The following is a 57,671-nucleotide window of genomic DNA, read 5'->3' on the forward strand; positions in this document are numbered from 1 at the left end:
TAATTATTTGTGATATAACCCGACCAAGTATTTGAGATAACCAAGTCGATAAGCATAGATTATCCTGATGGTTTTTTATACTTTTATATCTCAAATTTATCATTAGGATGACCATTACCCAACTTCAATACGTGCTCGCCGTTGCCGAACACAAAAACTTCACCCTTGCCGCCGAAAAGAGTTTTGTTACCCAACCTACCTTGAGCATGCAGGTACAAAAACTGGAAGACGAACTGGGTGTGCTCATTTTTGATAGGAGTAAAAAACCCATTTCCATTACCGAAGTAGGGAAGAAAATCGTGGATCAGGCCAAAAATATCGTCGCTGAAGCGGAACGCATCAAGGATATCGTTGATCAAGACAAGGGATTTATCGGGGGCGACTATACTTTGGGCATCATCCCCACGGTAATGCCCACTTTATTACCCATGTTCCTGAACACCTTTGTCAAAAAGTATCCCAAGGTGAACCTGATCATTAAAGAGCAGTCGACAGAAAACTTGATCAAGAACATCTTGGACGGCCATTTGGATGCCGGAATTGCCGCTACCCCCTTGGAAATCGAGTTCATCAAAGAAAGACCATTGTATTATGAACCTTTTGTAGGTTATGTCCCAAAAAGTCATCGTTTGGCCTCGGAAACCCAATTGACCACAGATCATTTGGATGTCAATGATATTTTACTACTTCAGGATGGGCATTGCTTTAGGGATGGGGTCATCAACCTCTGCAAGGCTTCTAAAAACATGAACGGGGAGCAGTTTAAAATCGAGAGTGGGAGTTTTGAGACTTTGGTGAGCTTGGCCGATGAGGGCATGGGCATGACCCTCCTTCCCTATTTGAATACCTTACACCTGGAATCCCAAAAGAAGGAAAACCTGAAACCTTTTAAAAGTCCGTCACCAGCTCGGGAAATCAGTTTGATCTATCACAAAAGCGAACTGAAAATCCAGATTACCGAGGCACTCAGGGATGTGATTTCCAGCATTGTTCGTGGAGCAATAGCTTTTCAGGACGTGAAGATCATCAGCCCCTTGGCCAAAAATTAAAAGAGCCGCTTTTCAGCGGCTCCAGTTTTATGCTCTTAACAATACTAATGTCGGTTGTAACTCTGGTTTGTCCACAATATAAAATTGCAACCAGATTTTAAGTTCTTCAATTTCACTTGGTAATAACCTTGAAATAGCTTTCTTCAATTCCTTGGAGAAGAGTCTAACATCAAAACTGACCTTCTGCAGGATGGTTTTGGTGTAATCTAACATAGCTCTTGGCATAGAAATTTGATTAGATTGAATAATTGGTTGTTGAACTAAATTAGGTAAAAACCCAATTACATAACTTAAAACCCAGTTAAAAATTGAATAACTTCGTGTTAAATTCGATAAATGGCTAAAATGGGCTTTTTTTATTGCAGATTTTTCAAATATCTGATAATCAATTTATTCATTTCATTAATTCTGCTCACAAGTTGTTCCCCTGCCCGTCGTATAGCCAAAACCAACCTTAAAAACACGGCATTCCAGAACTCATTCCACGGATTGGTGGTCATGGATGCCAAGACACAAAAAGAGCTTATCAATGTAAACGGGGATAAGTACTTTACTCCAGCTAGCAATACTAAGATCATCACTTTTTATACAGGGGTCAAGCTGCTTCCAAAGTACATTCCAACCCTCACCTATAGTATTTCGAACGATACGGTTTTTGTGAAAGGAACGGGAGATCCTTCTTGGTTGCACCCACATTTGCACGATAGCACAGCGGTTACATGGCTCAAAAACCAAGAAACCATCGCCCTGTATACCAAAAACACAGAGGACCTTCGATACGGTCCGGGATGGGCATGGGAAGATTTTGATACCTATTTTTCACCGGAGAGAACGCCCATGCCACTCTATGGCAATGTGGTTACCATTTCCAATACCGATTCATTGGGCCTGAATGTTTCTCCCATTTCGTTTCTTGAGGATACTGAAATCAGGGAGCATCCTTTTAAACGAGACGAGTTTGCCAACCACTTTTACATTGACCCTACGGAGCAAGATACTTTGGAGGTTCCTTATGTGACCAGTGATAGTCTTACCCAACAGCTTTTGGAATCGGTATTGGACAAGAAAATCAGTGTGGTAGATCACTTTCCTGAAGAACCGGGACAAACGCTTTTTGGCATGGAAACAGATTCCATCTACAAGCAAATGCTCTTCAAAAGCGACAACTTTTTGGCCGAACAATTGTTGATGACCGCCTCTTCCATGATTTCTGATACTTTGGGCACTAAACGAGCCATTGATTATATGCTGGAGCACGACCTTAATGATTTGGAACAACAACCCAGATGGGTAGATGGTTCAGGACTTTCCCGCTACAATCTGTTCACGCCCAAATCCTTTGTTCAAATCCTACATAAACTTTACAAGGAAGTTCCTGAAGAACGATTGTTTGCCTTATTCCCTATGTGGGGACCTGACAGTACGGTAAAGGAGTGGGAAGACCCTAGTACGGAACCTTTTTTATTCGCAAAATCAGGGTCAGTGGGGAATAATTATAATTTAAGTGGATTCATTAGGACCAAATCTGGCAAATTGCTCATTTTCAGCTTCATGAATAATCATTTTAAGGTACCATCCATCGAAATACGAAAAACCATGTATGCCACCCTGAAGGAATTGTACGAGCGTTATTGATTCAAAAATCCCTGCAACTGCGCGTATTGTAGCAGCATAATGGTCTTTGCATCCCGGATTTCCCCTGTTTTCATCATTTCAAGTGCTTTGGGAAACGATAATTCCAACACTTCAATGTTTTCCGTCTCGTCATCGGCACCGCCCCCGTCACTGATTTTCATGGATTCTTCATATTGGCCAATGAAAAAATAGAGGATCTCGGTCACAGATCCAGGCGACATATAGGCCTCGAACACTTTTTGTACTTTTTCAATTTTATACCCTGTCTCCTCTTCCACTTCCATTTTAATGGTCTCTTCCGCATTGCCTTTTTCCAATAATCCTGCGCAGGCTTCCACCATCATACCGTCTTCATTTCCGTTCAGGAAAGTAGGCATACGAAATTGCCGGGTAAGCACTACCGAATTCTTTTGGGTGTTATATAGTAAAATGACCGCACCATTCCCTCGATCGTAAGCTTCCCGAACCTGCCTTTCCCATACCCCATCATCCCGCAAGTATTCAAATGAAACTTTTTCAAGGGTATACCAATTGTCCGAGAGCAACTCCCGCTGCATATTTCTAATCCTATTGTTTTCCAAAGCCTTTATTTTAGAAGTTAAAGGTAACGGATTTCTTCACAAACCTAGTGTTGGAACAAGATTCACGAATCCCTTTGTTTATTGTATCTTTCGGATTCAAACCCAGCAAAACCAACCCACATGCGTAAGTTAGCGCCCTTCCTGTTTTTTTTGACCCTATTATTCAGTTGTAAACAGGAAACCGAAAAAAAATTACCCCGAATCGCCATTGCGGGTTTAGGTATCGAATCCAGTACGTTTTCCCCCGCATTGACCCATGAAGAGGCGTTCCACGCCAAAATTGGGGATTCCATTTTCGCACGCTACCCATTTATGGCGATGGATTCCACCTTGAGAAAACGCGCTGACTGGGTCCCTACATTAGTAGGAAAATCATTGCCTGGCGGTACGGTAACCCGTGAAGCCTACGAATCGTTGGTGGCGCAAACACTTCAACTATTGGAAGAAAACAAACCCTACGATGGACTTTTCTTTGATATTCACGGTGCCATGAGCGTAGTCGGTTTGGATGACCCCGAAGGTGACCTGATCAAAAGAATACGGGATGTGGTGGGCACCGATGTTCTCATTTCCACATCCATGGACCTGCACGGCAATGTTTCCGAAAGACTTGCTGAACATAGCGACCTCATTACTTGCTACCGGATGGCACCCCATGAAGATGCTACCGAATCCAGAAGACGGGCCGTGCAAAATCTCGTGGACCGATTGGAGAATGGCAAGGGGAAACCCCAATATAAGGCTTGGATTCCCGTACCGATATTACTCCCCGGGGAAAAAACCAGTACCCGCGTAGAACCAGGCAAGAGTTTATATGCCCAAGTGCCTGGAGTGGCCAACCAAGAAGGTGTAGTGGATGCCGCCATTTGGATAGGGTACGCTTGGGCCGATGAACCCCGAAACCATGCCGTGGTCATGGTCACGGGAGATGATAAAGAAAAGGTGGTTGCCGGTGCCGAAAAATTGGCCGAGAGTTTCTGGGATGTTCGCAAAGAATTCGAATTTGTGGCTCCAACAAAATCATATGAAGAGGCCTTGAATCTTGCTTTGGCAAGTGATAAAAAACCCTTTATGCTGAGTGATATGGGCGATAATCCTACGGCTGGTGGTGCTGGGGATGTGACCTGGACCTTGACCGAGCTTTTAAAAAGAGATGAATTCCACGAACCAGGGGGTAAATCATTGATTTATGCCTCCATTCCAGGACCAGAATTGGTGGAACAGGCCCTTGAAGTCGGCGTGGGTGGCAAGGTCAGTGCACCAGTAGGAGCCGCAATTGATGACCGATTTGCTCCACCCCTTTTACTGACCGGAGAGGTGACCGCCATAAAACAAGGGGATGTTCATGCAGAAACCGAAGTAGTCGTGAAAGTGGGCAATGCCAGCGTTATCGTCACCAAAAAAAGAAAGCCGTACCACAACGAATCCGATTTTACGGAGCTGAACCTCGACCCAAGAAACACCGATATTGTCGTGGTAAAAATTGGTTATCTGGTACCCGAACTCTATAACATGAGAGGCGATTGGATTATGGCCTTGACCCCTGGCGGTGTGGACCAGGATTTAGAGCGATTGGGACACAAACGCATCATCCGACCCATGTTTCCTTTGGATGCGGATATGGAACACCCCGATCTATCTGCACGCCTATTGCGTGCTTCGGACCAACTGGATTAATGTTTAAACCGTGACCGTTCGGTTTAAATATTGACGGAAGGGAAGCATTTCTTGGTACACTTCCACGATTTTTTCCTTGAAATTGGGTTGAAGGACTTCTTTTTGGGTCATTTCATGCACCACGGCAAAGGTTTTGTTTTTCAATAGGTCGATGTGGGGGTGGTCATTGGAAAACCCTTTCGGAGCATTGGTCAATTTTTCATCCTCGTACAAATTACCGAACGTTTTTTGGAAGGAAGGCTTGTCCAAAATTTCCTGTAACACTTCCCCATCATAATCGATACCCTCTCGGATACTACGAAGGGTTTTCGGGTCGGGACGCCAAAAACCGCCTGCCAACAAACAGTTTTTCAGGCCGATTTCGATATAAAAATCCGCCGAATGGGGAGCCTTGTCCAATCCCGCCCCAAAATGGTCCTTGTACACCGGTTTATTGGGATGGAACATGAGGTTGTTGTTGATGCGGTTAATGCCCTTTTTACCCGGAGTCGGGTAATAATCATCGTGCAATTGGGCCATGGTAAGGTCCAAATCGTCCAACCAAGCAATAAAATCATGCCGAAGGGAGCGGTACCATTTACGGTTCGCATCCATCCATTCCTTATTGTTATTTTGCTGTAGTTCTTCCAGAAAATGGAATAGGTCTTTAAAATTCATAGGCTACAAAAGAAAGGAAAATAGTGAATGGACGGTTAGATTATTGGATTTTTGGAGACATTCTTCACTGCCTAAATGATAACAAGGAAACAGCGAACATTGTCAATTGATAATTGTTCATTGTTTATTGAAAAAAGGAAAGCTGAGATTCTTCACTTCGTTCAGAATGACATTGAAACGGTGCCAATCTATATCCCCATACCAACTACTAACCACTAACTCCTAAAACCTATTATCCCCATCCAGTAAATCACCAAGGCCGCCCAAAATACTGCCTTCCCCTTTGTCTTTTCCACCTCCTTTAGGAGCTGCGGCCCAAACGCGACCGGCCAATCGGCTAAAAGGCAAAGATTGAATATAGACGGTACCTGGTCCACGCAGGGTGGCAAAGAACAGACCTTCCCCGCCAAAAACGGTGTTTCGGATACCTCCAATAAATTCAATATCGTAATCGACGGTATGGGAGAAGCCCACAATACAACCGGTATCCACCTTTAAGACTTCTCCGGGAGCCAGCACTTTTTTGGCCATGGTACCACCTGCATGAACGAACGCCATACCATCCCCCTCCAATTTTTGCATGATGAAGCCCTCTCCACCAAAAAGTCCACGGCCCAAACGTTTGGAAAACTCGATACCGATGGAAACACCCTTGGCAGCACACAAAAAAGCATCTTTTTGGCAAATGAACTTCCCTCCTTTTTCCGAAAGGTCGATAGGAACGATCTTACCGGGGTAGGGAGAAGCAAAGCTTACCTGCTTTTTGCCCTGGCCCACATTCAGGAAAGCGGTCATGAACAGACTCTCACCCGTAAGCAAACGCTTGCCTGCGGAGAACAGTTTACCGAGGACCCCGGTTTCTTGATTGGAGCCATCCCCAAAGATGGTATCCATTTTAATATCGGTGTCCATCATCATAAAACTACCAGCTTCGGCCACAACGGCCTCCTGTGGATCCAGTTCGATTTCCACATATTGCATTTCCTCTCCGTAAATGTGATAGTCTATTTCGTGTGCGTTCATTTTTTTGATTGTTTTTTGATTACGCTTTATATGTTGCTTTGTTCTCGGTTTTGTTACAGATTCAGGCAGACGATTATTGTTGAATACCTTTACCGTTCACCTTTTACTCCTTAACCTTCACCGTCCACTCAAAATGAAAGGTGGAGACCTCTACCCCATCCGCATTAATCCCTACGGACTTCATCCAACAGGTTTGTCCCTCACCGGTTTCCACGGTTTTGCGAATGGCATCGGCAATCAATGGTCCATCTTCACAGGTAAATGAAATACGTCCTGTTGCTTTTTTGGTAAAGGTGGCCTTGTTATTGGCCACGAGCATGGAGATTTTCTTGCCACTTTTTTGGATCTCGTTCATCACCAAGGCACCCGTACTCAGCTCGGCGGCCATCCCTTGCACCGCCCAAAACATGGATTTGAACGGATTCTGATTCACCCATTTGTGCTTTACCGAGGTGACGGCCTTCCGCTCATCGATATATTTGAGACGAACCCCGCACCACCAGGCCGAAGGGAGTTTTAGAAACGTGAATGTATTGATTTTACTGGGTGTCAGTGCCATAATGAATTGTTCTATGGCTTAAAAATAGACAAATTACCGCTATTTTATATTGTTAAAAATATGTTAATTTATAGTACTTTGTTTTGCATAGTACCATCCTTTAGATATATATTTGTATCGTAAGCTAATAGGTTTACCCATTTATATATCAAAATCATCAATCAAAAATGGCAACTACATTAACCAAACACGAACGAAACTTATCCGCGATCATCCACGCATCCACGTTCTCGAAGTACTTTATTCCCTTTGGGAACTTTATCGTGCCCTTGATCCTTTGGATGTCGAACAAAAAGCAGTACGACTTTGTCGATTACAATGGCAAACAGGCCCTCAATTTTCAGATCAGCATGCTGTTATACGCCATTGTGGCCGGCTTGATTACCATTCCCTTCTTTATCGGGTTCTTGCCCGACCTTTTCGACTGGGATGTTTTCGGTTTCCACAAATTGAGTAATCTGAACAACCTGAACATCCACATCAGTAGTGATGACTTTAGGTTTGGTCGACTTTTTTGGCCCGCTAGCATCACTGGTCTGCTACAGGTAGGTTTGGCCGTTGTGAACATTGTTTTCACCATTTTGGCTACCATCAGGACCAATGAGGGACAACATTTTAAATATCCTTTCACCATTAAATTCATCAAATAATGAACAGGACTAAAAACATCATGGCCCTTGCACTAGTAGGAATGACAACGTTGGCCAGCGCTCAGGTTGGAGAGGATACCGAACTCTATAAAACCTTAAAATCGAAGGACAGCCTTTTGTTCGATGCCGCATTCAATCGATGCGATACCAATACCATGGCATCTTTATTCACGGAAGATTTTGAATTCTATCACGATCGTGGTGGTTTTACGGATGGCAGAGAAGAATTCCTTAGACCCACCCGTGAGAACTGTGAAAAAAGAGACCCTTCCGCTCCCCAATATGCCAAAAGGATATTGATCGATGGTAGTTTGGAAGTGTATCCACTAAAAAAAGACGGTGAACTTTATGGGGCCATCCAGCATGGGATACATCGTTTTGAGTTTTTGAACGATAAGAACGAATACCAAAAAGGGGACATCGCAAAATTCACCCATGTGTGGATGTTGGTGAACGGTGAATGGAAAATTAAAAGGGAGCTGAGCTATGACCATCATGCTACTCCATCCGAAGAACACCAAACCATGGTCTCTCTTTCTCCAGAAGTGTTGGAAACATATGAAGGTCAATACCAATCTCCCCAAGTGGGCGAGGTAAGCATCAAAAGGGAATCGGACCACCTGCTATTGCAATCGAAAGGTTTTCAGGCAACCCTTTACCCACAATCCGAGGACACCTTTTATATAAAGGAAAGGGGCACCAAGTTCAAATTCATCATGACCGATAAAAAGGTGAGTAAAATGGTGATCCTGGAAAACGACCAAATCGTGGACGAAGCGCAAAAAACGTAATCAATCATAAAAATCATCAATCAAAAAAACAGGAGTTTAATCATCAATCAAAAAACGAGATCATCAATCAAAAAGCGTTTCCACTCCCCTGCTCATCACAGGGGAATGGAGTGGAAACCGGACCAGACCTAGTTTGGCAAATCAAAAACGAACAGTTAATTTAATAGAACCATGAAGTTATGAACATAGAAAACACAAAAGCACAGATGCGCAAAGGGGTTCTAGAATACTGCATCCTGTCCATCCTCAAGGATGACGACAAGTATGCCTCCGAGATTCTGGATGCCTTAAAGGACGCTAAGATGTTAGTAGTGGAAGGTACCATATACCCATTGCTCACAAGGCTTAAAAATGCTGGATTGCTCAACTACCGTTGGGAAGAATCCACATCGGGACCTCCCCGCAAATATTACGCCCTTACCGAAACGGGCCGGTTGTTCCTCAAAGAACTGAACGGTACCTGGGATGAACTTAGAAATGCAGTCAATCTGGTAACCAACACAAAATAAGAATCAAAAAATGAACAAGACAGTAAACATAAATTTGGCAAATACGCTCTTCCACATAGACGACGATGCGTATAACAAGCTGAGGCGGTACCTTGAGTCCATTAAAAGGTCCTTTGCTGGTACCACCGGGAGCGATGAGATCATAGCCGACATTGAGGCGAGGATCGCCGAGCTCTTTTTGGAGAAAATGGAGAACGAAAGACAGGTAATTACCCATAAGGAAGTAGATCAGGTGATCGATGTTATGGGACAGCCTGAAGACTATATGGTAGATGAGGATATTTTTGAGGACGAGCCCAAAAAATCCCGTCCCCAACAAGAGACCCGAAACAAAAAACTTTATAGGGATATTGACCATAAATATATTGGTGGTGTGTGTGCCGGTCTGGAGCACTATTTGGGCATCGATGCCCTTTGGATCCGGTTGATCTTTATCCTTTTGGCCGTATTCACTAGCGGTTTTGGGTTGATTGCCTACATCCTACTTTGGATCTTGGTTCCCGAGGCCGTGACCACTTCGCAAAAATTGGATATGCGGGGGGAGCCTGTCAACATCAGCAATATAGAACGCAAAGTTAAAGAGGGGTTTGATGATGTTGCCGACAAGGTAAAAAGTGTTGACTATGAAAAAATGGGCAACAAGGTCAAAAGCAGCTCCAAGACCTTTTTTGATACCATCGGGGATATTATCCTGTTCCTATTTAAGGTATTCGGTAAGTTCATCGGTATTTTGTTGATCATTATTGGCGCAGCCACTTTGATAGGTCTGTTTTTTGCCCTTTTCACCGTGGGTATGTTCGATGCGGTACATTTTCCCGGTGTGGATTTTTATGAGATTGTGAACACCACGGGGGCACCGGTTTGGGTGGTATCCATCCTGTTGTTCTTTGCCGTGGGCATTCCGTTCTTCTTTGTCCTGTATTTAGGCCTGAAGATTTTGGTGAACAACCTAAAATCCATCGGGAACATTGCCAAGTTTACCCTTTTGGGGCTTTGGTTGATATCCGTGGGCATCTTGATTGCCCTGGGTATTCGTCAAGCGGCAGAATTCTCGAACACGGGGAGTGTACATGAGCGCAATGAACTGACAATGGAAAATGTATCCGACACCTTGGTCATCAAAATGAAGAATCCTGGCTATGAGTATACCAGGGACGACGTCCATTTCGGTCGCATGTCCTTCGCCTATGACCAAAACGATAAAAGAATGCTCATTTCGGATGATGTGGAAATCCGTGTCAGAAAATCCGAGGATAGCTTGGTGAACATCACTGTTCGCAAAGACGCCAATGGAAGTTCTTCCTTGGCCGCCCGTGAAAGGGCCAAAAAAATTGATTTTGGCTATGAGTTGGTGGGCAACCAAATCATCTTGGACGAATATTTGACCACCGACACTTCCAATAAGGCCAGAAATCAAGAAGTTTCCGTTACCATCCATGTCCCTGAAGGCAAAATGGTACGTTTTGAGCAATCCACTAAATACCACATCGCCAGAGGTATTGAAAATGACAGGGATTACTACCGAAGTGGTATTGTTGGATATTTGTGGAAGATGGACAAGGATGGCGAATTGAAGTGTCTGGACTGTCCGGAATTGGAAGACACCGATGACGGGGATGGCAACAACAAAATCATCATCAATGAAGACGGTATCGATATCGACATTAAGGATAATCAAGATTCCTTTCAGATGAAGATTGACGAGGATGGTATCAAAATGAAGGCAGGACAGAAAAACAACAATTGAGAAGCATTATTCGACAGTTGGGTCAATCAAAATTCACATCAAACACAATTAAATAGACATTTACACTGAATTATTTCAGTATGGATCAAATCAATTTTCAAAATCAATCAATAATAGGTGCCCAGTGAAGCTAGGCACAAAAAACAACAATCATGACAACACTAGCAAGATTAGCAATCGTAGCACTCCTATCCTTGTTCGCATCGTCCTGTATGATGGATGTGAACTTTGGACACGGCAAAACCGGTAACGGCCAAGTAGTGGAAGAAACCCGAAACATTCCAGAGGAGTTTACCGAGATTTTGGCCTCCGAGGGTATCGATGTATTTGTAACCCAGGACTCCGAGTTCAAGATTACCGTGGAAGCCGATGAAAACATCATCGATTTGATCGGTACCGATGTAAGGGACGGTAAATTAAAGATCCACGCCATTGAAAACATTGGAAGGGCCACCAAAAACGTTTATGTATCCCTTCCCAGCATTACTGCTTTGAAGAGTTCCAGTGGGGCGGACCTTATCGTACAGAATGTTGTAGAATCTGAAAGCATTGAACTGGATGCCAGCAGTGGATCCGATCTTACTGTAGAATTGTCTGCAAGGGAAGTTAACGCGGACGCCAGTAGCGGTGCGGACATCAAAGTTTCTGGCAAGGCCGATATGTTGTATGCCGATGCCAGCAGCGGTTCCGACATCAAGGCAAGGGACCTTCTGGTGAAACGTTGCAATGCCGATGCCAGCAGTGGGGCCGATATTACGGTGAACGTGACCGAATCCCTAGTGGCCGACGCCAGTAGTGGAGCGGACATTTCCTACACAGGAGAAGCTAGTGTACAGACCAAAAAATCGGTATCCGGTAGCGTTCGCAAATATTGATATCAAAACCAATCAAAAAATGAGAGGCCCATTGAAATTTCAATGGGCCTTTGTCTTTATAAACCGTAGCCGAAACCCTATCTTAGCATCTTTATAAAATAGGTCCTTGATGCAGATAGAAATCAAAAAATACATCCTTCAGTTAGCGCATACTTTCACCATCTCACGGGAATCCCACGATACCCAAGACACTATGATCGTTGGGCTGAGCCTCAACGGAAAAACCGGGTATGGTGAAGCCACCTCTAATCCCTATTACAACAGCACTGTGGAAAGCATGACGGCAGAAATCGAAGCTGTGCGAGATTCCATTGAGGCATACGACTTTGACAATCCTGAAAATTTCTACAAACATCTGGAATCATTGGGATTGCAGAACTTTACCCTTTGCGCCCTGGATTTGGCAGCCAATGATCTATATGGAAAGCTACAAGGAAAACCCTTATACGAGATTTGGGGCACCAATACAAGTTATTACCCCACTACCAACTATACTATCGGCATCGATACCATTGAAAAAATGGTAGAAAAACTGAAAGAAAAACCATGGCCCTTGTACAAGATCAAATTGGGCACCAAGGACGATGTGGCCATAGTTAGGGAACTTCGGAAACATACCGACAGCATATTCCGTATTGATGCCAATTGTGCCTGGACCGCGGAAGAGACCATAAAAAATGCTCCCTTTTTAAAAGATCTTGGGGTTGAATTTTTGGAACAACCCCTTAAGGCCGAGAATTGGGAAGGCATGAAAAAGGTTAAGGAATCCTGTGTGCTCCCCGTCATTGCAGATGAGAGCTGTATCGTGGAAAGCGATGTGGAAAAATGCGGGCCTTATTTTGATGGCATCAATATCAAACTGACCAAATGTGGAGGTCTGACCCCAGCAAGGCGGATGATTGCCAAAGGCAAGGAATTGGGACTAAAGATTATGGTCGGGTGCATGACGGAATCCACCGTAGGAATTTCGGCGATTGCCCAATTACTTCCCCAATTGGATTTTGTGGATATGGACGGGGCCATGCTACTTAAAGGCGACATCGCCACCGGAGTTACGATATTGAATGATGGCAAAGTGATTTTCCCCAAACTGCCAGGCAGTGGTATAGCTTTATTGTAATGGCCATTTCCCTTCCCAGGATACCAGACCGATCCATCCATGCCAACGGCAGGGAATATCTCTATTTTGGGGGGACAGCCTATCTGGGCCTTCAATCCTACACTCCGTTTAAAAAACTGTTCCTGAAAAATGTGGAGCGGTATGGCATGCATTATGGAGCCTCGCGTCGGTCTAATGTAGCATTGGATATTTATCAACAAGCAGAGGGGCATTTGGCCCATTGGGTGGGTAGTGAAGCTTGCCTTACGATGTCTTCGGGATATCTGGCGGCGCAATTGGTCATTCAACATTTATTACATAAAGGGCATACCTTGTTCGCGGCACCGAACGCGCACACAGCCATGCTCATGAATGGGGTGACCAGAACGCATAGTTTTAAGGAACTAAACCTGGCCTTGGAGCAGCAGGTTTCAAATAAGGGGCCTATGCCCGTGCTCCTTTTTGATACCATCGATTTTACAGCGAAACAATATCCACACTTTGAAGCATTGCAACAACTTCCCTTGGATAAAATCATGCTGGTGGGCGATGATTCCCATGGCATTGGAATTGTTGGCGACCAGGGGAAAGGATGCTATGGTCTTTTGCAGAAACTTAACCCTGCCCAAATGTTGGTCTGTTGTTCTTTGGGAAAAGGATTGGGCATACAGGCAGGAGCTGTTTTTGGTGATGAGGAGATTATTGAAACGCTTAAAACCACACCATTTTATGGCGGGGCAAGTCCGGCATTGCCTGCATTCATGGGCACTTTGATTGATGCGGAAACCCTTTATGTTGAACGCTTGACAACATTGATGGAAAATTATCAATGGTTCTTGGGTTCCCTAGATCAATCCCAATATTTTCAACATATGAAAGGGCATCCCACTTTCGAATTTGAAAATGCCTCCTTGGCCCAAGAACTGGAAGACCGAGGTTTTATCGTCACAAACTTTAACTATCCGGATGCCAATGGTCCATTGGTCAGTAGAATCGTATTGAGCGCCTACCATAAGAAAGAGGATGTTCAGCAATTGGTCCACTGCTTGAACACCCTCTTGACTTAAGGATTGTATTTTACTTTTTATTCATCCCACCAAACTGGGGTTACCGGTGTTTGCTGGTTGGCCAATACATTGGCTTCATTTCTGGTCAATTCCGTATCAGGGTAATTGGCCCTTCGGAACCATTGACCCAAGAATTCATTATCGGCACTGTCCTCTTCACTTCTGATCTGTAGACCAGTAAACACATCATCTGAAAAGTCATAACGTCTGTAATCCACAAAGGTCTCTGGATTCAAGAAATTGTGAATGTACTTTTCCTTCATGATATGGTGCAAGCTCAAGGATGCCTCACCAACATCCACTGCTCCATCGGCCATGTAATCCGTTCCATCCACACCATACATATCCATACTGGCTGCAATACCATCCATATAAGCGGCATAAGCCGTTGCATTGGATCCTACGCTTGTAGTGGTACCGCCATTGGCCATAAAAGCCGCTTCCGCCTTAATGAACAACACTTCGGCATAGGTAATCAATATTAACGGAGAGTCAACACTGGTATAAAACCCATCGGTCCTGAACCTTGCATTGGCATCCGTACCATCAGGTGCAATACCGCCACCGCCACTAACAAAACCTTTGTATTCAGCTTCATCACCATTTTGGGCAAATAAGGGCAATCTTGGGTCTATTTCAACCAAGCCTCCTTGGAATGGGTAATAATCACCGTTCATAGAGCTTACCAACTGGCTGGCAATGTCGTTGCTCAAATTTCCCGTATTTCTCGCCAAAATTTCGGACGAGTACCATGGGTTGATATTCTTTTCATCATAGTACATAGCGAAATTATCATCATTGGAAGTAAATCCGTTATCCACGGTTGCCAGAACCTCAGAAGGGGAAATAAGTCCTTTGTTCATCAAGTGGAGCTGATAACGTGCCTTAAGGGAATAAGCCGCCCTTAACCATTTAGCGGAATCACCACCATAGATCAAATCGGAAGAACCGAGTTCAAATCCTGAATTATCGGCAGCACTTAATTTGGCAATGGCTCCATCCAACAAACTAAAAATCTCAGTGTAAATAGTCTCTTGGGTATCAAAAGTCGCGAAATTGTTGTCAGGACCATCACTAGCTTCTGAATACGGGATATTGTCCCAAGAATCTGTCGCAATTCCAATGTTGGCAGCAATCAAAATATCCGCAATGGCATCAATATGCGTTGCCCCGGTTTCCGCTGCCTTGTCCTTCACTGCTTCAAGATTGGGCAAAACATAAAGGTAGACCTGGCTCCAAAGACCACTTACAGAGGTCTGTCCGGCCGCGCCACCCCCAGCGGACACAAAATTCTGCACATAATTACCAAATGACAATTCCGCGGAACGCTGTCCCTCCATAGTGCTGTGAATAACGGGAGCTATTAGATCTTTCATTCGCAAGTCTTCCAATTTAGCCGTATTGGAAGGCGTGTTCACATCAAAATAATCTTCGCTACATCCTACGTAGGTTATCGTGGCACATAACAGAAAAACCTTAATTATATTTATTTTCTTCATAGTATTTTTTTTTAAAATGCAATGTTCAATCCCAATGAATAGCTTTCAGACAATGGAATGTTCAATCCAGTGAAACCATATACATTACTACCCGCACTATACTGGTTACCTTCAGGGTCATACCCATCAAAAGGAGTCCATAGCAAAAGGTTGTTGGCACTTGCCGAAACACTTACCTTTTCCAGATTGAAGTTTTTGATCAACTTGGCAGGAAAGTCATAGGACAAGGAAATGTTACGAATCTTAACCCATGATGCATCCTGTACCAAAACTTCAGAAGCTCGGTTGTACACATTGGAGTTACGATAATAGTTTTGGTCGATCAATGCCTCTGTGGTATTGGGCACAAAACCACCATTTCCGTCATCCATAACACCATCCAACACCACATTTACGTCTCTTTGAAGCGTGCTTAATGGGTTACCGTTACGGATGGAGTTTCTCAAACCAGCATCATAGAGGTCACCTCCTTTTTTCCACTCCAACAAGAAGTTAAGGCCAATACCTTTATATTTCAAGTTACTTCCAATGGATGAGATAAAGTCGGGGAACGCGTTGCCCACCACAACTCTTTCATCCGTATTGATTACGGGATAACCATCCGGACCTATGTATCTTTGTCCATTTTCATAGACCCATTTGTACCCATAGAGGTTACCCATTTTATCGCCGGCGCGAACTTCGGAAGTTACTCCCGCAAATCCTGAATCAGCAAAGATGATGGCTTCAATGTCGTCAGGTATTTCCAATACCTCTCCCTCGCTGGTAGACCAGTTCAATATCAACTCCCATCGTAAATCTTGATTTCGAATAACATCGGCACTTAACAACAGTTCATGTCCGAATACTTTATAATCGCCTGCGTTTCTGGTAATTCCTGAAAGACCGGAAGAATAAGCGGTGCCCACAGTGAAGATTTGATCTTTTACACGCGTGTTGTAGTATGCATAATCCACACGGATACGGTTATCGAAGAACCTGAGATCCGCTCCAAATTCCGTAGACTGGTTTCTTTCCGGTTTTATGTTGGTATCGCCCAACAAGGTGCTTCTCCTGTAGCCACCAACGCCACCAAAAGGAAAATCCCCATCCACTACGAAATATTGGCCCACATCTCCAAAGCCGGGCCCTTTACCAACCTCGGCCCAAGATGCACGGAGTTTTCCAAAAGAAAAAATATCGTTGTCCCCGAACAAATCGGATACATCGTATGCCAAACTCGCTGATGGGTAGAAGAACGATCTATTTTCTTTCGGTAAGGTGGAAATCCAGTCGTTCCTACCTGTTAAGGAAAGGAACAATTTATCTTTATAACCAAACTTCAACTCACCGAAAACACCAACTGTCCTATTCTGTACAATGCTTTTGTTGATAAAAAAATTGGTGGTGTTTCCAATTTCGTTTACACCAGGGATGTTCAAACCTTCACCCCTTGCCTCCAAGTAGTTTCTCTTGGTATCGGAAAGCTGGTGACCCAATGTAAGGTCCGTGGTAAAATCCTCTGACCAAGATTTATTGAATGCTACCAAAAAGTTGGATTCCAACCCGGTAAAATTGATATTCTGCTCTAGGATGAAACCACCCACCTGTGAACCACCATCCAAATCCGGCCCCACGTATCGGTTCCTGACATCGGAATAATTATCTATTTGGGCGGCATAGGTAACCGTTACCCAATCCTTAGGAGACCAGGTTAGGGTGGTATTTCCGATCCAACGGTTTACATCGTCCTCCAAATTACTGGTTTCCATCAAATATCTAGGGTTATCAATGATACCAAAAGAATAGTCCCTTTCGCTACCATCAGGGTTCATATAATCATTGATCGGGAATGTGCCAGAATAATAGGACAGTGCACTCATCACCGATTTATCACCTCCGTTAGCCCTTCTTCCCCCTGAATTGGTAAAAGCTACTGAACCGTCCACAGAGAAGTTATCGGTTACCTTATACCCAGCTTTCAACCTGAAGTTGGTCTTTTTATAGTCTGTATTGGGCAAAATCCCCTGTTCATTGTTGTTACCCAAGGAAAAATAATAGCTCAAACGATCGTTGGCCCCACTAAGACTGAGATTGAGCTGTGAATTAAAACCTGTCCTGAAAATATCATAAGGGCTATAAAAACGATCGTTGGACAGGTCAACTATGTTGCCTTCGCCTAAATCATAGGAATCCAAGGAGTACTCAGGACCCCATGAATAGAAAGAAGTCGCATTTTGGACACGGTTGAAGCCTGTTTCCGACTCTGGGTCATACAGGGTTCTAGGTGCCCCGTTATATCCTTCCCTGTAAGTTGTTTGTAGAGGTGGCGTAGTTGTTACGTTCCTAAAAGTCGTGGACGCCGTCAAATTAATCTTGGCCTTGCCCTGTTTTCCTTTTTTAGTGGTGATCACAATAGCACCATTGGATGCCCTCACCCCATAAAGAGCAGTTGCAGCCGCCCCCTTCAATACGTTGAAACTTTCAATGTCCTCAGGGTTCAAGTCCATTGCCCTATTGGAGAAGGCAAACTGCTCGGAACTGCTAGGCGAGTTAGACCCTGCACTGGGTCTAACCTCCCCAGCAAAGGTGTCATTGTTCAACGCAAGTCCGTCCACAATGATCAAGGGCTGGTTACTCCTATTAGGATTGATAGAGGTAACACCTCTGATCAGAATATCCACACCGCCTCCCGATGTACCGGAAGAACGGTTGATCTGTACCCCGGCCACACGTCCTTGTAGACTCTCGATAGGGTTTGACTGTCCAGCTAGGTTAAGGTCCTCAGTATTGACCTTGGTCACAGAATAACCCAATGACTTCTGTTTTTGTTCTACACCAAATGCGGTCACCACAACCTCATCAAGTTGTGTGGAATCTTCTTCCAAAACTACATTGATAGTAGTTTCGGACCCCACGTTAATGTCTTTTGGCTTCATCCCCAAATAGGAAAATCTCAGCACTTGCCCACTGGAGGCATTGATGGTGTAATTTCCATCAAAATCGGTAGTTGTACCATTGTTTGTACCACTTACTACTATGGTCACCCCAGGTAAAGGAGTACCCGAAATATCGGATACGGTCCCCGTAATGGTCTGCCCAAACGCAGCAATACAAGAAAACACTGCAACAAATGTCAAATAAATGTTTCTCATTACTTAAGTTTGTGTTAATACTACCGAAATTTGTTCATTTTTTTTTACAAATCAAACATTTTAATCAAGAAATGTTTATTTTATAAAAAAATAGATGGATTACCCTTTTTTTTTCAAATTCTTTAGAGATCTATTGAAAATGACATTGTCCCTCCATTAATTTGACCGATCTCTTTTCTCCTTCCGTCCAAAATCACTGGATTATATATATGTTAAAATTTTAAGTGTAAAAATTTAATATTTTCATAAAATATTATTATCTTTTGTATATTCTTTAATTTCCATTAAGTCAAACCGTATGAAAAAATCAATTTTATTTATTCTATGTTTTGTTGTGTTCTTAATGGCGGGAAGCTTTAAGGGACTCGAGCATAACGACCCCACCATTGAGGGAACTTGGGAACTCCAAAGTTTTTATAATTACGACGGACAGAACGTTACCGATACCATTCCAAAATCGGATGGGTATAGACAGGTCAAGATGTACTCCAAGGAAAAAATCATGTGGACGCGGTATGTTCCAGATGATCCCAATGGCAGATTTGGCTATGGTTCTTACCGTGTTACCGATGGCCAACTGGTTGAAGTCATTGAGTACGGGGATGATGAAATGATGAAGGCTTTGGACACCATGAGAAATTTTACATTCGAGTTGATCTTGAATGAGGATACCTTTAGCCAGATTTCGGTCGATGCCGATGGCAACCGAACTTTTTCAGAAAACTACAGACGGATTGATTGAGTTAGCATTCCACGAAAAAAGGCACTGAAATTCAGTGCCTTTTTTAATCTGTTCTGTGGATCTTCCGTTTAGGAAGCCATCATTTCCTTGCTTTCCACCGCTGCCAAGTATCGCTCGGCATCCAAAGCTGCCATACACCCTGTGCCTGCAGCCGTAACGGCCTGTCTATATATCTTGTCCTGGGCATCACCGCTGGCAAAAACTCCTGGCCTATTCGTTTTCGTGGATTTGGGCTGGGTGATGATATATCCGGTCTCATCCATGTCCAATTGTCCCTTAAAGATATCGGTGTTGGGCTTGTGTCCGATGGCAATGAACAATCCCGTAACCGAAATCTCTTCTTTCTCCCCGGTTTGGTTGTCCACAATCCTTATTCCCTCGACCACTTGATCACCCAATACTTCGTCCACTTCGGTATTGTACCTGATCTCGATATTATCGATACTGTTCACTCTATGCTGCATGGCCTTTGAAGCACGCATATGGTCCTTACGCACCAACATGGTCACCTTTTTACAGATATTGGCCAAATAGGATGCCTCCTCAGCGGCGGTATCCCCTGCCCCAACAATGGCCACTTCCTGACCTTTGTAAAAGAAACCATCGCAAACGGCACAGGCCGAGACACCACCACCGCGTAAACGCTGTTCGCTCGGGATGTTCAAATATTTTGCAGATGCCCCAGTGGATATGATCACCGTTTCTGCCTCAATCAATTTAGAATCGTCCACGGTAATTTTATGCAAACCACCAATCTCGTCACTAAAATCAACAGCAGTAACCATACCGATCCTCACATCGGTACCAAAGCGTTCCGCTTGCTGCTGCAATTGCATCATCATGGTTGGCCCATCTATACCCTCAGGATAACCTGGAAAGTTATCCACTTCGGTTGTAGTGGTCAATTGCCCTCCTGGCTCCATACCTGTATACATTACAGGTTTCAAGTCGGCCCTAGAAGCATAGATTGCTGCGGTATACCCTGCAGGACCAGACCCAATGATCAATGTTTTTATTCTTTCTACTTGTTCTGACATAACAAAAATTCCTCAATGCATTATCTTACAAAAGTAGGTTTTTTGTGCAAAAACTTACAGTAAGCTGCTTTCACGTTTTCTTAAAAGATGTGAACAATTTCCGTGAATAAGATCAATGGGATTCAAAAGGAAAGAAAAACAAAAGGAGCCATTTCCATAGCTCCTTTCCAAATAAAGTAGGTCAAATTTATGGGAAACATATATTTGATCTGTAAACCGCTGCAACCAAGGGGGCTCAACCTCAAAAACCCCCATGGCGCAACGTAAAACCTCGTTCATGATAAGATATGGGGAAAAGAACACATGGTCCCTACAATCACCCCGTCCTATTTTTAGGAGGTTTGTGCGTTAACTGGGACAAACATACTATGGCTATGAGATTTGAATTGGGGCCAATTAACAAATGGGGCATCTGCTTTAACGGATGCCCCATTTCAATTTATGGCTCTAAAATGCGTACGCTGTGTAAGAAATTACCGATTAAAACTCAATTGATTGATTATAAATTAGTTAACCTACTATGTTTTTATTGGGCATACTTTAGTTTTCTTTCTATGGTTTCAATCATTACATTGGCGATGTCCATTCCGGTAGTGTTCTCGATTCCTTCTAGTCCTGGGGAAGAGTTCACTTCCAATAAAAGAGGTCCACGATTGGAGCGGATGATATCCACCCCGGCCACATCGAGATTAAGCACTTTTGCTGATTTTATGGCCAGTTTTCGCTCTTCCGAAGTAATTTTTATCAAAGAGGCCGCACCACCTTGGTGAATGTTGGCCCTAAACTCTCCCTTTTGCGCCTGCCGTTGCATGGATGCCACCACCTTACCATTGACCACAAAACATCGGATGTCTTGACCGTTCGCCTCTTTGATGAACTCCTGCACCAAAATATTGGTCTGTACACTTTTAAACGCATTGATGACACTTTCCGCCGCTTTATTGGTCTCTGCCAAGACCACACCTTTCCCTTGGGTACTTTCCAATAATTTGATGATCAAGGGGGCCCCGTTTACCATCCGGATCAAGTCCTTGGTATCCATCGGTGATTTGGCAAAACCGGTAATCGGAATGTGAATATCATGTTTGGAGAACAACTGGGAGGCAAAAAGCTTGTCCCTCGATTTACTGATGGAATCCGCAGAGTTCAAGCAATAGACTCCCAGGGTATCGAACTGTCTCAACAAGGCGCAACCATAAAAGGTCACGGAAGGCTTGATCCTAGGAATCACGGCATCGAACTTATCCAGAATGTTACCTCCCCTATATCGTATTTCCGGAGAACTGGCATCCAGTTTCATATAAACGTTCTCCACGTTTAAAAAAACCACTTTATGCCCCCGCATTTCCCCTGCCTCAATGATTCTTTTATTACTGTAAAGCTCTGGATTACTGGCCAATAACCCAATACTCAACCCGGTTTTATCGGACTGGTAGGGTCTATATTTGTGTGACATCTCTTCATCCGAAATATCACCTTGGCAAAAACTTTGGGAAGGATCCACCAAATATCTTGCATTAAGTGCCTCACGGCCCAACAACATCCGATATTCCATGGTATCCCTGTTGGCCAGGGTAACCTCGATCTCAAAAACATTGCCCCCAATGTTCACCGGGGTCTTGATTACGGGGCGCTCCTCGGAAATCCCCTGTGAGCTCTTTACACTGCGAACATCTACCAGTTTGGCCTGGCACAGAATGGAGATGCTCCTGTTGTCCTGCAACGGGTTCACCTCAAACCGTACCCAATCTTCCAGCCCCTTACTAAAAATCTTGATCTTGTTGGCCTGCATGGATGATGTCTTTGCCCCGGAATCCACCCTAGCCTTGATGGCGGGTATTCCCAATTCCTCGAAGCGGCACCACTCCTCGCTGCCCAATATTTTAAAATCGTCCAAAATAATTGTTGTTAATTAATTAATCTCATAATGAACAGGTCCATGACCTCCACCAAAATCAGAATGATGATGATCCATTCCAATCTACTACTTTCCCTATGGTCCATTATGTCCTTAAAAAGGCTTAAGTTTTCTTTTATGATGTACCCCTGCTCCTTGATGGTACGGTAACGCTCCTTCAGATCAAATATCTGTTTGAGGCTTTTGTCCAGTCTGTCCAGATATTCGTCTTCCCAAGCTGCTTCAGGGGAATCAAAAATATAGAGGTTTTCCGAAATCTGATTGTTGATGTTCAGTACCCTGGCAATGTATTTCTTCAGCTTTTTTCCTCCAAGGTCCAATTTACCGTTATGCTCCAAGTAAGATGTGTGAATTCGGGTCTCCTTCATGATTTGGTCCGACAACCCCGCAAAGTAATCCAAGGCCACCGATTGTGATAAGTGTAACAACGCCAAGCGCATGCCCTCCACATTGGATTTTGACAGTACTATCTTGTTGTTGGTCACTTTTGATGCCAGCTCTCCCGAAACCAGTTCAATTTCCATTTCCTCAGTGAGTTCTGACTGGCGCCATTCTTCACAAAAGGGCTTTAGTTCCATCAAAATATTGGAGATGGCCGTTTCATCAAACCCATAGAACGATACGATTCCATATTTGAAAACATACAGATAGCCCAACGTTCCATCCGAATAGAACAGTTCGTCCCTATCGCCATAAACAAGTTTTTTATCCAAGGCCTGTCTGCAACCAGATATATCGATGCTCTCAGCTAGATGTAGGGCTATGGCTTTTGAGTCCATTGTTTACGTTGCAAAAATATCCTTAGGTTCCTTAAAGCTTTTGAACTCTACCATATAACCATTGGGATCTTGTATAAAAAAGGAAAGATGTTCCCCTGTCTTGTCTTGCATAAAGGTGGCTTCTGTGGTAATCTCTAAATCCATCTGGAACAATCTGGCATATAGTTCCCCCCAAACCTCCACAGGTACGATCACCCCAAAATGGAAGGATGGTAAAATATAGTCTTCCAACCGATAGTTCTTGAAATCAAAATTGAAACTACCGGATTGGGTAAAGGTCAATTGGTTTCCAAAAAGGTCGATATCGAGCCAATGTTCGGTCTGCCTACCCAGTCCCGCTTTTACAACATCCAAATAAAAAGCCCTGGTTTCTGCTATGTCCTTACATGGCAAGGCGAGGTGGAACTTTATATCCATTTGATTTTTCTTTCTTTAATTTTCTTCCCAAACTCTTGAAATAGGACCTAACGGCCATGCGGTCCATTTTGTCCATAAACGGCAATGCTTCCTTCCATTCCAACCACAGGGCCTCTTCAAACTTGTGTTTTTCCTTCACTTGAATGGCCTTTGGCTTCAACTGTACCAAGTAATAGTTTTTCAGTACGGTCTGGAATTTGCCTTTTTTGATGTGGGAGAGGTAAAAATTGAACTGGCTGTGGGACAGTTTCAGTTTTATTTCTTCCCCTACCTCCCTGATGAGTGTTTCCGATTCTGTCTCCTTCTTCTTCTTTACACCTCCGGGCAACGTATACCTAAGTGGGCGTTCCACTTTCTTAAGCACTAGGACCTGATCCTTGTGAACGGCTATCAAGCGGGATTTGATCAATTTTTTCATAAAGATCCCTTTTGGTTTTTGTTCTACTCCTCTTCAGAGCTTTCCAATCCATCCGTATCCAGTGATGTTTCTTCATCACTGCCCGAATCATTATCGGAGTCATCGTAATCTTCCATGGCCATTACGAGTCGTTTGCTCACTTTTACCAGATATGCAGTATCCTCGGTACGTACCTCTATACATTCCACCACCTCATTGTTGGCATTACGGTAGGTGACGATATCGTCATCATCGTACCCATCCGGAAATTTTTCCACCAAAAGGTTTAGCATATGGTTGTCCAGCTTTTTGTAATCTACGATTACACGTTTTAAAGCTACTGTTTGTCTGTTCTTCATCTTTACATGTCCAAAAGGTAGGCAAATATCAAGGGAGCTACGATGGTAGCATCGGATTCCACAATGAACTTGGGCGTGTCAATATCCAACTTGCCCCAAGTGATCTTCTCGTTGGGCACCGCCCCCGAATAAGATCCATAACTGGTTGTGGAATCACTGATCTGGCAGAAATAGCTCCAAAATGGAGTTTCCGTCTGCTCCAGATCTTGATATAGCATAGGCACCACACAAATAGGAAAATCCCCTGCGATACCTCCACCTATTTGGAAGAAACCAATTCCTTTTTCGGAATTTTTCTGGTACCAATCCGCCAAAAAGGTCATGTATTCAATTCCCGATTTCATGGTGCTTGCTTTCAGCTCTCCTTTGATCACATAACTGGCAAAAATGTTGCCCATAGTGCTGTCTTCCCACCCGGGAACTACAATGGGCAGGTTCTTTTCCGCGGCAGCGTACATCCATGAATCCTTGATGTCTATCTCATAATATTGCTCCAAAACCCCGGAAAGCAATAATTTGTACATGTACTCGTGCGGAAAATAGCGTTCTCCCTTGGCCTCTGCATCCTTCCAAATCTCAAAAATGTGCTTTTGCAACCTCCTGAACGCCTCTTCTTCAGGGATACAGGTATCGGTAACACGGTTCAACCCCTTCTCCAACAGATCCCACTCTTCTTTTGGGGTCAGGTCCCTATAATTGGGCACCCTTTTATAGTGCGAATGCGCCACCAGGTTCATCAGGTCTTCCTCCAAGTTGGCACCCGTACATGATACGATGTGGACTTTGTCCGTCCGGATGATCTCCGCAAAGATCTTGCCCAGTTCTGCTGTACTCATGGCACCGGCCAAGGACACCAACATTTTGGAACCTTGGTTCAATTGGTCCTCATAACCTTTGGCGGCATCCACCAAAGCGGCTGCATTAAAATGCAAGTAATACTTTTGAATAAATTGTGATATTGCTCCTTTATTGTTCATTTCTATTGTCTATCAGGTTTCCGGACTACCTAAATATATCATTGTTTTCTCAAAATCCGTAATCCCTATTTTCTTTATTGATTTCTATTTAACGACCCTGTGGGCCCTTTGTTCAAAATTTAATTTTTGCTGGGTACGGGCAATGCTTTTGATTTGACCATGGAACCCGCTTCCTTTTGGGTGCCATAACCCAAAATGGACAGGAATTGCTGTGCGGTCTGCTGCTCAGCAAAAACGGTCGTCTTCATGTTTCCCTCCTCGTCCTTATCGATAAGGATGTGTTTGGGATGGGGAATCAAGCAGTGCTGCAATCCTCCAAAGCCACCGATGGTCTCTTGATAGGCTCCCGTGTTGAAGAACCCGATATAGAGTGGCCTGTCCTTTCTGTATTTGGGAAGATAGATGGCGTTCATATGCTGTTCCGAATTGTAGTAATCGTCACTGTCACAGGTCAATCCACCTAACAACACGCGTTCGTACTCATCGTTCCAACGGTTGATGGATAGGGTAATGAACCTTTTGCTAATGGCCCACGAATCGGGCATGGTGGTAATGAACGATGAATTGATCATGTTCCACTTCTCTCTATCGTTCTGTTGCTTTTGGTACAATACTTCGTAAATGGTACCCCCGCTTTCGCCAACGGTAAAACTTCCGAACTCGGTAAAGATATTGGGCACATCTACCTCTGCTTCGTCACAGGCCTGCTTGATCTGATGAATGATTTCGTCCACCATATACTCATAATCATATTCGAAGGCCAAGGAATTTTTAATAGGGAATCCACCTCCTATGTTCAAACTATCCAATGTTGGACACACCTTTTTAAGACTGATGTACACCTTGAGACATTTCAACAATTCGTTCCAGTAGTAGGCCGTATCCCTGATTCCGGTGTTGATGAAGAAGTGAAGCATCTTCAACTCCACCTTTTCGTTCGTTTTGATGGATTGATTGTAAAAGGGAACAATATTCTTGTACCCGATTCCCAATCGCGATGTATAGAACTCAAATTTGGGCTCTTCCTCCGAAGCGATCCTGATCCCAACTTTAAAGTTGCCCTCGATAACGTCGCTCAACAAATCTATTTCCTCATAATTATCGATAATGGGAATACAGTTCTTGTGACCGTTGTTGATCAATCCCGCAATATTCTTGATGTATTGGTCCCTTTTAAACCCATTACAGATTACATAGGTGTTCTTGGTAATCTTTCCGGCCTTCATCAAATGTTGCACAATGTCAATATCGAATGCAGAGGAGGTTTCGATATGGATATCATTTTTAAGGGCCTCGTTCAGCACATGCTCAAAATGGGAGCTTTTAGTGCAGTAGCAATAATGATAGCTGCCCGCATATTTGTGCTTTTTCATGGCGCTCTTAAACCACTTTTTGGCCCTTTGGATGTTATCCGAAATTTTGGGCAGGTAAGTGAATTTGAGAGGGGTGCCGTATTGTTGGATCAAACCGTAAAGATCTATGCCGTGGAATTGCAGTTTGTTGTCTTCCAACTGAAACTCCTCTTGGGGAAAATCATAGGTCTGTTCGATCAAATCGATATATTTCGTTTTCATTATAATTTCGTATTGATGATTAATTGATACAATAAAACTTTTAAAGCCAGGCCAATAGCTGGTTCTCAGATACGAAATTCAAAAACTGTGTATGGAACAAAGTTAGGGGTCCGCGAGAAATCACGGATCAAGGAGTGTTTTTCGGAAGTCAGCCCTGAGATTCGGTGTCTTATCCCTAAGACGGCTTGGGGGATAGACTTCCTTTTTCCCAAAAGCCCGAACATGAAAAAAAATTTCAACGCTAATAGGCAAATGCGTCCAAACATAAGGGACCCATTCATGGATCAAACATAAACAAAAAACAAATACCGCAACTTTTTTACCGAAAAATTATTTTCAATAATAAGTAGTTGTAATTCAATTATTTACATACACACAAATCCAAGAACGTCGCTATTCAACATAGCCATATCTTTATAAAGATACTACTGAGCCATGAATAATTCCTAAAGTTTTATCTATAAAATCCCAATTATCCTACCAAGGGCGGTCTATCGCTAATGAAAGGTTGGCTGTAATGCCTTCTTCCCGTAGCTTTATACAGCGCATTTGCCAATGCCCCAACAATAGGTGGCAGCGATGGTTCTCCCAATCCAGTTGGGTCAATGCCGTTGTCCACAAAGAAGGTCTCCACCTCTTTGGGCGCCTCCATATTCCTGATCAAACGGTATTTATCAAAATTGCTTTGGTTCGGTTTACCATCGGTGAAGGTCATGGCACTGAAGGTGGAATGGCCAATACCATCCACAATACCTCCCTCCACTTGGTTTTTGGCACTCAATGGGTTGATTACGATTCCGCAATCTACGGCACACCAGACCTTACCTACTTTTGGGGTTCCACTGCCCTCTTCAAGATCCAACACCTGGGCCACATAGGAATTATGACAATAATAGGCCGAAACTCCTCTAGATTTGCCATTGTCCGTGTCGTTCCAATTGGCCTTTTCCTTGACGAGTTTCAAAACCCCTGCATAGCGTTCCGGATCATAATCGTTCTTCTTAGGGTCCCCCACAGGATTATTGATGGCACGATCGAACAACTCCAATCTAAACTCGATTGGATCCTTTCCTGAGGCTTCTGCCACCTCATCCATAAAAGCTTGCTCGGCACCCGCAATAAAATTGGAACGTGGCGCACGCCATGCCCCTGTGGTCACATTGGTCGGCAGGACATGTTTTTCTGCCAAATAATTATCCACAGCCCCTGCTGGAAAACGATCTTCGAAAATAAGATCATCATTGGTACCCGCTCCCCGCACATGCCAAGCGATCAGGTTGCCATTTTCATCCAATCCTGCTTTGTATTTCACCTTGTAAGAAGGCCGGTATGTTCCCTGGGTCATATCATCTTCCCTGGAATACACCAATTTGACCGGTGCGTTCATTTTTTGGGATATGGCCGCTGCTTCCACAGCAAAAGTTCCGTATAAACGACGGCCGAAGCCACCTCCCATACGGGTCATCATAATATCTATTTTCTCCGCTGGCATTCCCAATCGGGATACCAAGGTTTTTTCCAAAAATTCCGGGGTTTGGATGGGGCCCAGCAGTTCTGCCTTCTCTGACGTAACATGGGCAAAAAAGTTCATGGGCTCCATGGTATTGTGTGCCAGATAGGGAGCCGAATACGTGCTTTCCACTATCTTGGCCGCTTTCTTAAAGGCCGCATCCACATCACCATCCTTTCTGGCGGGTTGTTCCGTAGGTTTCTCCAATAGGGCAGTCAAAGCCTCATCATGGTAAGCGGTGCTCTCCAATTTGGACGCTTCTTCCCATTCCACTTCCAACGCTTTTTTGGCCTGCATGCACTCCCAAGTGCTATTGCCTACAATGGCTACCAATTCGGGGATTCCTCCACCATCGGACCATTGTTTTTCCACAGTTTCGGGATACACTTCAAAATGGAATACATCCTTTATACCTGGCATGGATTTCACCGATTCGGCGTTCATGCTTTTGTACTTCATTCCAAATGCAGGTGGGTGCACGATCATGGCTATGAGCATTCCTTCCCTCTGAACGTCCAATCCATAAAGTGGCTGACCGGTGACGATCTTGGGTCCATCCACATTTTTCTTGTTCGTACCAATAATGCTAAAGGTATTGATATCCTTAAGTTCCACTTCCTCGGGCACTTCAATAGCCGTAGCGGCTGATGCCATTTCGCCATACCCTGCGGATTTTCCGCTGGCTTCGTGCATCAACTGGCCTTCCTTGGTGGTAATCTCACTTACGGGAACTTGCCAAGCCTGGGCTGCAGCTTCCTTCAGCATTTGTCTGGCGGTTGCGCCCGCCATACGAAGACTTTCCCACCCTTGACGGATGGATTGGCTACCTCCCGCCAATTGACGAGTAAAAATATCGGTATTTAAAGGCGCCTGTTCAACGATGACATCTTTCCAAGCCACATCCAACTCTTCAGCTACGATCATGGGCATAGCTGTTTTTACATTTTGTCCTATCTCAGGGTTTGGCGACATAATGGTCACCAACCCGTTATCCCCTACTTTGAGGAACCCGTTCAGATCGAACCATTCCTTGGGTAGACTGTTGACCTGTTCCGGTGTCATTTTGCATGAGGCCAACCAATTGAAGCCCAATACCAGTCCGCCACTGGCCAATCCAGTATTTCTGATAAAGGCCCGTCTTCCTATTTTTGTTTTAACTAGTGTCATGTTTTTAGGTTTTCAGATGAATTGGATTATGAGTTCGCTGCCATTTTTACGGCCTTCCTGATTCTCAGATAGGTGCCACATCGGCAAATGTTGCCATTCATGGCCATCTCAATTTCTTCATCCGTTGGATTTGGATTTTTTTCCAAAAGTGATGCTGCGGTCATGATCTGACCTGCCTGACAGTACCCACATTGGGGAACGTCCACTTCCAGCCATGCTTTTTGTACAGGATGATCGCCATTTTCAGACAATCCCTCAATAGTGGTGATGTTCTGGTTGCCTACAGAAGATACAGGTAGCATGCATGCCCGTGTTGCTGTGCCGTCCAAATGGATGGTACAAGCTCCGCATTGTGCAATCCCACAACCATATTTTGTTCCGACCAAGTTCAAATGGTCCCTTAAAACCCAGAGCATTGGTGTGGTAGGATCCACATCCACCTCTTGTTTCTTTCCGTTGATGTTCAGTGTAAATAGTGCCATGATATAAAAATTCCCCTTGAAGTTATGGATTTCCCCTTAGAATGCTTTTAAAAATATAAAGCATCCCAAAAAAATTAACATTGTTTTTACAATTTTTGAAGTTACTTAAATTTAATATAAATAACAACTCAACACTGGCCTTGGTTCAAAGCAGGTCATCTATTGGAAGTAATATGGGTTTTAAGACCAAACCCAAAAAATTCAAACAACTGATATTTTGAGGTCGAAGAAACAAGTTTTAAGGTGCTACCAGACGTAACCGTGCAAATACCGGAAGATGATCCGAAGGGTATCGACAGTCTTTGGAATCGCTCAAAATGGCACTTTTTAGTACCTCAACATTATTAGGGGAAACAAAGATGTAATCGATCCTGCGTTCCACAGGTTTATTGAACTCGAACCCGTTGAAGGTACCATTAGGGCCAAAGGCATTTTTTCCCATAGCGACATGGGTATCGGTCATTTCCCCCAAGATTACCTGTACTCCCGAACTATCACTTTCCAAATTGAAATCCCCGGTCAAAATAACAGGCAAACCATCTGGATTCAACTCCTTCATTTTCTTCAGGATGAGTTTGGAACTTTCTGCCCTTGCCGTTACCCCCACATGATCAAAATGCGTATTGAAGACCATGAACTTGCTTCCATCCGCCTTATTTTCAAAAAGTCCATAGGTACAGATACGGGGCAAGGCGGCATCCCATCCTTTGGATGGTACATCCGGAGTTTCGGATAGCCAAAACGTGGACTGTTTCAACACCTTCAGTTTTTTGGTGTTATAGAAAAGAGCCGAAAACTCGCCACGATCATCTCCATGATCGCGTCCTATGCCAACATAAGTATAATCTTCAAGCCCTTCGTCAATATCCTTGAGTTGATGCACCAACCCCTCTTGGGTCCCAAAAACATCCGGGGCATAAAATTGCAATTGCGAGATCAGGAATGCCTTTCGGTTGTCCCAATTGTTGGGTTTGTCATTGGGATTGTCATAACGGATGTTATAGGTGATCACATCTATGGTCTGTCCATTAACGCCGACCATCGCCGTAAAAAGTAATAGGGTAAAAAGCAGTGTTTTCATTGGATAGGTGTTCCCCTCAATTTTTTAAAGACTTCATAGGCTTTATCGACTTTTTCCTTTGGAGTGGTCTCAAATTCCTTTTCGGTCACTTGATAAACTGCTTGCAAGCTATCCAATTTTTGGTGCATGGACGTTATGATATCTTTATATTCTTCATCATTGATAGCATTGTGTACTTCGTGAGGGTCCTTTTGAAGGTCATAGAACTCCCATGCATCAATATCATCATAAAAATGGATGAGTTTGTAGCGATCCGTGCGCACTCCGTACTGCCGTTTCACCATATGAAATGCCGGAAAATCATAATAATGGTAATACACGGCATTCTTGAAATCGTGTTCAGTTCCATCCAATACATGCCTAAAGGACCGACCCTGCATATCCGAAGCATATTGGGTCCCGCCTGCCAAATCCAAAAAAGTAGGGGCAAAATCAAGGTTCTGTACCATCGCATCGATTTCCGTTCCGGGTTTGATGACTCCTGGCAACTGCATCAACAAGGGCATTTTCATGGATTCCTCGTACATAAACCGCTTGTCGAACCAACCGTGCTCTCCCAAATAAAATCCTTGATCGGAAGTGTACACCACCAAGGTGTTCTTGTCCAACCCTGTTTTTTCCAAATAGTCCAAAATCCTGCCAACGCCTTCATCCACGGCCTTTATGGTAGCCAAATATTCTTGGAGAAACCTTTGTCCTTTCCATTCGGCCAGTTCTTTACCATGCAGGTTGGCTTCCCAAAAGGCATTGTTTTTGGGAAGATAGGCTTCGTCCCAAATTTTACGTTGCTCGGGCGTCATACGATCAAAATCGATGGTCCATGGATTTTGTGCCAGTTCCGTACTTCCGGGGCCTTTGCTCATCCTTAAATCGTGCCCTTCGTACATGTCTTTATAAATGGTTTGCAATTGTTCCTCGGCCGCCTGTTGGTCCACAAACTCTGGAAAATAGGTATCTGGCAAAGGGAAGGTAATGGAATCATACACATTCAAATGTCGCAGGGCCGGCATCCAATTCCTGTGTGGTGCCTTGTGGTGCACCATCAAATAAAAAGGATGTGTGCTGTCTCGGTGCCGCAACCAATCCAGACTTTTATCGGTAATCAAATCCGTAGCATAACCTTCAACCACAGTGGTATCGCCTCCGGAAATGAACTCGGGGTTGTAATAGTTGCCCTGGTCGTTCAAAATATCCCAATAATCAAATCCTGTAGGTGTACCGTACAAATGCCACTTCCCTATAATCCCTGTCTGATACCCCAGTTTTTTCAAATATTTGGGCAAGGTTGGTTGGTTGCCATCAAACCGTTCCCCGTTCATACGAAAACCGTTAACGTGGCTTAATTTTCCAGTAAGTATAACCGCCCTACTTGGTCCACATAAAGAATTGGTACAGAAATTATTCCTGAAAATGGCACCGTTTTTCGCAATTCGGTCAATATTGGGCGTAGGAGCCAATTTCCCCAATTCATGTCCATAGGCACTAATGGCCTGAAAGGCATGGTCATCGGCCATGATGAAAATAATGTTCGGTGGACCAGCTGCCACTTCTTCTTTTGGTTTTTCCTGTTGCTTACAGGCAGAAATCAACAATAGCAACAGTATGGCTCTTCTCCAATACATTTTTACGGTTTTAGGTCGATGGAACAAACGTGCTAGAACAGCACTTTCCCCATCATTAATTCAATACAAACGATTTTGAAAGCTGGGCATCGGAATTGGTCCCGACAAACACTTGAAACTCTCCAGGCTCTGCCACAAAATCCAATTGGCTGTTGTAAAACTTCAAATCATCAGGAGATAAGGTGATGGTCACTTCCTTACTCTCCCCTTTTTTCAACAATATCTTTCGGAATCCTTTCAACTCGCGTTTTGGAGGGGTAATGCTGCGTACCTCATCCTTCAAATACAACTGCACTACTTCTTCCCCATCATAGTTTCCAGTGTTGGTCACGGTTACGGTTGCAGAAATCGATTCTCCTTGACCTATGCTGGTTTTGTCCAATTTGAGATTGGAATATTCAAAGTTGGTATAGCTTAAACCATACCCAAAAGGCAATAAAGGAGAGTTGGGGGAATCCAGATAGTTGGACCTGAATTTTTGGAATTCATCATTTTCAGGGGCAGGCCTACCGGTATTTTTGGCACTGTAGTAAATGGGGATTTGCCCCACATTTCTTGGCCAGGTAACCGTTAATTTTCCAGAGGGATTGTAATCGCCAAAAACCACATCGGCAATGGCATTGCCTGCCTCTACCCCTGGGTGCCACACTTGAAGAATGGCCACAGGCAATCCTAATTCATCTGGGATGGTCAAAGGCCGACCGCTCATCAAAACCAAGGCAACGGGTTTTCCTGTCGCCACCAAGGCACGGATCAATATTTTTTGACTTTCAGGAATGGAAATATCGGTACGGCTAGCAGCTTCACCTGTCATTTCCGTAGCCTCTCCCACAACGGCCACCACTACATCAGCGTTCTTGGCCAATTCCACGGCTTCATCTACCATCACTTCTGGGGAACGCTCATCAATTTCTATTCTTGGACCGAATACATTCACGTGTTTGGCAAATTCCTCATCATCAGAAATATTGGCTCCTTTTGCATATTGAATGGTAGCATTCGGGGCCACATTCTTGAACCCTTCCAAAATGGTAACGGCCAGACTTACATCACCCGTGGGAGCCCAAGTACCCAACATATTGTTCCGGCTGTCCGCCAATGGCCCTACCAAGGCAATCTTTTTATTTTTTTGAAGGGGTAAAATATTGTTTTCATTTTTCAACAGCACAAAGGAATGGGCAGCCAAAGTGCGGGCCAGTGCCCTGTTTTCCTTGGTTAAAATATCCTTAGCAGGGCGTTTGCTGTCCAAATAACGGTAGGGATTATCAAAAAGACCAGAAACGTATTTGGCCTCCAAAATTCTTCTGCAGGCGTTGGTAATCGCTTCTTCGGTCACTTTTCCTTCTTCCAAGGATTTTTTCAAGGTGGTCAGGAAGCCTTCACCCACCATATCCATATCCAAACCTGCATTCAAGGCCAAAGCGGAAACCGCTTGCAGGTCACCCAATCCATGAGGGATCATTTCGTTGAGTGAGGTGTAATCGGAAACCACAAACCCTTTGAAATCCCATCGATTGCGCAACAAATCCGTGAGCAACCACTTGTTTCCTGTTGCCGGAATACCGTCAATATCGTTAAAAGAGCTCATGACACTGGCCACTCCTGCATCCACAGCAGCTTTGTACGGTGGCAGGTATTGGTTGAACATCTTGATCTTGCTCATATCCACGGAATGGTAGTCACGACCAGCTTCTGCTGCCCCATAAAGGGCAAAGTGTTTCACACAGGCCAACATGGTATGGGCTGCGGCCAAATCATCACCTTGATAGCCTTTTACCGAAGCTTCGGCTATTTTGGAACCCAAATAAGGATCTTCCCCGGCCCCTTCGGCAATCCGGCCCCAACGAGGGTCTCGGGCAATATCGACCATGGGGGAAAAGTTCCAGTTGATACCATCTGCCGTGGCTTCTTTAGCTGCCATTTGGGCAGCCTGTTGTACCAAATCCATATCCCAACTGGATGCCAATCCCAAGGGGATGGGATACGTGGTCTTATAGCCATGGATCACATCGGAACCGATCAGCAAAGGAATACCCAATCGGCTTTTTTTAACGGCGAGTTCTTGGGCCACTCGTACTTTGTCTGGTCCGGCCACCCCAAAAAGTCCGCCCACTTCACCAGCCTTTATCTTGGCTTCCACATTTTTGCTCACTACTTCGCCAGTGGCCACACCTCCGCCTGGTGTCAAAAGGTTCAGCTGACCTATTTTTTCCTCCAAGGTCATTTTTTGTAAGAGTGCCTCCACTTCTGGAATCCTTTGTTGGGCACTGATAGCACCAAAGGTTAGTGCCATTACGGCGAAAAGTAATTTTTTATAGTACATGATCAGGTTGTTTTGTTGTGGTATTTATTCTGATTTGACAATGGGTGTCCGTTCTGAAATCCCATTGTTGTTAAATGCTTCAATCTGAAAATAATAGGCATCCGTTCGATCCATTCCCGAAAAATAATATTCGTTTTTTCCATATACCATGATGCTTCCGTAGAGCTTGTCAGGTGACTTACCAAAATAGATGACATAGCCATCGGCAAGGTCATTTTGTTTCCATCTAAGCCACGAATTTCTACGTTCCCCAAATTTTTTAGGGTTGGTTCTCAGCACGACAAAATCCTCCACCAGTCTTGGTTTTTCGCCAGTCCCTTTGCCAAAAACCCTAAATCCGCTCAGAGCAAACTTCCCTGTCGGCATTTTAATGTTTTCCATTTTCAGGAAACGTGCTTTGGTTGGATTTTTCAGTTCGATATAATCATGGGGTACATCGGTTAGGTTCTTGCTTTTGTCCACCAAAAGGCTCCATTTTTTTCCATCATTGGAACTGTAAATCTTGTATTGATGATAAACTCCCTCGGATTTTCCCAGAAATTCGGCATCCTGGTCGGCATAGTTCACCTGAATAGCGTGGATGTTGGAAACTTCACCCAAATCGGTCTGAAACCACTCCCCTTTATTTCCGGTTTTGGCACTCCAGTACGTCTTCATATCCTCATCCACCGCATAATTGGGTTGATACCCTCCCAAAGTAGAAGAAGTTTGAACGGGTTTGTTGTAGTTCAACACCATCCAGCCTGTAAAAAGGCCCTTAATATGATCTGCATTTTCTTGAGGAAGATAGGTTGGGTAATCGCCATAGGCCGTATTGCAGTACATCACATCCTCTTCATCAAATCCAGCCGGCCAAATCCCTATTCGGCGCTCAAAACTGTTCTTTTGGTTGATGATCATGGTGGAAACATGCCACCAATTTCCATACGTATCCTGATAAGTGGCCCCATGACCCGCTCCTCTGGCAAAACCTCCGGGCTTGTAGGAAAATGGATTGTGTTCTTGGTAGGCAAATCCGTCCAAAGGTTGATCGCTAACATATACCCCATCACCATATCCGCTAAATTCGGTGCCGGGTCCTCCATACTGCAAGTAGTATTTGCCGTTATGCTTGGTCATCCAAGCGCCTTCCATGAAGGGTTGCAAAAAGGTATTGTCGTTGTATTCCCCAAAACGTTCCCATCCATGGTCTTCAGGAACCAAGGAAATTAAGGGTTTCACATAACCTTCCGACTGTAAGGTCTTGGTGTTAATCTCTGTTCCCAAAATAGGAAACACATTACTGGACCCCCAGTACAAATAGAGTTTATCGGTATCCTCCTCATATAAAAACCCAGGATCCCAAGCGCCCACTTTTAACGAGTCCACGGCAATTTCCCAATTATCAGTGGTTGGATCCTTGCTCTTCCATAAGGAAAAAGCGGGCCCGTGGGTAGAACCGATCAAATACAGTTCATTTTTCATCACAAAAGCCGCAGGAGCGCAAAGTTCGTCGTAAACCTTGTTGCGTTCTCGAAGAAATTTTCTTGGGATAAATTTCCAATCATACATATCATCACTCCACCAATACCCCCATTGGTTGGTAGAGAAAAGGAAGTATTTATCCTTAAAAGTGACAATCACGGGATCCGCCGTGGCCCTATGTTTGCCATGGGTGGCAAAATTAGGAATCGGGGTATACCCATAATCAATATTGATAGGATTACAATAGGTTTTTTGCTGTGCCTGGAGCAACAAAGGGATTGAGGTCAAAAACACCACACATATAGAACCTAAAAGTGTTCTTGACCCCATGGGCTACTGATTTTGCTTTTTGTGTAAAAACAGCCATGGTAAAAGTTCTGGCTCTGCAAATGCGGGGTCCCAACTGCCGTGGTTGGCAAAATCGTAGATGGTGAACTTTGGATACGCTCCTGCCTTAAGCAAGGCCGAAACCATTTCTATGGACTGCAACGGGTTTACCACATTGTCCTGCGCCCCATGAAAAACCCACAAGGGGGTATTTTTGGCGTAACCGGAAACCGAATTGGGGTCACCTCCCCCACAAATAGGGATGGCTGCCGCGAAAGTATCCGGTTTTCTACTCAAGAGCTCAAACGTACCCATACCGCCCATGGAAAGTCCCATCAAATAAACTTGATTGTCGTCGGAATATGGTTGTTGGATGGTACTGTCCAGTAAATCCATAACCATTTGCATGGGTGTGGTCGGCCCTTGGTCATATTTGAATTTTAAGTGGATGGGATAGGTACTTCGGTCCACATCCACATTGGACCAGTAGCTCTCTTTTGGACACTGCGGAAAAATTACGATGGCAGGATAGCGTTCTTGAAGGTAATCCGTGGCGAACAATTTTCCCCCATGCACCAACTGACTTTGGTTATCATTGCCACGTTCCCCAGCACCATGCAAAAACAAAATGACCGGGTATTTTTCCGTTTCCTTGAAATTTTTGGGGTACATGATCCGATACCTTAAGGTATCGTTTCCTTGTACGAGCATTTTTTCCTCATACTTGGATTGCCATTGGGCGGAAGTGAAACCACACACCAACAGCAGTACCAGTAATGCTAATTGTTTTTTCATATCAAAATCCGAGTTTTGTTAGTCCTGCTTTCACATCTTCGTTGCCCATGAACAAGTTCCAAAGTAAACCAGATCGATAATTTTCAATCATGATGATCTGAGTACCTTGGTCTATGGCCAAATAGGCCTCGGCCACCCAATAGTTATACTCGGGACTGAAGGCATCATAAAATCCAGCGGGACCTAAAAGTTTATCTTTATTTTTATAAAAATAATGCATTGCCTTCAAAGATTCCTGTGGTGTGTAAGGAATTGAACTGATGGCAGCCGTAGGTGAAATGACACCCGTATCGTTGGCGGGGCTGTGGGCATTATATCCCAAGCTTCCATCATTGTTCCTAGAATAACTGGCGGTCAATCCCCAGCAATCTTCCCCATAATCCTCAAAACCTTTTGGATTGGTAACGCAATAGGTATAATTGATCTTGGAATGGTTCACATTGACATCCCAATAATCCACATAATCATCCGAAAGGGTCTTGGGATTAAGTCCCAAATAGGAATAGTGGGCCCAGAACAAGGGTCCACCAAATTGTTCGTTACCAATATGTTTCACCAATAGGGGAAAACCATATTGCGTATTTCCAGATTTGATTCCCCCACCAGATGCCCATCCATTGGTATACACTTCTTTATCAATACTATAATCAGGAGATGCTGCTGCCAAAATATAGGTGATCAACACCTCGTTATAGCCTTTTAGTTGTAGGTTGATGTCGAACCCAAAATTGGGGCTCCAGTGCCAATACAAAACATTTTGGTTTTGCGTATACCAGTTCCACTCAACCCCTTTCCATAAATCGTCCGCTTGTTGGGCCAATGCCTTTTCTCCATCAGACCCATTTTTGAAATACTCCTTTACACAGATCAATCCTTGGGTAAGGAATGCGGTTTCCACTAGGTCCCCACCATTATCCATACTACTAAATGGGATAACGGCCCCGGTTGAGCCATTGATCCAATGGGACCAAGCTCCGTGAAAACGATCTGCATTTTCCAAAAAATCCAAAAGAGTGGTCAATCGGTCCACAGCTTCGCTTCGGGTAATGAATCCTCGTTCGATACCCACCAAAATGGCCATGAGACCAAAACCTGTCCCGCCAGAGGTAACCACTTCGGCATTGAGACCCGGATCGTTGGGATGGTATCGTTCCCTGGCCCCGCCAGAATTCGTTTCGGCATAATTCCAGAAGTATTTAAAGGTTTCCTCCTGGACCAAGTCCAGCAAATCACCGTCACTTATGGTAGGTACCTCGTTGGAGCCATCATCTGGAATTTCAGGTGTTGTGGGTATATAGGTATAATCGTCCCCTCCTCCACATGCTATGAACAGCAGCAACAGAGTAGACAGGTATAATGTTTTTTTAATCATCTTGTTTTAAAAAGGGTGATTGAAACCCTAATTTTTTAAGTCCGTTCTGGACATCTTCATTTTCCATGAACAGGTTCCAAAGCAAACCGGTTCGGTAGTTTTCGATCATCACGGGAATAGGTCCTTGATCTATGGCCAAATATCTTGGCAAGTACCAATTGTGCTGTTCACTAAACGCATCATAAGGTCCGTATTTCCCGATCAAACTATCTTGTTGTGTATACAGATGTCTTAAAAATTGTTTGCTCTCCTCCGGAGTATAGGGCATGGATGACAAGGCGGCCGTGGGCGAAATGACCCCCATATCTTCACCGGGCCTGTGCCCTGCATAGCCTTTCATGGAATAACTGGAGGTCAGCCCCCAGTTGTTCTTACCATAGCCTTTGAACCCTTTTGGGTTGTCCACCGCATATTTGTAATGAATCATGGCATGGTTCACATTCAGTTTCCAGTAATCGGCATATTGATCGGTCAATCCTTTTGGATCTAAGCCTAAATAGGAATAGTGGGCCCAAAACAAAGGTCCAACAGGAGCCTTATCATGTTCGTAATGGTTCAATTCTGTTTTCAGGCCATAATACACCGTGTCCTTGGCAATCTCTCCATCCAAAGCCCATCCCTTTTCGTAAACCGATTTTTTGATGGGATGTGTTGGAGATGCGGCCGCTAAAACATACATGATCAAACATTCGTTGTACCCCCCAACAGGAAAGTTCATTTCCCATTGATACTCGGGGCTCCAATGCCAATAGAGCACATCCTGACCTCCTTTGGTGTACCAGTCCCACTCAACACCTTCCCAGAGTTGTTGGATTTTCTTTGCGAGCGCTTGTTCGCGTTCGTTGCCGTCCTTAAAATATTCCTTTACGGCCAAAAGACCTTGCACCAAAAATGCCGTTTCCACCAAATCCCCGCCATTGTCCTTTGGACTAAAAGGGGACACCTTTCCTGTAGGTTCCATCCAGTGGGGCCAGGCTCCATGGAAACGATCTGCTTTCTCTAAGAAGTCAATGATTTTCTCATAACGTTCCAGTGCTTGTTCACGTGAAATGAACTTGCGTTCCACCCCTACCAAAATGGCCATCAGGCCAAAACCTGAGCCACCCGTGGTGATGATGTTCTTATCATGGCTTGGATAAATGTTATCCAAATGGAGACGCTCCCTGGCCAATCCTGATATGGGTTCGGCACCATCCCAGAAATATTCAAAGGCCTGGTACTGAACGGAATCCATCAACTCCTCATCCGTGTAGACTATGGTGTTGTTACTTATTGTTGATGCTTCTTCCTTCTTGGTTTTATGGCCATTGCACCCTATCAGCATGGATGCAACGGCCAATGGAATTAAAACTAACCTCATAAAAACTAACTAACTCAAATCGTTAATGCGTGTAACAGCATTATTTGTTCATGATTTCTTGAATTTCCTCTTGTGTCAAAGCTCTATCGAACAGGTATAGATCATCGATGTAGCTAAGATCGGATAGGTGGTTCCAGCCGATAAAGTTAGGAGCTCCCGATCCTACAGAAAGGATGGTACAATTGGCCCAACTAATGGTTTTACCGGTCATATCGCCCATATTGGCCACAGGTTCCCCATTGAAATAAATCTGGGTAGCCGTGTCGGTCACGGTAAAGGCAATATGTACCCACTCACCCGCAGTCACGTCAATCACATCTCCGTCGTTCCAGACATCTCCACCATCGCTACCTACATGTAATTTGATACGTTGCGATGCAGCATCACCCTCACGGAAAAGGCGGAAACCGGCCGTAAGATCGTTGTCCGTACCATTCATTGGTGGGCTAACCGTCAATATTCCCGCCCTATCCGGGTCGGCATCAACTTTGTACCAGAATGCCCCACTGAATTGATTACTGAACAACCCATCAATCGGGAAGGTCAAATAGGAATCCGTTGCCCCTGCATAAGCATCACTACCTACTTGGCTTTCACCCGCAAATCCTGGGGTACCCACAACGGTTGGTGCCAAATTGTTGTTCGCATCGGTATTCGTACCATCAAAAGGCAAGTACAATGTAGACCCAAAATTTTTGGGTGTTACCTGTCCACCATATATCTCCGCAACTTCCGAAGCGGATAGGGCCTTGCTAAAGAATCTAAGATCATCCATGGCACTATAGTCTGAAAGATGGCCCCAATAGGAGAATGTTGGTCCACCGGAACCTATGGTAAACGTATCACAGCCTGTCCAGTCTATTGGCGCCGACATGGCTGAACTCAATACCTCTGCCCCATTGAAATACATGGTGCTCTTATCGCTGGCAATGGTAAAGGCCACATGGACCCATTCACCAGCGGCAACATCGATCAAACCGCCATCATTCCAACTTTCGCCTGCACCTGTGCCCACATTGAGTTTGATACGTTGCGAAGTGGCATCACCTTCTCTGAACAATCTGAAACCTTGGAATCTGTCCACCTCATCATCACCAATGGTTATGATACCTGCCCTATCTGGATTGGCATCGACCTTGTACCAGAAGGTACCACTGAACTCGGGAGTCATCAACCCATCTGCAGGATAATTGATATAGGAATCCAAAGCACCCATATAGGCTTGATCGCCTATTTGGCTATCATCAGTAAAGCCTGGTGTGCCCACTTGTGAGGCCGCCTTACTTCCTATCAAATCGATATAATCGCCATCGAACGGCATGTACAATGATTCTCCGTCGTATTGGGGCACATAAGGATTGGCTGCATTGATCATAATCTGCACATCGCTCTGTGTCAGAGCTTTGTTGAAGATGCGGAGTTCATCCAACTCACTGGCATCATAGCCATGGTCCCAATAAGAGAACGTTGGCCCGCCGGAACCGATTACCAATTCTTCACAACCTGTCCAGTCAATCGGTGCGGACAAGGTTGAGGTCAACATCTCCACTCCATTGAAATAAATGGTGCTTTGCGTTTGTGATATAGAAATGGCCACATGGACCCATTCCCCTGCAGCAACATCGATAACACCACCATCGTTCCAGCTTTCACCGGCACCTGTACCCACATTTAGTTTAATGCGTTGTGAAGTGGCATCTCCTTCACGGAAGAGACGGAAGCCTTGGAATCGATCCGTTTCATCATCACCAACCACTAAAATACCTGCTCTATCGGGGGTAGGGTTGACCTTGTACCAGAATGCCGCACTGAATTCGGTGCTTTTTAAATTGTCCATAGGAAAGGTCAAATAGGAATCCGTGGCCCCCATATAGGCATCGGCTCCTAAGAAACCGCCACCTGCAAAACTTGGATTGCCCACTTCGCCGGCTTCCTCAAAACTGATGAAGTCCATATAATCCCCATTGAACGGCATATAGAATACCTCGCCATCAAATTGGGGGCTATAGGGTGCCAGTTTGGCAAAGTTGACTTCCTGTGTTGTAGTCTTTCCTTCCAAATCGGTTGCGGACACCGTGACCTTATGATCTCCGTTCCCCAATCCATTATATGTGACTTCTTCAAGTACGATTCGGTAATCCTTGAACGAGCTAAAGGAAGCTATTTGCGAACCATCCATCGATACTTTCACATTGGACACTTCTATATCATCCTTTACCTCAAACTTTATGGTAATGGATGTCTCTTCCTCAAAGGGCATCAATTCCACCCCTTCGGTCGGATATGTAATGGTTACCTGGGGGGCTGTTTCGTCCACTCCGGCATCCACCGCCGTTATTGGGTCGATCCCTTCGTTACAGGAAACAACCAGAAGACCCAAAAGGAACCATATGGATTTAACTGCGTATTTCATCTTGTGTTGTTTATTTAGTTAATGTTAATCGGTACTTCCGGATAGGGTTGGAAGTGCATCCACTTGAGCTTGTGGGTAAGGTAAAAACTGCTTGTCGGCAGAGAATGTCCTTCCATCATAGCTCAACTCGGAGAAATTGTCCAAACGAATCATATCGTAGAATCGAATACCCCACTCCATGCCCAGTTCGGCAAATTTTTCGTCCATTACATCATCCGAAGACACTCCTGAAATTGTAGGCATGTTGGCTCTGGTCCTGATCAGGTTCACGGCTTGATCTGCCGTCATACCGGAGCCGGAAGCTCCACGTGTCAACGCCTCGGCATACATCAAAAGAATTTCAGCATAACGAATCACGATGAAGTTCTTGCCACCAGCGTACTGATTTCGACCATCGGTCAATTGTACAGATGGTAAGTAATGTTTTCCGCTAGCAAACAGAGCCCTTGCATAATCGTTGAAGACATCCCCATCCCTGGTCGTATTGGATACGAATGAAGGTAAGGTAGCATAGTTTGGGTCCGTTTGAAGCTCAGCAATTCCCCTATCGGTCCAAAGGACACTGGTCTCCAACCTCTCGGTCTCCCCCCTGTCCAACATAAACTTGATGAATTTCATACTGGGCTCATAGAACCCCCAACCTCCAGCGGCGTTTTCCCTTGCAGGTGTCCATCCAATAGGTCCAAAGGGATCATAAAGGTGATAAAAAGTATCCCCTGTACTGGAACCATAATCTGAGAATTGCAGTTCCAATAAACTTTCATCACTCAACTCCCCCGGTTTTTTGAACAAGCTATAATAATCCGGGTACAAAGAAAATTTGTTGGAATTGATGATCGCCGCACTGGCATCTGCCACTCCTTGATAATCTTCCATTTCCAAATGTGCCAATGCCTTTAACGCATATGCCGTATATCTGGTTATCCCTCCTGGAATATCGGTTCTTTCGTTGGGTCTCATGTTGGGCAGTAACGGAATCACTTCATCCATTTGATCGGAGATGAACTGCATCACATCATTTTTGGATGCGGGACCATCCGCAATTTCGGCATCAGGTTGGTTGGTCTGGATGATGAATACATCCCCCCAAACCCTGGCCAAGTTAAAATGCAGCCAAGCCCTCATCACTTTGATCTCTGCAATATATTGGTCTCCAGTTGCTTTTCCTTCTTCAGAGGCAAAATCCTGGAATTTTTCAATAAGACTGATCTCGGTGTTCAAACTTACGATATCACCATAATGTATGTTCCACAGTGAGTTATACATCCAATATCCTTGGTCATATACAAAGTTGTCGGTATCGGCAAATTGTTGTTGGTCTCCCAAACCTCCTGCATTCACATCATCACCACGTACGGAAAGCAACAATGGTTCTTCCCACCCACGGGTTGCCAATACATTATAGGCTCCCACCAACGCCTGGACCATGTCTTCTGTAGCGGAGTAATCCAGGTCATCTGCATTGAGCTGACCTTCAATGTCATTGAATTTGTCATCGCACGACTGCACAAAAAGCATGGCCATCAAGACAAATACCAATTTATATACTGGGTTTATACTATTTTTCATTTCAATTTTTTTACAGTTTAACATTAACACCTACCGTGTAGATAGCTGGTACCGGATAGGTCTGACGGTCCACACCATCTGAAACCTCAGGGTTGAATCCATTATAGTTGAACAAGGTCAATGGTCTTTCAGCGGTAAGGGTGAATTTGAAATCAGGTGCATTACCTTTTAGTTTCTCTCCTCTTAAGGTATAGGCCAGTTGGATGTTCTGGATTCTGAAAAAGTCCCCATCCTCTACCCAAAAATTGCTCAGTTTTTGGTTCCAACCGTCCCTAAGACCTGCAGAAGAAGGATAGCTGTTGCTGGTTCCCTCCCCATGCCAACGATTTTTGGCCAAATCGGCATCCATATTGGTGTCGTTGGTAAAGATGATCTCCCCGCGTTTTCTATTCAAGATCTTGTTACCACTTTGCCCGTAGAAGTTCAAGGAGAAACCAAAATCCTTATAGTTGATGCCGACATTTCCCCCATAAGTAAACTTAGGCAAGAAAGATCCTAGCACGGTCCTGTCATCATCGGTAATGGATCCATCACCGTTTCTATCTTTGTAAATCAAATACCCAGGTTGAATGTCCTGGCCATCAGCTATAGCACTCTGGGCGGTTGGATCGGCATCTATCTGTGCCTGATTCTGATAAACCCCTGTAGTCTCGTAGCCGTAGAAGGCATACAAAGGTTCCCCTACAATAGTTCTTTGACGGAACTCCGCCGAACCAGAATCTATATAGCCTTTAGGATCTTCTAGTTCCAAGGTCTCATTTTTTACCGTAGTAAAGTTGGCCCCAACGGTGTAATTGAAATCCGGGGAAATATCGTTGCTCCAATTCAAGGCAACCTCTACACCTGAGTTCCTGATCACACCGGAGTTCCTGCTCACCGTAACGTTGGCAATAGGGATGTACACTGGCATAATGGCATTTTTGGTATCCCTGATATAGTAGTCCGCTTCTAAGGACAACCTATTGTTAAAGGTCCTCATGTTGATACCAAAATCTGTTTCCTCAACAACTTCCCATGTAAGATCCGTATAGGTGCTGGTAGCCGTAATACCGGTTACTGGCGAATCACCTAAGTCCACAGTGGTATTACTAATGGTATTGGCTCCTGCACTGGCCGCTACATTATCATTACCCAAGCGCCCCCATGCAGCCCTCAACTTCAAGAAGTCAAAAATATTGTTATTTTTCATGAAGGACTCTTGAGAAATCACCCAACCTGCACCTACGGAAGGGAAGTAACCCCATTGTTCTTGGGTGAACTTGGAGGATCTATCCGCCCTAAAAGTACCATAGAGAAGATATCTGTCCTTATAGTTGTATGACAATCGGCCAAAGTAAGACTGTCCGTAAATTCTTTTGTTCTCTTCTTCCACATTGTTGTTGAAAGACAAGGGGTCGGCAAAATCCAAATAACGGGAGGTATCATAATCGATACCTACAATATCGCTACCTGTTGCCTCAAACCTGTTCGCGGCCTCATCCCTATAAGATGCCCCTCCCATAATGGTGACATTATGGTCTTCCGCAAAAGTGTCGTTATAGGTAAGAATATTGTCCCAAATTTGGTTGTAGTAGTTGTTCTGCTTTCTATTGATTGATGAAATGCGTTGGTCTCCATATCCCATGTTATAAGGAAGGTTCACGTAGCGTTCCTCCAAAGCAGAATAGTCTACATTATAGGTGGTTTTGAACGTCAGTTTATCCTTGATAAGGTCAGTCTGCAAATAAATGTTAGCCAATAACTTGCGTATTTTCAACCTGTTTTCGTTGTATTCCATATCCGGGAAAGGGTTTTGGGTTCCCCTGTAGCCCAAAGCTTGGGCGTTGGCGTATTGAATAGGAGTTGCATCCGTGTTCAGTTCATCAAATACAGGAAGAATGGGTACCGCAAAATACGCTTTGAACCATGCGGAGTCTTCTGGGGTGTATTGTGTGGCATTACTGAAGACCGTATTTACACCAACCTTCACATTATCCAAAACATCAATATCCAGTTTTGACCTAATATTGAACCTTTCGTACTCGTTCTTCATATCGAGCAATCCTTCTTGGGAGAAATAGTTGGTTCCCATGGAATAGGAAACATTGTCTGTTCCTCCCATTACACTCAAGCTATGGTTTTGGATCAACCCATCGCGTATGATCTCATCGTACCAATCGGTGTTCACCGCGGGAACATTGGGGTTGATGCGGCTCCTGCCGTAGCGTTGCATGGCATTGAGCACAAACTGCACATCCGCAGTGGAACCTGATTCCACGGCCATGGTCACAAATTGCTCGGCATTCGCCATCTTCAACACGTTCTGCGCACGTTGCACCCCAGTATATCCATTATATTCAATCTGTGGTTTCCTGTTTTTACCCCCAGACTTAGTCTCAATAATGATGACCCCATTGGCCGCTCGAACCCCATAGATAGCAGAGGAAGAGGCGTCCTTCAATACGTTCATCGATTTAATATCGTTGGGGTTCAAAAAGTCGATGTTGCTATAGAACATCCCATCTACCACATACAACACCTTGGTTGCATCAGAATCTTGGGAATCATAGGTACCAAGTCCACGTATACGAACAGTTGGCGAAGCGCCAGGCGAACCTGTGGTAACAATCTGTACACCCGCTACTTTTCCCTGAAGGGATTGAACGGGGTTGGCCGATGGTGTCTTTTCGATTTGCTCCGAATCAACGGTCACAATTGAACCGGTAAGGTCCGCTTTCTTCTGTGTACCATAACCTACGACCACTACTTCGTCCAAGCTTTGGGTATCTTGTTCTAGAGTTACTTCAATAGTCGTTCGATTGTTAATTGGCACTTCCTGGCTTGTAAATCCGATGTAACTGAACACCAGAATTCCATTTCCAGGCACATTGTCCAATGTGTAGTTTCCATCAAAATCAGTCTGGATACCTGTAGTAGTACCTTTTAAAACGACATTGGCGCCGGGCAGTGGCTGACCTTGATCATCGTACACTGTTCCCGAAATCGTTGTATTGTTTTGTGCGAAAAGTACCGCCTGAAACAACAAAAACGAGATTAGCAATAGTTTGCTTTTAATTTTCATAATTGTGCAAAAATAGAGTTAGATTTTTACTAAATTAATAAAGAGGCAAGTATCTGGGCTCCAGACCGAATACATAATAAATACATCATTCCACCACCCTCTGAAAAGCCTTATTTCACCGTATTTGCAGTAGTATCCACCGCTTTGATGTAAAAAAAATTAACATAGTGATGTAGTGATGATGTAATGTGACCCTAGCCCTGTTCAGGCCTAGCAGTAAGGTTTCTCACACCTAAAAAGTGATGAGAAAATTGGAAAGGTTCTCGGAACTATCAATTTCCAGCTTTTTTCTGAGCCTGTAACGATGTATTTCAACCCCCCTGACCGAAATGGCCATTAGCGGGGCAATTTCTTTGGTGGAAAGATTCATTTTAAGATAAGCACAAAGTTTAAGGTCCTTGGGGGTCAAGGATGGATACGCTTTTAAAAGCCGTTCAAAGAAATCCTCATGAAGCTCTTTGAAATTAACCTCAAACCGTTTCCAATCCTCGGTGTCCTCTATGGAATTGTTCAGCTTTTTGATGAAAGCCCTGTAGCGTTGTGAATTGGAGAACTTGTCCTTATTCACCAGCAACATATTCTTGAGTTCCAGGATCATTTCATTTTTTTTGGCAATATTGAGGGTTGTACTGGCCAATTCGTTCTGTTTTAACCGGACTTCTTTGGCCAATTCTTCTTTTTCCAGTTTGGCCATACGTTCCCTTTGCTCTTTTTCCATTTGCTCTTGGAGTTCCATTTGCTTACGAAGCAGTTTTTTGCGGTTATAGCGCCTTACCATCAAAATTATCAGCACACCCAACGCCACATAGAGCAATAAACTTGCCCATGAAAAATACCAGGGTGGAGCTATGGTGAACTCCAGAACACTGGCCTCCGACAGTTCATTGTCCATACCCACTGTATGCACTCTAAAAGTATAATCACCAAAAGGAAGGTTCTGAAAATTGATAAACCCGCTCTCCACATATTCCGAATATTGCTTTGGGCCGCTCAATTCAAAAAAGAAATGAGGCGAAATGTACCGTGGAGATGCCACTTCTATGGTAAGGGATTGAGAAAACCGATTCGGAACCTCAATTTCTTGCGCCTTAGCCGGATAGGTGTTCCTCTGGTCTTTCAATACAATCAAATCGGGAGCAGGCAGCTCTTGTCCTGCGGTTTCGTCCTCCAACTTTTCATTGTTGATCTTCGCAAATCCATCCGTCAGTGTAATATATGTGGTACTATCGTTTACCTTGATCACACTTTGGGAATCCGGTGCCAGTCTTTCCCGCAAGGGAACATCGGCAATGACCAGACTATCTCCTTTTAAATTGGTATGGATGATGGCTTTTTCATTTTCCGAATCCACGAACCAATAATAGTCCTCATCAAAGAACAAAAGTTCCTTGTTCCTATAGTTCCTGAACTCCTCAAAGGGGACAATGGTATCGCCAATAGGATTGTATCGGAACCAATTGCCCTCACTATTGAGCACAATATGGTTTTTGATGTTGTATATCTTTATATTGTATTCACTCGGGGCATTTTCTTGATCAAACTGTTGAATGCTGCTTACGTTGTTATAGCCCTCGTCAAAATGGATTCTGAAATATCCCTTATACGGGTGGGCCACCCATAAGATGTTCGGCGTTTCAAAACACAATTGTTTTACCGGGAAATCCAATCCTTGGATCTTTTGGATCCTCCACTCCCCATTATCCAACTTTTCAAATTTTGCCAGTCCGTTATAGGTGCCTTGAACATAGGTAGATTCGTGGTCTGGCACTTTGATAATCTCATAACCTCCCGCAATATCACTTATTTGTTGAAAACTATTTTCGGTAACCTTATATGTTCCTGTATTGTGGCCACAGAGCAAATCCCCTTCCAATTCCACCAAATCCCAAACATGGTCTTGGGAACCGTTTACAAACCGCAGCAAGCCGCCATCAAAATAGAAAACCCCTGTATTACTCCCTAAATACAACCTTCCCTTATAGTTTGCCACATCATAGACCATACCCAAGGTCCCGGAATAATCCTTATAATAGGTAATCGGGTTGTGGAGTTTTACACGGGCAATCCCATTGTCCAACCCCAGCCACAATTGATCATTGAACAGTAATATGGACAGCACAGTGTTGTTCTCCAATCCCGTTTCCCGGTTAAGCACCTGATACTCCCTTGTTTTTGTATTGTAGAGATAAATCCCATTTTTAATGGACCCAAAACCAATTTGGTCTTTGCCCAATAGGGATATTTTGTTCAATTGGTGCAGTTTGAGCTCGTTATTGATCTTACCGTCCCAGGGTTGTGTCTTTTCTCCATCGAACAGATAGCATCCATTCAATTTGGTACCCACCAGCAATTTTCCTTGAAAAACGACCATATCGGTCACGGTTTTTCCCAATAGAGGCTCTTGATCGGGAAGTGGTACCAATTCCCTATCCTTTACCTCAAAAAGTCCTAAGGAACCCCCGGCAACTATCAATTTGTCATTATACTCGATGATGTCGGAAACCACATGTGGTGGATCCACCACAACGATTTTATCGCCTTTATAACAATAGACCGCAGAGAAGGAGCGGAACAGTACGTTCCCATCTTTTGAAGGGTAAATTTCCCAAAATTCCTCGCTGGTAAAGGTGTGGTCCTTGATCAAATAGGTAAGCGAAGTATAGTCCAGTTCCCCTATATTGTTCTTGGTCCAATACCCAAACTCTTCGTAAGATCCCGTGTATACCCTGTCTCCAATACATTCCACGGACCGTATAATGGTATTATTTGGCAATTTGTTAAGGGTCCATTGCTCGCCATTGTAATAGAGCAATCCCTTATTGTTGGCCACGAACAATTCTCCATTTTCATTTGCCGAAACATCCCAATTCTTGCTCGCTCCTTTGTATTCGGATAACTTATAATTGTAGATAGGCGGCAACAGGTTTTGACCAAATGTGAATATGGGAACAAAGAATAGTACAATCCTAACGAGCTTATTGAGCATTATGTTCTGTTTAGCCTTAGGTCAAAGGTCTTTTGTTTCATTTAATATACAAAACTAACCATATAGGAATACATCTTTCTTCGGATAAAAGGGATGGATGGTATGTAAAACCTAACACCTGTCATAAAATTGATGTGGAAGTTTGGTTTTTGTTAACCCTATCTATCATCATTGGACATCAAATTTACTTTTTCCTAACCCTTTTTAATCTTTCCACAACCTGTTTGTCTTTTTCATAATGCTTCTTGGCCAAACCTTAATCCCAAGTGGTATTCCATACAACTATTTTAGCCTCGAAAGATTTTTCACGCAAACTAAAATTCTCCCAAAAAACTGATTGTTAAACACTTATAATTTTCAACCAAACTTTGACATGACATTTCCAAAGCATTTTCGCTACCGGTGTCCCAAGCACAAAAAAAAGGTAGTCCCAACATTCTGTGCCTTTATTTTGGCACTTGTAGGCATCTGCCTGCCAAACTTACTATCAGGACAAACCCCTTCGGATGCATTAATGATGCGCTCCAAGAACGTTTGTGTACTGTTTTCTTATGACATGGGTACTTTTGACAGATATTGGGAGGGATCTTACCTCAGATCCAACCAAACAGTGGCCACAGTTGACCGGAACACCATAATGCCCATGGCGGCCATAGGTATTTTGGATGATTTGAACTTTTATATCAGTCTACCTTATGTGAGCACAGAGTCTTCAGAACCTAATGGGGGTAAATTTACCGGGGCCCGAGGTTTTCAGGATATTGGCTTTGCCGTAAAATATAGGGCCATACAGACAGCATTGGGCAGTGGTAAACTTACTGCGCTGGCTACCGCCGGCTTTTCCACGCCCTTTACCAATTATCTTTCGGATTATAGGCCATATAGTATTGGGTCTGGGGCTCCTGAATTTTCACTCCGGGGTATTGGACAATACCAATGGAACAATGGATTTTATGTACGCGCGGCATTGGCCCATCTTTGGAGGGGTTACACCGAGGCGGAACGCGACTATTATTACAACAATGGAAGCTACTACACCGCTTGGATGGATATTCCCAATGCCTGGACCTACGAAGGAATCCTAGGAAAATGGTTCTTCAACACCTCCTTGAAACTGGAATTGAGCTACTTCAGCCTAAACTCCACCAGTGGGGATGATATTAGGGCCTATAATGCAGCGCAACCCACCAACAAGGTCGAGTCAGACAGGATCGGATTATCTGCCCAATATTTCTTTAAATCGATAAAAGGGTTGGGGATCGTCGCCTATCATAACCGAGTGGTGGACGGAAGGAACACTCCGAAATTGAGCAACACCGGATTTGGGATCACCTACCAGTTCAACGTAATCAAAAAACAAACTGATGAAAAAGATGCGCAATAAAATTATCACCCTAGTCCTAGCTTTGGGCCTAGCCATTTTTGTTTCCTGCGAAAAGGACACCCCAAGATATCTGCCCTATGAAGGGTATAGTTTTACCGAGCTCAATGAAAATGGAGGGGATTGGACCCCGGTTTTGGAGGATTCCGGAGCGTCCATTACAGTGGATGCGCCAGATGCAACGGATTCACAGGCCTATCAGGATGAGCTTGCAGATATGAAACAAGCAATGGCCAACATGACCTCCGAGCAAAAGAAAGCGGTAAAGTATTGGACCAACAACCCCGCCATTCGTTGGAACGAGATAGCATTGGAACTTATCGCCAAATACAACCTGATTCCTGGTCCAAATGCAGATGGCACCTATACGTTGCCCAATCCGGCCAATCCAGAAGGTCCACCGGCTTTTCCCTTTGCACACCCACCATATGCTTGTAGGGCCTTGGCCTACATGTCCGTGGCACAATTTGATGGACTCATCACGGCTTGGCACTATAAATACGAGTATAACAGGGCCGCTCCCTACCAATTGGATGAGGACATTGATTATGCCTATGAAGAAAATGACATTCCCTCCTACCCTTCGGATGGTGCCGTGATTGCAAGGGCCTCACGAAAAATTTTAACGGCCATGTTTCCCCTTGAAGCGGAATATCTTCAAAAATTGGAAGAGGAAAACTTAGAAAGTTTGCTGTTGTCAGGAGGATATGTGACAAGTGACATTGATGCAGGACTTGTCATTGGTGATGCTGTTTCAGCGACAGGATTGGCAAGAGCTGCCAACGATGGGATGAAAAATGCCCAAACCCCAAAAGCTGTTTCGGATTCCATCAAGCAAGCAGCTTATGACCGATTTGGTTGGGCTTGGGACAACTTGGAAATTCCGGTACGTCCCGTGGGTCTTACCCCTCTATTTGGAAAAGTGACCATGTGGAGCATTGCTGATGTGGAAAGTGTGCGCCCTATTGCTCCTCCACAACTGGATTCACAGGAGTTTCTGGATGATGTGCAACTACTCAAAGATTATGCCCGTAATATGACCGACGAACACAGAAGGATCGCCAATTTTTGGCAAGATGGTCTAGGCACGTATACGCCCCCTGGGCATTGGAACCGCATTGCCAATGAGATCATTGTGGAACACCAACTGAACCCATTGCAGACCACCCGCACCTTAGCCTATATGAACATGGCCATCATGGATTCCGGAATCAGTTGTTGGGATGCCAAGTACTATTACCATTATCCGCGACCGATACAAATGATCGAGAATTTTGAGACCATTGCGGGTACCCCGAACTTTCCGAGTTATACGTCCGGGCACAGTGTGTTTTCAGCGGCAGCATCTGAAGTTTTGGCCTATATTTTTCCTGATGAGGCCGCCAAAGTACGTGGATGGGCAGAAGAAGCGGCCATTTCTAGGGTATATGGAGGCATTCACTGGAGCTTTGATGCTTTTGTGGGCACAGATCAAGGAAGGGAGGTTGCCCAATATACCATTGACCGAGCCAAAGCGGACGGAGCGGATAATTAAAATCTAAACTCAATGACTATTAATGGCCCTAAAGGTGAGATTCACCCTTGGGGCCTTTATCATTTTGGTGGGCGGCAGTCGGTGTAACCAATGGGTCTGTGTTGTGCCCTTCATCACCAAAAGGCTGCCATGTTCCAACACCAAACCTACTTTTTCCTGGGTTTGTTTGTGTTTGAAGGCAAACTTTCGTTCCGCTCCAAAACTCATCGAGGCGATGGCCCCATTCTTCTTGAGTTCCTTTTCGGCATCACTATGCCAGGCCATTCCTTCTTCCCCGGAATGATACAAATTCAACAAACAGGAATTAAATACTTCCCCGGTGAGCTTTTCAGATAGCTTTTTCAGTTCCAAAAGTTCCTTGGTCCAAGGCAATGCCTTCTTGGTGTTGTTGGAATAGGTGTAATCGAAAGGTTGGTCACCATACCAAGCCACCTTCCGTTTGGTTACGATGCGTTTTCCGAAAATTACGGCCACATCATTTTCCCAAGCAATGGTCTCCATCAATTTTTGATAATACGCATTGGCTTCATCCAAATCCATGATGGTGCCATAGTAGTTTACAATACCATCACTAGGCAACCAATTGTGGTTGTGGTCCACCTCATTGCTGAACAAATCCATCTTTCCATTTTTTATACAATCCTTGCATACAGTGTCCACAGGGTCGATATCCCATTACTATGGCTTCATTTTCAGAATTAAAGAAAATACGGTTTCCCCTTTTCATCCGTTTGCCCGATTTACATTTCAAGATACCATAAATCTTCAACTTCCTGTTGCCTCCAAATTGGATTTCCCCAGACTTGATTTTACTTCTGACTTCATTATCACCTAAATCTGCATGATGTAGCATTTCAACTGACCGCATCATGAAAAATAATTCCCAAAGTGTAGCGCTCTCCCCAATGCAGTTCACTTACACCATGTTTCATGTTTACACGGTAATAGCCATTTTTTCCTTGAACCGGTCTAAAATTCGTGGTGAATAGTAGCACATCCCCTTTTTTAGGTTGCAACACTATGGCTTTGGATTGCGCCCTGGGCGTCTGTTGAGTCAACACAAACTCTCCACCAGCATAATCCACAGTAGGCTCGCTCAAAAATAAAACTGCTTGCATTGGAAAATAGACCTCGCCATATAAATCTTGGTGTAAGGTGTTGAATCCGCCTTCTCCATATTTCAAAATCAACGGTGTTGGTTTGGTTTGATGGTTTTGCCAGCAATCTTCCAATAATTGTTGATGGGTATTGGGAAATTGATTATCCATTTTCAAGGCTTTCATCCAAAGATTGGCTATTGGCGCCAAATGGGGATAAAGTTCCGTCCGTAACGTTTGAATAATCTCCGGCAAGGGATAATCAAAATACTTGTATTCTCCCGACCCAAAGCGGTAACGCTCCATCACTACCGTTTTGCGGTATCCTTCCGGTTTATCATATAGCCTCTTCAAACTCTCTACTTCTGCATCGGTCAATAGGTTCGATATCAAACCATACCCTTTGTTGTGCAAACTTTCGGCAATGGTATCCCAATCCAGTTGCTTGATTCGCTCTGAAATCCTATCCATATTTATTCAGATTTAATTGTACGGATTAAGCTTCCGGATGGGTATCGGTCTGTGCGGCTTCCCAACCAATGATTGCCGTTTTTCGGGTGTTGCCCCACATATACCCTCCAATTTTTCCAGTGGATTGGATCACACGGTGGCAAGGGATCAAGAATGCTACGGGATTATTCCCTATGGCAGTCCCCACTGCCCTTGAAGCATTCGGTTTTTCTATCTTTTGAGCGATGTCACCATAGGTGACCAAACTTCCCATGGGGATCTTGAGCAACGTTTCCCATACTTTCAATTGGAAAGGGGTGCCGTTCAAATGTAATTTGATCTGATCCAGTTTGCTCCAATCGTGCTGAAAAATGAACAGCCCATCTTGTTGATGCTTGTCCAATAATTGCTGGTAATGGGCATTGGGGAATCGGGATTTCAGTTCGTTAAAGGCCAGTTGCACATTATCCATGAAAGACATGTGGCAAATACCCTTCTCAGTAGAAGCTACGATCATTTTACCAAATGGGCTTTCGGCAAAGCTATAATTGATATGTAGATTTTCACCCCCATTTTTAAACTCCCCTGGGGTCATCCCCTCAATCCCCACAAAAAGATCATGTAACCTGCCCGTACCAGAAAATCCTGTTTCCCATGCAGCATCGGCCAAGGTGGTCCCTTTCTGTTTCAATAGCTGTTTGGCGTGTTCCACACTGATGTACTGCATAAACTTTTTAGGGCTTACCCCTGCCCATTCGGTGAACAAACGTTGAAAATGATATGGGCTTACATGTATGGTCTCCGCAATCTCCCCCAAAGAGGGCTGCTCCTGAAAATGCTCCTGAATAAACGCAATTGCCTTGGCAATCCGGTTGTAGTTGAATTCTGCTTGACTTGTCATGATCTAAATTGTTTAGAGCAAATGTAGGGGCGTATCCCAGGGCTTAAAACCCGAATCTTGCGAACTTAAACAACCCCATCAACCCAACAATTTTTCCTGGCTTTTCTGAAGGATATCCGACACCCTTTGTTTAAGGGCTTCCGGTTCCAAAATGGTGGCATAATCCGCAAACATGAGATACCAACGGGCAAAACCGTTGTTCATATCCATGGACATAAAGGTCATCTCCACCCCTTTATCCGTGACTTTTTCAGAAACAAATCCGTAATATTTTTTCCCGTTCCTGATGTATTTGGCAACGGTCTTGTCCACCAAGATCCTCACCTTGGTCTTTTGTACGTTTTCCCGTTTCTCTCGATGTTCATCCAAAGTGCCATGTTCAAGTGCGAAAGGTTCGTGCGTTCGTTTGATTCGATGGATCCTATCCGTTCTAAAATGACGGTAATCCATCCGCAGGTGGCAATACCCCAAAATATACCAATAGCCATTCTCATGAAAAAGGCCCACCGGTTCTATCTTCCGTTCCGAAGGATCATCTTCCCGTAGGGATTCATACCGTAAAAAAACCTGCTTTCGCTCCGCAATACTTTCAAACAAAATCTCAAGGGCATCTGGGACCTCCTTGTTGAACAATTCCTGTCCTGGCACTATGGAAACTTGATTTTCCAAGGCCTCCACCCAATCCTTTTCACTGCCACGGAGCACGGATTTCAACTTGAACATGGCCGATTCATAATATGCCCCGAGTGATTTATCGGTGAATTTTTGCATCAACTTTTCGGCAGCCACAAAGCTTCCCGCTTCTTCACGCGTGAACATGACAGGTGGCAAACGATACCCTTCCATAATGGAATACCCTATACCTGCCTCGCTCGCTATGGGTACCCCGGAAGCCTCCAAAGTGTGGATATCCCTGTAAATGGTGCGAAGGCTCACTTCAAAGCGGTCGGCCAATTCCTGGGCCTTTACAATCTTTTTGGACTGTAACTGGATCAAGATGGCAACAATCCTATCAAAACGTTTCACGGTATCCATTCCCATAATTGCGTAGGCTATCTCCCAAAGATAGGACTTAAGCCCAAAGCCATGAGATGATTTCCTTTTCATTTTTTATTGATTTAAACAGGACAACGCTATGTATGCCCTTTATTTTCAAGCAATATTACCTATGGACAGTGACAACAGTTTGTCAATATTATTTTTTTTCGACCTCATTTTTTTCTACTGACAAAGGGCTGTCACACCCCCCTTCTACCTTTGATTCAAATTCTAAAATCCTTTAAATAAAACATCATGGAAAAAACAGCAGCAACACAGCAAACAATGGAACAAGTCATTACATCAACACAATTATTGGATCACTGGCAAGGACACAGGAGGTTGACCCGAAGGGTCATTGAGGCCTTCCCCGAAAAAGAATTGTTCGAGCATCAAATCGGAGGTATGCGATCCTTCTCGGAAATGGTTGCTGAACTTTTGGCCATTGCCGTACCGGGACTTGAAGAAATCGTGAGCAAAAAAACAGTTGAGTTCAGGGAGAAAAGTGATTTTGGCCACAGTAAGAACAAAGTTTTGGAACTGTGGGACGAATCCACGGAAAAAATTGACATGCTTTGGAGCCAAATTGGTTTAGAGCGTTTTCAAGAGTATATCAAACTCTTCGGGCAGTATGAAGGTACCGTTCAGTCATCGATTTTCTATTTTATCGATAATGAGATCCACCACAGGGGGCAAGCTTATGTGTATTTGCGCTCCTTGAACATTGAACCGCCGTTTTTCTACGAGCGATAAAAAGTAAGACAATGAAGACCGTTTTAGTTTTTAAGACCTCGGTATTGGGCAAAGGACAGGTGAAGACCCTTAAACCCTTATTGAACCAATTGATCACCAAAAACGGACAGTGGAATTTTGACCTGGAGGATTGCGACAACATTCTCCGGGTCGAATCCCAGCACGTGAGGGCACATACGATTTCAACCTTATTGGAAAAAAATGGCTTTAGTTGTGAAGAACTCCATTGAAGA

At 44.2% G+C, this 57,671-nt stretch carries 47 protein-coding genes; 15 read left to right on the plus strand and 32 right to left on the minus strand.

Going from position 1 to position 57,671, the window contains the following annotated elements; all coding sequences use genetic code 11:
- Window positions 1-107 precede the first annotated feature (107 nt).
- Window positions 108-1,049 carry a LysR substrate-binding domain-containing protein gene (locus D2V05_RS19140; RefSeq protein ID WP_119641166.1) on the plus strand — a complete coding sequence of 314 codons (942 nt, stop codon included), beginning with the start codon at window positions 108-110 and terminating at the stop codon, window positions 1,047-1,049.
- 345 nt (window positions 1,050-1,394) lie between these two features.
- Window positions 1,395-2,684 carry a D-alanyl-D-alanine carboxypeptidase gene (locus D2V05_RS19150; protein ID WP_119649235.1) on the plus strand — a complete coding sequence of 430 codons (1,290 nt, stop codon included), beginning with the start codon at window positions 1,395-1,397 and terminating at the stop codon, window positions 2,682-2,684.
- On the opposite strand, the gene D2V05_RS19155 is transcribed toward D2V05_RS19150, so the two are convergent.
- On the minus strand, window positions 2,678-3,241 hold the full coding sequence (locus tag D2V05_RS19155) for an NUDIX domain-containing protein (protein WP_119649237.1): 564 nt from the start codon (window positions 3,239-3,241) through the stop codon (window positions 2,678-2,680). The two genes, D2V05_RS19150 and D2V05_RS19155, sit on opposite strands and share 7 nt — an antisense overlap.
- 144 nt (window positions 3,242-3,385) lie before the next feature.
- Between D2V05_RS19155 and D2V05_RS19160 the strand changes: the two genes are divergently transcribed.
- The gene (locus D2V05_RS19160; protein WP_119649425.1) at window positions 3,386-4,942 is read left to right on the plus strand and encodes a M81 family metallopeptidase; all 1,557 of its coding nucleotides are present in this window, start codon (window positions 3,386-3,388) and stop codon (window positions 4,940-4,942) included.
- 3 nt (window positions 4,943-4,945) lie between these two features.
- Here D2V05_RS19160 and D2V05_RS19165 read toward each other — a convergent pair whose 3' ends face one another.
- The 3 genes from D2V05_RS19165 to D2V05_RS19175 all read right to left on the minus strand — a co-directional run bounded on the left by D2V05_RS19165 (window position 4,946) and on the right by D2V05_RS19175 (window position 7,181).
- Entirely contained in the window at window positions 4,946-5,599 is a 654-nt protein-coding gene (locus tag D2V05_RS19165; RefSeq protein WP_119649239.1) for a DUF2461 domain-containing protein, read from the minus strand.
- 222 nt (window positions 5,600-5,821) lie between these two features.
- Complete coding sequence (locus D2V05_RS19170; RefSeq protein WP_119649241.1) at window positions 5,822-6,622, minus strand: TIGR00266 family protein; 801 nt, start codon at window positions 6,620-6,622, stop codon at window positions 5,822-5,824.
- A 103-nt stretch (window positions 6,623-6,725) separates the two neighbouring features.
- On the minus strand, window positions 6,726-7,181 hold the full coding sequence (locus D2V05_RS19175) for a DUF4442 domain-containing protein (RefSeq protein WP_119649243.1): 456 nt from the start codon (window positions 7,179-7,181) through the stop codon (window positions 6,726-6,728).
- A 167-nt stretch (window positions 7,182-7,348) separates the two neighbouring features.
- Between D2V05_RS19175 and D2V05_RS19180 the strand changes: the two genes are divergently transcribed.
- The 7 genes from D2V05_RS19180 to D2V05_RS19210 all read left to right on the plus strand — a co-directional run bounded on the left by D2V05_RS19180 (window position 7,349) and on the right by D2V05_RS19210 (window position 13,919).
- Window positions 7,349-7,831, plus strand: coding sequence for a DUF4870 domain-containing protein (locus tag D2V05_RS19180; protein WP_119649245.1), 483 nt, complete (start codon window positions 7,349-7,351; stop codon window positions 7,829-7,831).
- A complete protein-coding gene (locus D2V05_RS19185; protein WP_119649247.1) occupies window positions 7,831-8,622 on the plus strand; it encodes a nuclear transport factor 2 family protein in 792 nt (263 codons plus the stop codon). The genes D2V05_RS19180 and D2V05_RS19185 overlap by 1 nt, the downstream gene beginning before the upstream one ends.
- A gap of 179 nt (window positions 8,623-8,801) precedes the next feature.
- Complete coding sequence (locus tag D2V05_RS19190) at window positions 8,802-9,131, plus strand: PadR family transcriptional regulator (protein WP_119641158.1); 330 nt, start codon at window positions 8,802-8,804, stop codon at window positions 9,129-9,131.
- 10 nt (window positions 9,132-9,141) lie between these two features.
- Window positions 9,142-10,878: a PspC domain-containing protein gene (locus tag D2V05_RS19195; RefSeq protein WP_119649250.1), complete on the plus strand. Its 1,737-nt coding sequence runs from the start codon at window positions 9,142-9,144 to the stop codon at window positions 10,876-10,878.
- 152 nt (window positions 10,879-11,030) lie between these two features.
- Complete coding sequence (locus tag D2V05_RS19200; RefSeq protein WP_119649252.1) at window positions 11,031-11,753, plus strand: head GIN domain-containing protein; 723 nt, start codon at window positions 11,031-11,033, stop codon at window positions 11,751-11,753.
- A 109-nt stretch (window positions 11,754-11,862) separates the two neighbouring features.
- On the plus strand, window positions 11,863-12,873 hold the full coding sequence (locus tag D2V05_RS19205) for a dipeptide epimerase (protein ID WP_119649254.1): 1,011 nt from the start codon (window positions 11,863-11,865) through the stop codon (window positions 12,871-12,873).
- Window positions 12,873-13,919 carry an aminotransferase class I/II-fold pyridoxal phosphate-dependent enzyme gene (locus tag D2V05_RS19210; protein ID WP_119649256.1) on the plus strand — a complete coding sequence of 349 codons (1,047 nt, stop codon included), beginning with the start codon at window positions 12,873-12,875 and terminating at the stop codon, window positions 13,917-13,919. The genes D2V05_RS19205 and D2V05_RS19210 overlap by 1 nt, the downstream gene beginning before the upstream one ends.
- A 17-nt stretch (window positions 13,920-13,936) precedes the next feature.
- On the opposite strand, the gene D2V05_RS19215 is transcribed toward D2V05_RS19210, so the two are convergent.
- Both D2V05_RS19215 and D2V05_RS19220 read right to left on the minus strand, forming a co-directional pair.
- The gene (locus D2V05_RS19215; RefSeq protein ID WP_119649258.1) at window positions 13,937-15,418 is read right to left on the minus strand and encodes a SusD/RagB family nutrient-binding outer membrane lipoprotein; all 1,482 of its coding nucleotides are present in this window, start codon (window positions 15,416-15,418) and stop codon (window positions 13,937-13,939) included.
- Window positions 15,419-15,429: 11 nt separating this feature from the next.
- The gene (locus D2V05_RS19220) at window positions 15,430-18,552 is read right to left on the minus strand and encodes a SusC/RagA family TonB-linked outer membrane protein (RefSeq protein ID WP_119649260.1); all 3,123 of its coding nucleotides are present in this window, start codon (window positions 18,550-18,552) and stop codon (window positions 15,430-15,432) included.
- A 298-nt stretch (window positions 18,553-18,850) separates the two neighbouring features.
- On the opposite strand from D2V05_RS19220, the gene D2V05_RS19225 reads away from it, so the two are divergent.
- Complete coding sequence (locus tag D2V05_RS19225; protein WP_119649263.1) at window positions 18,851-19,294, plus strand: hypothetical protein; 444 nt, start codon at window positions 18,851-18,853, stop codon at window positions 19,292-19,294.
- Between the two features lie 68 nt (window positions 19,295-19,362).
- On the opposite strand, the gene trxB is transcribed toward D2V05_RS19225, so the two are convergent.
- The 21 genes from trxB to D2V05_RS19335 all read right to left on the minus strand — a co-directional run bounded on the left by trxB (window position 19,363) and on the right by D2V05_RS19335 (window position 50,284).
- Window positions 19,363-20,331, minus strand: a complete 969-nt coding sequence (gene trxB, locus D2V05_RS19230) for a thioredoxin-disulfide reductase (protein WP_119649266.1) — start codon at window positions 20,329-20,331, stop codon at window positions 19,363-19,365.
- Between the two features lie 526 nt (window positions 20,332-20,857).
- On the minus strand, window positions 20,858-22,228 hold the full coding sequence (rimK, locus tag D2V05_RS19240) for a 30S ribosomal protein S6--L-glutamate ligase (RefSeq protein ID WP_119649271.1): 1,371 nt from the start codon (window positions 22,226-22,228) through the stop codon (window positions 20,858-20,860).
- Between the two features lie 11 nt (window positions 22,229-22,239).
- Window positions 22,240-23,028 (minus strand): RMD1 family protein, encoded by a 789-nt coding sequence (locus D2V05_RS19245; RefSeq protein WP_119649273.1) that lies wholly within the window; start codon window positions 23,026-23,028, stop codon window positions 22,240-22,242.
- A gap of 3 nt (window positions 23,029-23,031) precedes the next feature.
- Entirely contained in the window at window positions 23,032-23,445 is a 414-nt protein-coding gene (locus D2V05_RS19250) for a VOC family protein (protein ID WP_119649274.1), read from the minus strand.
- On the minus strand, window positions 23,411-23,863 hold the full coding sequence (locus D2V05_RS19255; protein ID WP_119649276.1) for an NUDIX hydrolase: 453 nt from the start codon (window positions 23,861-23,863) through the stop codon (window positions 23,411-23,413). Before D2V05_RS19255 ends, D2V05_RS19250 begins: the two co-directional genes overlap by 35 nt.
- A gap of 23 nt (window positions 23,864-23,886) precedes the next feature.
- Window positions 23,887-24,201 carry a hypothetical protein gene (locus tag D2V05_RS19260; protein WP_119649277.1) on the minus strand — a complete coding sequence of 105 codons (315 nt, stop codon included), beginning with the start codon at window positions 24,199-24,201 and terminating at the stop codon, window positions 23,887-23,889.
- A 2-nt stretch (window positions 24,202-24,203) separates the two neighbouring features.
- The gene (locus tag D2V05_RS19265; RefSeq protein ID WP_119641145.1) at window positions 24,204-25,178 is read right to left on the minus strand and encodes a deoxyhypusine synthase family protein; all 975 of its coding nucleotides are present in this window, start codon (window positions 25,176-25,178) and stop codon (window positions 24,204-24,206) included.
- Window positions 25,179-25,297: 119 nt separating this feature from the next.
- Entirely contained in the window at window positions 25,298-26,752 is a 1,455-nt protein-coding gene (locus D2V05_RS19270; protein WP_119649279.1) for an arginine decarboxylase, read from the minus strand.
- Window positions 26,753-27,224: 472 nt separating this feature from the next.
- Entirely contained in the window at window positions 27,225-29,429 is a 2,205-nt protein-coding gene (locus tag D2V05_RS19275) for a xanthine dehydrogenase family protein molybdopterin-binding subunit (protein WP_119649281.1), read from the minus strand.
- 26 nt (window positions 29,430-29,455) lie between these two features.
- The gene (locus tag D2V05_RS19280; protein WP_119649283.1) at window positions 29,456-29,911 is read right to left on the minus strand and encodes a (2Fe-2S)-binding protein; all 456 of its coding nucleotides are present in this window, start codon (window positions 29,909-29,911) and stop codon (window positions 29,456-29,458) included.
- 238 nt (window positions 29,912-30,149) lie between these two features.
- On the minus strand, window positions 30,150-30,992 hold the full coding sequence (locus D2V05_RS19285) for an endonuclease/exonuclease/phosphatase family protein (protein ID WP_119649285.1): 843 nt from the start codon (window positions 30,990-30,992) through the stop codon (window positions 30,150-30,152).
- Window positions 30,989-32,614 (minus strand): sulfatase family protein, encoded by a 1,626-nt coding sequence (locus D2V05_RS19290; protein WP_119649287.1) that lies wholly within the window; start codon window positions 32,612-32,614, stop codon window positions 30,989-30,991. Before D2V05_RS19290 ends, D2V05_RS19285 begins: the two co-directional genes overlap by 4 nt.
- A 55-nt stretch (window positions 32,615-32,669) precedes the next feature.
- Window positions 32,670-34,937 carry a beta-glucosidase BglX gene (gene bglX, locus D2V05_RS19295; protein ID WP_119649289.1) on the minus strand — a complete coding sequence of 756 codons (2,268 nt, stop codon included), beginning with the start codon at window positions 34,935-34,937 and terminating at the stop codon, window positions 32,670-32,672.
- Window positions 34,938-34,961: 24 nt separating this feature from the next.
- Entirely contained in the window at window positions 34,962-36,731 is a 1,770-nt protein-coding gene (locus D2V05_RS19300; protein WP_119649291.1) for a discoidin domain-containing protein, read from the minus strand.
- A 3-nt stretch (window positions 36,732-36,734) separates the two neighbouring features.
- A complete protein-coding gene (locus D2V05_RS19305) occupies window positions 36,735-37,523 on the minus strand; it encodes a carboxylesterase family protein (RefSeq protein WP_119649292.1) in 789 nt (262 codons plus the stop codon).
- 1 nt (window position 37,524) lies between these two features.
- Window positions 37,525-38,895: a glucoamylase family protein gene (locus tag D2V05_RS19310; RefSeq protein ID WP_119649294.1), complete on the minus strand. Its 1,371-nt coding sequence runs from the start codon at window positions 38,893-38,895 to the stop codon at window positions 37,525-37,527.
- Window positions 38,888-40,255 (minus strand): glucoamylase family protein, encoded by a 1,368-nt coding sequence (locus tag D2V05_RS19315; RefSeq protein WP_119649296.1) that lies wholly within the window; start codon window positions 40,253-40,255, stop codon window positions 38,888-38,890. The genes D2V05_RS19310 and D2V05_RS19315 overlap by 8 nt, the downstream gene beginning before the upstream one ends.
- A 40-nt stretch (window positions 40,256-40,295) precedes the next feature.
- Complete coding sequence (locus D2V05_RS19320; protein WP_119649298.1) at window positions 40,296-42,668, minus strand: LamG-like jellyroll fold domain-containing protein; 2,373 nt, start codon at window positions 42,666-42,668, stop codon at window positions 40,296-40,298.
- 24 nt (window positions 42,669-42,692) lie between these two features.
- Entirely contained in the window at window positions 42,693-44,237 is a 1,545-nt protein-coding gene (locus D2V05_RS19325) for a RagB/SusD family nutrient uptake outer membrane protein (RefSeq protein WP_119649300.1), read from the minus strand.
- A gap of 10 nt (window positions 44,238-44,247) precedes the next feature.
- Window positions 44,248-47,298 (minus strand): SusC/RagA family TonB-linked outer membrane protein, encoded by a 3,051-nt coding sequence (locus D2V05_RS19330; RefSeq protein WP_119649302.1) that lies wholly within the window; start codon window positions 47,296-47,298, stop codon window positions 44,248-44,250.
- Window positions 47,299-47,530: 232 nt separating this feature from the next.
- Entirely contained in the window at window positions 47,531-50,284 is a 2,754-nt protein-coding gene (locus D2V05_RS19335) for a LuxR C-terminal-related transcriptional regulator (protein ID WP_119649304.1), read from the minus strand.
- Window positions 50,285-50,657: 373 nt separating this feature from the next.
- On the opposite strand from D2V05_RS19335, the gene D2V05_RS19340 reads away from it, so the two are divergent.
- Together D2V05_RS19340 and D2V05_RS19345 are read left to right on the plus strand one after the other, a co-directional pair.
- Window positions 50,658-51,668, plus strand: coding sequence for a transporter (locus D2V05_RS19340; RefSeq protein ID WP_220473581.1), 1,011 nt, complete (start codon window positions 50,658-50,660; stop codon window positions 51,666-51,668).
- Complete coding sequence (locus D2V05_RS19345; RefSeq protein WP_235855505.1) at window positions 51,649-53,199, plus strand: vanadium-dependent haloperoxidase; 1,551 nt, start codon at window positions 51,649-51,651, stop codon at window positions 53,197-53,199. Before D2V05_RS19340 ends, D2V05_RS19345 begins: the two co-directional genes overlap by 20 nt.
- 9 nt (window positions 53,200-53,208) lie before the next feature.
- Here the strand turns inward: D2V05_RS19345 and D2V05_RS19350 are convergent, their stop codons facing one another.
- The 5 genes from D2V05_RS19350 to D2V05_RS19370 all read right to left on the minus strand — a co-directional run bounded on the left by D2V05_RS19350 (window position 53,209) and on the right by D2V05_RS19370 (window position 56,688).
- Window positions 53,209-53,820, minus strand: a complete 612-nt coding sequence (locus D2V05_RS19350) for an alpha-ketoglutarate-dependent dioxygenase AlkB family protein (RefSeq protein WP_119649306.1) — start codon at window positions 53,818-53,820, stop codon at window positions 53,209-53,211.
- Window positions 53,801-54,070 (minus strand): Ada metal-binding domain-containing protein, encoded by a 270-nt coding sequence (locus tag D2V05_RS19355; RefSeq protein WP_313786759.1) that lies wholly within the window; start codon window positions 54,068-54,070, stop codon window positions 53,801-53,803. The genes D2V05_RS19350 and D2V05_RS19355 overlap by 20 nt, the downstream gene beginning before the upstream one ends.
- Window positions 54,054-54,767: a 2OG-Fe(II) oxygenase gene (locus tag D2V05_RS19360; RefSeq protein WP_119649310.1), complete on the minus strand. Its 714-nt coding sequence runs from the start codon at window positions 54,765-54,767 to the stop codon at window positions 54,054-54,056. The genes D2V05_RS19355 and D2V05_RS19360 overlap by 17 nt, the downstream gene beginning before the upstream one ends.
- A 25-nt stretch (window positions 54,768-54,792) precedes the next feature.
- A complete protein-coding gene (locus D2V05_RS19365) occupies window positions 54,793-55,647 on the minus strand; it encodes a methylated-DNA--[protein]-cysteine S-methyltransferase (RefSeq protein WP_119649312.1) in 855 nt (284 codons plus the stop codon).
- A 78-nt stretch (window positions 55,648-55,725) separates the two neighbouring features.
- The gene (locus D2V05_RS19370) at window positions 55,726-56,688 is read right to left on the minus strand and encodes a helix-turn-helix transcriptional regulator (protein ID WP_119649314.1); all 963 of its coding nucleotides are present in this window, start codon (window positions 56,686-56,688) and stop codon (window positions 55,726-55,728) included.
- A 252-nt stretch (window positions 56,689-56,940) separates the two neighbouring features.
- Between D2V05_RS19370 and D2V05_RS19375 the strand changes: the two genes are divergently transcribed.
- On the plus strand, window positions 56,941-57,438 hold the full coding sequence (locus D2V05_RS19375) for a DinB family protein (protein WP_119649316.1): 498 nt from the start codon (window positions 56,941-56,943) through the stop codon (window positions 57,436-57,438).
- Window positions 57,439-57,449: 11 nt separating this feature from the next.
- Complete coding sequence (locus D2V05_RS19380; RefSeq protein ID WP_119649318.1) at window positions 57,450-57,668, plus strand: hypothetical protein; 219 nt, start codon at window positions 57,450-57,452, stop codon at window positions 57,666-57,668.
- Window positions 57,669-57,671: the final 3 nt, after the last annotated feature.

This window comes from Flagellimonas pelagia (assembly GCF_003584135.1).
GTDB classification, from domain to species: Bacteria; Bacteroidota; Bacteroidia; order Flavobacteriales; family Flavobacteriaceae; genus Flagellimonas; species Flagellimonas pelagia.

Coding starts and splice junctions, on each gene's coding strand:
- D2V05_RS19215 (WP_119649258.1), bottom strand. CDS start 15,418: ATGAAGAAAATAAATATAATTAAGGTTTTTCTGTTATGTGCCACGATA.
- D2V05_RS19190 (WP_119641158.1), top strand. CDS start 8,802: ATGAACATAGAAAACACAAAAGCACAGATGCGCAAAGGGGTTCTAGAA.
- D2V05_RS19250 (WP_119649274.1), bottom strand. CDS start 23,445: ATGGATATAAAGTTCCACCTCGCCTTGCCATGTAAGGACATAGCAGAA.
- D2V05_RS19255 (WP_119649276.1), bottom strand. CDS start 23,863: ATGAAAAAATTGATCAAATCCCGCTTGATAGCCGTTCACAAGGATCAG.
- D2V05_RS19165 (WP_119649239.1), bottom strand. CDS start 5,599: ATGAATTTTAAAGACCTATTCCATTTTCTGGAAGAACTACAGCAAAAT.
- bglX (WP_119649289.1), bottom strand. CDS start 34,937: ATGTACTATAAAAAATTACTTTTCGCCGTAATGGCACTAACCTTTGGT.
- D2V05_RS19195 (WP_119649250.1), top strand. CDS start 9,142: ATGAACAAGACAGTAAACATAAATTTGGCAAATACGCTCTTCCACATA.
- D2V05_RS19155 (WP_119649237.1), bottom strand. CDS start 3,241: ATGCAGCGGGAGTTGCTCTCGGACAATTGGTATACCCTTGAAAAAGTT.
- D2V05_RS19310 (WP_119649294.1), bottom strand. CDS start 38,895: ATGATTAAAAAAACATTATACCTGTCTACTCTGTTGCTGCTGTTCATA.
- D2V05_RS19270 (WP_119649279.1), bottom strand. CDS start 26,752: ATGAAAACGAAATATATCGATTTGATCGAACAGACCTATGATTTTCCC.
- D2V05_RS19380 (WP_119649318.1), top strand. CDS start 57,450: ATGAAGACCGTTTTAGTTTTTAAGACCTCGGTATTGGGCAAAGGACAG.
- D2V05_RS19200 (WP_119649252.1), top strand. CDS start 11,031: ATGACAACACTAGCAAGATTAGCAATCGTAGCACTCCTATCCTTGTTC.
- D2V05_RS19285 (WP_119649285.1), bottom strand. CDS start 30,992: ATGAAAACACTGCTTTTTACCCTATTACTTTTTACGGCGATGGTCGGC.
- D2V05_RS19150 (WP_119649235.1), top strand. CDS start 1,395: ATGGGCTTTTTTTATTGCAGATTTTTCAAATATCTGATAATCAATTTA.
- D2V05_RS19245 (WP_119649273.1), bottom strand. CDS start 23,028: ATGGACTCAAAAGCCATAGCCCTACATCTAGCTGAGAGCATCGATATA.
- D2V05_RS19375 (WP_119649316.1), top strand. CDS start 56,941: ATGGAAAAAACAGCAGCAACACAGCAAACAATGGAACAAGTCATTACA.
- D2V05_RS19275 (WP_119649281.1), bottom strand. CDS start 29,429: ATGACACTAGTTAAAACAAAAATAGGAAGACGGGCCTTTATCAGAAAT.
- D2V05_RS19370 (WP_119649314.1), bottom strand. CDS start 56,688: ATGGGAATGGATACCGTGAAACGTTTTGATAGGATTGTTGCCATCTTG.
- D2V05_RS19205 (WP_119649254.1), top strand. CDS start 11,863: ATGCAGATAGAAATCAAAAAATACATCCTTCAGTTAGCGCATACTTTC.
- D2V05_RS19360 (WP_119649310.1), bottom strand. CDS start 54,767: ATGGATAGGATTTCAGAGCGAATCAAGCAACTGGATTGGGATACCATT.
- D2V05_RS19335 (WP_119649304.1), bottom strand. CDS start 50,284: ATGCTCAATAAGCTCGTTAGGATTGTACTATTCTTTGTTCCCATATTC.
- D2V05_RS19225 (WP_119649263.1), top strand. CDS start 18,851: ATGAAAAAATCAATTTTATTTATTCTATGTTTTGTTGTGTTCTTAATG.
- D2V05_RS19160 (WP_119649425.1), top strand. CDS start 3,386: ATGCGTAAGTTAGCGCCCTTCCTGTTTTTTTTGACCCTATTATTCAGT.
- D2V05_RS19265 (WP_119641145.1), bottom strand. CDS start 25,178: ATGAACAATAAAGGAGCAATATCACAATTTATTCAAAAGTATTACTTG.
- D2V05_RS19345 (WP_235855505.1), top strand. CDS start 51,649: ATGAAAAAGATGCGCAATAAAATTATCACCCTAGTCCTAGCTTTGGGC.
- D2V05_RS19210 (WP_119649256.1), top strand. CDS start 12,873: ATGGCCATTTCCCTTCCCAGGATACCAGACCGATCCATCCATGCCAAC.
- D2V05_RS19220 (WP_119649260.1), bottom strand. CDS start 18,552: ATGAGAAACATTTATTTGACATTTGTTGCAGTGTTTTCTTGTATTGCT.
- D2V05_RS19300 (WP_119649291.1), bottom strand. CDS start 36,731: ATGGGGTCAAGAACACTTTTAGGTTCTATATGTGTGGTGTTTTTGACC.
- D2V05_RS19185 (WP_119649247.1), top strand. CDS start 7,831: ATGAACAGGACTAAAAACATCATGGCCCTTGCACTAGTAGGAATGACA.
- D2V05_RS19325 (WP_119649300.1), bottom strand. CDS start 44,237: ATGAAAAATAGTATAAACCCAGTATATAAATTGGTATTTGTCTTGATG.
- trxB (WP_119649266.1), bottom strand. CDS start 20,331: ATGTCAGAACAAGTAGAAAGAATAAAAACATTGATCATTGGGTCTGGT.
- D2V05_RS19355 (WP_313786759.1), bottom strand. CDS start 54,070: ATGATGCGGTCAGTTGAAATGCTACATCATGCAGATTTAGGTGATAAT.
- D2V05_RS19170 (WP_119649241.1), bottom strand. CDS start 6,622: ATGAACGCACACGAAATAGACTATCACATTTACGGAGAGGAAATGCAA.
- D2V05_RS19175 (WP_119649243.1), bottom strand. CDS start 7,181: ATGGCACTGACACCCAGTAAAATCAATACATTCACGTTTCTAAAACTC.
- D2V05_RS19290 (WP_119649287.1), bottom strand. CDS start 32,614: ATGTATTGGAGAAGAGCCATACTGTTGCTATTGTTGATTTCTGCCTGT.
- D2V05_RS19320 (WP_119649298.1), bottom strand. CDS start 42,668: ATGAAATACGCAGTTAAATCCATATGGTTCCTTTTGGGTCTTCTGGTT.
- D2V05_RS19260 (WP_119649277.1), bottom strand. CDS start 24,201: ATGAAGAACAGACAAACAGTAGCTTTAAAACGTGTAATCGTAGATTAC.
- D2V05_RS19330 (WP_119649302.1), bottom strand. CDS start 47,298: ATGAAAATTAAAAGCAAACTATTGCTAATCTCGTTTTTGTTGTTTCAG.
- D2V05_RS19180 (WP_119649245.1), top strand. CDS start 7,349: ATGGCAACTACATTAACCAAACACGAACGAAACTTATCCGCGATCATC.
- D2V05_RS19340 (WP_220473581.1), top strand. CDS start 50,658: ATGACATTTCCAAAGCATTTTCGCTACCGGTGTCCCAAGCACAAAAAA.
- D2V05_RS19305 (WP_119649292.1), bottom strand. CDS start 37,523: ATGAAAAAACAATTAGCATTACTGGTACTGCTGTTGGTGTGTGGTTTC.
- D2V05_RS19140 (WP_119641166.1), top strand. CDS start 108: ATGACCATTACCCAACTTCAATACGTGCTCGCCGTTGCCGAACACAAA.
- D2V05_RS19280 (WP_119649283.1), bottom strand. CDS start 29,911: ATGGCACTATTTACACTGAACATCAACGGAAAGAAACAAGAGGTGGAT.
- D2V05_RS19350 (WP_119649306.1), bottom strand. CDS start 53,820: ATGGATTTGTTCAGCAATGAGGTGGACCACAACCACAATTGGTTGCCT.
- D2V05_RS19365 (WP_119649312.1), bottom strand. CDS start 55,647: ATGACAAGTCAAGCAGAATTCAACTACAACCGGATTGCCAAGGCAATT.
- D2V05_RS19315 (WP_119649296.1), bottom strand. CDS start 40,255: ATGAGGTTAGTTTTAATTCCATTGGCCGTTGCATCCATGCTGATAGGG.